Origin of the sequence: Stenotrophomonas sp. MYb57 (genome assembly GCF_002966815.1) — a bacterium.
In the GTDB taxonomy this organism is placed as follows: domain Bacteria; phylum Pseudomonadota; class Gammaproteobacteria; order Xanthomonadales; family Xanthomonadaceae; genus Stenotrophomonas; species Stenotrophomonas indicatrix.
On sequence record NZ_CP023271.1, the window covers coordinates 4345630 to 4403118 of the forward strand.

Consider the following 57489-nt stretch of genomic DNA (forward strand, 5'->3'; position numbering starts at 1 on the left):
CAGACGGTATTGTCGGCGGGATTTTCGGTTGCCAGTGCATAACCCGCTCCATTGCTCCACGTCGTCTCACCCGTGTTGCGAAAGCGAAGGCGCATCTGCATCGTGCTACCGGTCTGCATTTCGATCGGGAAGCCACCTCCCTCTTCAGTCCGCGCATTGTTCACCGGCGCTGTCACGTTGATCGCCACGTTCGGCGTGGCAGGCCCGAACCAGCCTTTCCCATCTGCCCACATCTGTCGCTGAAAGTTGTAGACACCTGGACTTGTCGGCGCCTGCATCGGCACAGGTATGTCCACAGATTCGCCCGGCGCTACCGCGCGAGGTAGTGCAATGCGCGCGCTGCCCCAAAGTGTTGAATCGGTAGGGTTCTGGGCCCCCAACCAGTGGCTACCCGGATACCACGTGGTGTCGCCGGTGTTCTTCATGCTTACTACGGCGGATTGGCTTCCCGCAGTCTTCATTTCACTGGCTACGGATTGACTGTGGTACTCAGCGCCGTTGACCGGTTGCCAAATAAAGAAGCCGATCTGGCCTGAAGCGAGCCCAAACCAGTTCCCATTCCTGTGCATCTGGAATGACACGCCATACCAACCTCCATTGGCCGCGCCCGTGCTGGGAACCAGAGTGACGTTGAAGGTCGCTGTTGCTCCCGGCGGCACTGGCCCTGGGACGGGCAGGCTAGATGACTGCCAGTACGCCGGATTGTCGTTGGGCATGCTGAGTGCATATCCGCCTTCCGGGGTCCATGTGGTTTCCCCGGTATTCCTCATCGTGACCGTCGCCACGAACGGCTGGCCGGCCACAACGCGATTGGTTGACAGCGAGGCAGACACCATCTCGGCTGAGTTGACGGGTTCCGGAGGGGCATTGACGGTGATGACCACAGGCCCACTCTGCAGCGACCTGACAATCTCCTCTCCGTTGAGGTTGCGGATACCCTGCGCCGTCAGCATGTACTGATAGGTTCCTGGCGGCAGACCATGCACCGTGTACGCGCCATAAGCGAAATTGGTAACAAGCACGCCGTTCTGCGTCAGCCGGACATTGTCGATGTACTCGGACTTTGGGCCCGCATTGGTACTTCCGAACTCAACCGTCATGGTCACAGTTGCTGGAGCTGTGTAGACGGTCTGCGCCGGGCCGGTCAGCCTGACCCAGGCTTGGGCGTGTACGCCGGGACTGATCGCTAGCGCCATGATCATCAGCAGCAGTGCGCCCAGCCAGCGCGACAGAACGTCCCCTTCCATCATTGTCGGCACTCGCATCAGGGCCCCTCCACGCGATAGCGACCGGGATAGGACTGGAATATCGTCCTGCCGGCGTGGTCATAGGATGTGATGACCTGCCGCAGCGTTGAACTGCGATTGGTCGCGTCGTAGTCCTCGGTGAGTACAGGGCGCATCAACGCGTCATGCCAAGTGATACGCCGGGCATTTCCGGTTGATTCCGTGCGACGCCAGTGCCCCGCTGGCAACCCTCGTTCAGACCCGGTCGTCCGCTGATAGCTGATGATCGAATCATTCCACGCCACGCTATCGCCGCCGGGATACTGGATGAGAGCCAAGCGGCCGGCCGCGTCGTAGCCGTAGGAAGTGGTCGCCGCGGTTTCGTCGGTTCTGCTCAACAGCCAGCCGTTGTCGTCCACCGTGGCGGAGATGCTGGTGCCATCGGCGTACAGGATGCGCCGAGGCGTGCCCCGCTTGTAATCCTGCAGTTGTGTTGTGTTGCCGTTGCCATCAACCACCTGCGTGAGGTTCCCCAGTGAGTCATAGGCCAGCGTTTGCTTCAGCTTGCCGAACACCCATATGGAATGCGGAAGGGACTGTGCATTGAACTCGGTGCGATGTTGCTCGACACCAGTGTCGACATCTTCCACGCGTTCTTTCTGGCCCAAGGTCCAGCTAGCGAGATGGTCATGGAATACAACCCTGTCCTTGGCCGCGGCCAGGTCGCTTCCACTGTAGGTCTGGACCGGCCTCGCAAAGAGGTCGAATAGATCCACCCGCTCGGTATATGCCGTGGCCTCACGCGTGGTGACGACCTGCTTCTGCGGCTCGATGAGTCCTTCGGTTGGGGTCATGATGCTCAGCGATTGCCCCACAAGAGGAATGAACTGCCCAGCAGCCTCTTCCTTGCTCAGATACTGGTATTTCACGCCTTGAAGCGTCACACCCGCAGCATTGGCGGTTCGGGTCTCCAGCACCTTGCCTTCATCGACGCGCGGCCGAACGCCGAACAGATAGCTGGTGACGCTTCCGTCAGGCTCGGTCACCGTCGTCCAGCGACCCTCGGCTGAAAAGCCATCCTGGAAGCCGTAGGTGGTTGTCATTGATGGCAGGCCCGGCCCACTGATGGTCCGCTGCTGCAGGTTCCAGACACCGATATAGGGCGTCTGCTCAGGCGACGAGCACGGGCTGATGTCGGTAGCGCGGTAGAAGTAGCGATAGGCCAGTGAGTAGGTAGACACCGCACCCGCCGGATGACCAACCGCGTAGCTGTAGGGGCCGTAGACGGTTCCCATACGGGGATCGCACTCGGAGCCCTCCGGCGTATGTCCAAAATTGGGTGGGCGCAGCGTGCCGCTCACGGTGTAGGTCCACCGCGTGCCGTCGGGAAGCACTACGGCAGCCAGTCCACCATCAATACGTGAACCCAGTACGCCGGGTTCGCGGTATTGGTAGGTCCATGTTCGGCCGTTAGCCGAGGCGCTGACAACGCGGTCACCGGCGTATACAAGGTTGATGGCACGCCCGTCACTGCTGGTGATCGACGTCAGCTTGTCGCCGTTGTATCCGTAATTGACCCAGTTGCCGAAACGATCCTCCACGCGCGTCGCCATGAAAAAGACATGGGTTCGCGACAGCGACCGGGTTGGCGCCAGCGGATTATCCTTGTAATTCATCCGGGTCATTTCGCGCGTCACGACCCAGTTGAGGTAGTACTTCGTCCCATCCGACGTGACCGCCAGGAACGCCTCGCCAGGCACTCCGTTCTGGGTCTGCGGCAAGCACCGCACGCGTACGTTGCCGGTTGTCACCCAAGGGTAGCTCTGCCCATCGGCGGGCATAGGGACGTTGGCTGACGCCACCAGCATCTGCGCGCTCGCCTGCCCCGGAAGGTTCAGACCGTAGCCGTTCCAGAACACGGTTTCCGGGTAATAGGAAATGCCGCCATCGCCGATGTAGGGCCGCTTCTGTTGTGAGCAGCGCTGGAAGCGGTTCGCATCGTTGTCAGGCCCGACCACCCATCCGCGGGCACTGAAAACGCCCTCAAGATGGGGCACATCAATATCCCAATCGTAGAAGCCTGCAAGGTCGCCAGGCTTACTGTCCTGATACAGGTAGCGCTCACTGATGCTGCGCTTTCGACTCAGCACCACAGGCGGCCCTGCGTTACCCGGGATGGCGATGTCTGTGACCGAAAAGCTCAACTGCCCATTGAACAGTGAAATGCTCTCGCCGAAGGCGCCTGCATCAAGCTTCCCTAGTTGCTGGGCCTTGCCGACGCGATTGGCATATTCGGATTCGGCTTCCACGAACTCCTGCGCCGAAACCGACGCCGCAGCGAAGCACAGCAACACTGGAGCGAGCCTCCATCCATTGCATCCCATGATGTCCCCCTGGCGAGAATGAACAATCTGTTCATACAGCGTTGCCGATTCTGCACGGTCATCCGATGGCTCACTCGTCAGACAACCCCGCATTGTCTTGTAGGTTTTTTCCTAACCAGGTCCCGCCAGCCACTGCGGATGTACCCGAAAAGCAGCGGAGGAATAATCCGAGGATGCCGTCGCATGGTTTTGCAGACGGTTTAACTAGGCAGCCTGAAATCGAGTAAGTCACTGGTCGCCCTGCACGCACTGGGCAGGCACTCAACGGCCGCCGCGCGGGCTGTGTCGCATTTGCCGCGTTCAGAATTGTTCAACGGAAACGTCTGGCGACCACATCCCAGAATCACTTCGAGCCATGCGCCCTAGGCATCTCCCAGCGTTCCACGCTATGCGACAATGCCAAAAACGTCTCGGGCTTTGGCGGCTTTGGCCCCAACCCCTTGGCATTCCAAACAACATCAGGCAACTCTGGTAGAGCCACCGACAACGGGTGGCCGGGCGTCGAAAACCCGAGCTATTAGGAAGTTGTTTACGCTTGTCAGCCGGCACCACCACGCGTGGTGCCGGCTGGCAATCCGTCTGCCGGCTATGGCGGGCGGTGCGTGGGGGCCTTGCGCCCGCCGGTTGTCCTAATAGCCCGGTTTTCGAGCCACGCATCGTCCGCCACCTTTATCGGTGGCGGCTTCTGCCTGCTTGCACGGAGCCTGCCATGACCACGCCGCACTCCCCTCCCCCGCGCCCCATCCAGGAAGCGCCCTCGCCTGCACTTGCTCTGGACCCCAACAGCCTCATCGCCATCCTGCGAAGCATCGGCGCAGGCGCCGCAGCCGACGGCCAGCCGTGGCCCGAACGCCATCACCTGCGCAGTCGGCAGATGCAGTTGTCCGACGCCGACTGCGCGCTGACGGGCCAGCGCATCGTGCAGGAGATCCTGCTGGCGGCCGAACGCACGCGCCAGAACGGCGAGCCCGACCAGTACGTGGGCGACCGGGTGATGGAAGGGCTGGTGATGGCCGACATCGCACTCACGGCCTTCATCCACGAACGCGTGCGGCCACAGGACTGAGGGCGCGCTTGTGGGCGTGACGTTCTGTCTTTGTGCGGGGTGATGAATGAAGAAGCGTGGGCTTGCCGCGACGGCGGTGTGCATCGCGGTGATCGGCGCGGTATGGGCGGAGTGGCCCGAGCCAGCGGGCGATCAGGTGTGGGCCTACCAGAAGCTGCAGCCAGTCGACTACCGGCTGCTGCACAGTGATGCACTCGGCTTCGTGACCGCCAAAGCAGATGAGGGCTTTGAACTGCACACGCGCTATGCCGGGGTGACGTCCTTCGAGATCCGCTGCAAGGGCGTTCTGGTGATGGACGTGGAGAACGCCCCCTCACGCGTGCTGATCCGGGTGCCCGCCGATGCGCTTACGCGGGCACCGGATATCGAACGCCTGCGCCTCAGCTTCGAGCGATGGTTGGACTACCACCAGAGCCAGGGCGCGTTGCTGGTGGAGAGTGCAGGAACATCGTGGATCGAAGCGCTGTTTGGGCGCTTCAATGGGGCGGTCCCTGATGGGCAGCGTTGCTTGTTGGGGACCGCGGGCCGCCCTTGGTCGCAATCCCTCTAGCCGCTTCGCCAGCGACTCCCGACGGCAGCCCGCAGGGTGTCCGTCGCGCCATCGAGCGCTCTCTGGCCAAACCCACAAAGGAGCCTGGCGTTCGTGGACAGCCATGACCGCCCCGCGACGCCCTGAGCAATCCTGGCGCGTGTGTGGAAACCCAGTAGCAGACGGCATACACTAGCTGCGGCGCCCGCCGTGCTTGCACACGAGCAAAAACAGGACGTATCCCCTGATCGATTCTTCTTCTGGCCAGCTGCCGGGGACTTAAACGTGTGCGCCTTACCCGGATCGGCTTGGCCATCGAGGACGAGTCATGCCCATCAAGCAATATGTGTTTCACGTCCATGCGCACCTTCGGGCGCAGGGCTTCGCGTCGCTTACCCGCAGCCAGGTCCATGAGCTGCTGGCGGCGGCCGCCGGGTTTGCCACCCACGCCGCATTCCATCACCAGGCCGCGTGGTGCGACGTAGCCTGGCGTGATACTGACCTCACGACGGATGAAGACCGGGTCATCCAGCGGTGCCTGCACTTTGGCATGTCACCCGAGGAAGCCGAGCGCGCAGCCCAAGGCCTGGTCGGTTTCCTCGGCGAATCCGGCTATGCGCCGGTTCGCTTTGAGGAGCTGATTGCTGCGCTCACGAGCGATGAAGACGAGTGGGCCGAAGCCGTTGAGTCTGGCGAGGCAGATTCGGCTGAGGTTGCCGAGTGGGTGTCGATCAACCTGATCAGCCGCATGCAGCAAGGGGTTGATGCGCTGCTCGACGAGCTCCCCTTGCTGCTGGAAGGGTTGGAGGCGGCAGCAGCGCGCGGCGTAGCGGTTGCGCACCTGGCGACCGCGTACATTCTCGAACCATACGGGGGCCTGCCAGAGGAGGATGACCACCGCTTCGGTCGCGAGCTGCGCCGGCATGGCCAGTCGTCGTCCGAGCCAGTGAGCTTCGCGGAGATTGCCACGGGCGGAGACAGTTCGTTCGTTCAAGTGGTGGCCAAACATCGATACCACCTCCTTGCTGCTGCACGGGGCGGGAATAGGCGCGCGTTGCTGCTCACCGCGGAGCGCTACGGTGATCCTGGTGCGCTTGAGCTTGAGCCGTCGGATGAAATGGATCCGTACGATATGGTTGATCTGGCCGACGCACACGGTCACCCCGAGCTGGCCCACCAGTGGCTGACCATGCTCGCACGCGAGGGCGAAGTATCCGCCATGCGTGAGCTCATCGAATACCGAGGCGAGACGCCGTTCCGCGCTTGGGTTTGGATGCATCTCTCGCGCATGCTGGGTCGGGACCTGAGCCAGGATCGACATGAAGCGATCAACGAGGACGGCACATCGTATGACGACGATTTCGGCGGACCCGCGTATGTCGGGGGCGTCGACGGAATCAAACTGATGCCACTCGCGGCCGAGGAGGACACGCGTGCCGAAGAAGAGGCTGATCAGCTGTTCGCGGCAATCCGAGAGCGCTACAACCTGACCTGATCCAGTTCGTTCACGGGCGGGTTCCTGCCAAGGGGGCCCGCCCGCATTTTCGCTTGGACGTACACCCTCCACAGACCATCAGATTGGGCTCCGTCGCATTAAACGAATTGCGACGCCGTCATTGATCAGATTCGCGTCCGGCCAGAGGCTGACCTCTCCGGGTACTGGACGAACCCAGCGCCCCACGTAGCAATCCTACCGCCCAGTGACGCTGGCCCGATGCTCGAGCATCAGGGGCAGCGCCGACATCATGGGCGGTCCGTACTGACGGAAACGGAGCCGTCTTCCCTCAGCCGGACGCTTACATACACATCTGGCGGAGGTATCCGATTGATCGACGCCCCCACAGGAAGGATCCCCCAGCTGGTGATCGAACCGCAGACTGTTTTATGAATCAACCTGCGACTATCCAACCCCCGTCTGGAAAGCTCGGCAACAGCCCCTTCAGGGGGTGGCGATCAAAGCCCTTGTAGGCAGTGCAGGTCTTTCCGCTCTGACCCATGGGATACGTTGAACTCTCCACCTCGTCCCTGCACCCCAGCAGGCCCAGGACGAGCGAGAGGAGGGTTGGTATCCGAATGCATCGCATTGCCGGTTACCCCTTTCTTCCACTGCCGTGTTACACGCCTTGTCCATCGCAGCGCCTCCGAGTCGCCATCGCGTAGCCGTAAGGAACGGTGCTTTGGCGCGAGCACTGGCCGGATGACAGACCCGTCCGGGTCAGGCGCTACGCAGGATCGCCACCGGGGCCTCTTTGGCTGCTCGTCGGGCCGGAACAAATGCTGCGGCCTGGCCCAACAGAAGCACGGTCAGTACGCCAATGGCGAGAAATGGCGTCTCGATCCTGGCCACCTCGTAGTACCGCGCCACGGCCATGTTCAGGCCGATGGCCAGTACGGTGCCGACAACAGACCCGGTGGCAGTGAGAATCAGGTTCTCCACCAGGAAGTACCGGAGGATGTCGGATTTCCGGGCGCCCAATGCGCGCCGGATACCGATCTGACGATACCGCTTGCGAACCCAGAAGCTGGCCAGTCCGTACACGCCCGTAGCCGTTACCACCAACAGCGCCAACCCGGAGCTCAGGAACATGATCGCCATGGTCTGATCGTGGCGGAAGTAGTCGGCGCGCAGTTCCCGGAACGAGGTGCTGCGGGCGATGGTGCGGTTTGCGTCGCGCTGCGACAAGGTCGCCTCACTGGACGCAATCACATCCGCCACTCGCCCATCCGCGGCACGGATGGCGAACATCACGCGAGGCCCGTCCGGAATCAGCGGCAGGATGAGAGACATGTCATTGTCTGCATCGGTCTTCAGAACAGGCCGGGAAAGCGTCTTGACGATGCCGACCACCTGGATGGGGTGCTGCGCATCGGCATACAGGAACTTGCCGACTGCGCCGCCCTCCGGAAACAGCTTGTCTGCCAGTGCCTGCGAGACAACGGCCTCGCTTGCCTTGTAGAGCCCGGCATAGTCGGCGCTGGCCTCCATCGGCACGAACGCTCCCGCAGACAGGTCACGGCCGGCAACAAGGGTCAGGCCCAACACCTGGACTGCTGGCGAAGATGCCGTGTAGACAGTCGGCTCTGCCTCGACGATGCCGGAGATATCATTTCCTTCAAGCACCTTGTTGGTGAATCCCACCGACCAGCTGCGCTGGGAGAGGGGAAGCGACTCTGCTGCGACTACCTGTTCGACGCCTGGCTGTTGCCGGATGGCCTCCAGGTCGGTCCTGATCGAGGCTGCAGGGTTGGCTGCTGCAGGCCCCAGGTACTCTGTCTCGATGACGCCCAGGTTCGCCTCTTCCAGGCCCGTCTTGTAGGTGAGGGTTCCCAGCCGCTCGGACAGCAGAAACGCAAGGTTCGTCACGCACGCCGTGGCAACCAGCACCTGCACCAGGAGAATGGACGCGATGACGCGGTTGCGGGTGAGCGCGCGGACGATAAAGGGGACTTCTGCAATGCTCATTCTGACGCCTTGATCTGCATGGCCAGACGGCCCGAGGTAGCGCGCAGCGCAGGGAAGAACGCAGCGATCACGCTGGAGACACACGCCAGGCCCATGGTGAGAGCGGCCATGCTGAGATCCATGTTGGCCAGCGAGGCGTAGTCTTCCGGCTGCATCCGCACAAGGTAGAGGCCGGCCTCTGCAACGATCAACCCTACCGCCCCGCCCAAGCCGCCGATGATCAGTGCTTCAGTGCAGAGCTGATAGATGACGTCCTGCCGACGCGCACCCAGCGCCCGACGGACCGATATCTCATGGGAACGGCGGGTGAAGCGGGCGAAGATCAAGGCACTCATGTTCAGCAGGCAAACGATCAGGAACCCCAGGCACAGCGCCAACTGCAGCTTCACCTCGTTGGGGATGATGCGATGCTCGACCAGGAAGTCCTTCAGGGACACCATCCGCGGTGCAGTTGTCCTGTCAAACCTTCCCGCTTGGTGCTGTGCACGTGCGTAGTTGCCCAGGAAGCGCTCGTACTGCTCGACACTGGCCGCGTCAGGCAACTCGGCCCAGAACTGGATCCACGACGTCCGAGCGTCCTGCAGGCGATTGGGTGATTTGTCACCACTCCATGAAAAGACGCTGTTGGACACCGTCATCTGCATCTCTGCCGCGGCACCTATCGGTATGAAGAAGTCTTCGCGCCCCTTGAACACGTCCTGCTGAAGGTCCGTATAGAACCTGGGGCGTGGGCTCCACGGACCGGCAACACCCACCACCGTGAATGCTTGGCCACCCACCCGAACGGTTGTACCCACCAGGCCTTCACCGCCCAAACGAGCAGCCAGATCCTGACCCAGCACGACAACCCGGGCGTGGGCAGCATCATCTTCACGCGTCCAGGCCCTGCCCTGCACCACTGGGATGCCGAACATGGCAAACGCATCTGCAGTGACATACTGCCCTTGCGTGAAGAATGGAATCTGCACGCTGCGCTGCGCATCCACCAATAGACGAGCAGATGCCAGCGCGGTCTGATGGGATGCCGGGGCCTGCCGCAGCAGGTTCTGCGCATCTACCCAGGTGAGGGCCACCCGCGGGTCCATGCCAGGCCTGACGTCGTAGGAGGTGGGGAGCGCGTCGATGAAGGGGTGATAGAGATGCTCGCTTCGCCCCGGCAGTGGATCCCACGTCATTGTCCGCACGACGGTCAACATCGTCATGCTCGCGCCAATGCCCAACCCCAGCGCCAGGATCAGCGCGGCGCTCATTCCCTTGGTTTCCAGAAGCCTTGTGCGGGCCAGCGCAAAGTAATAGCCGAACATACACGTCTCTCTAATGCAGGAAGGTGGCCGCAGTCGGAATCACGTCCACCGGTTCAATCGAGATCCACGCTGTGCTGTTCTGCGCCCTGTCGCGGGCTTCCAGCAGATGCATCAGGCGGAAGCGCGAGCGCTGGACGATCCGAAGGATCGCTTCGATGTCCTTCTCGCTGCGATCCTTGATGAACGCCGTGGGTATCTTGTTCTGATTCAGGGCGTCCACAACGGCTTCCAGGGTCAGGTAACCAAGCCGCTGGGTGGAGGCACTGTCGATGAAGATCGAGGCGCTTTCCGCCATGCGCGGCAGAAACGCCGCCAGCAAGGCCTGGATGCTGTCCTGGGAGTGATTGAAGTCGGAGAAGACCATGTCTATTCCGCCGTCAAAGGCGGGGGCCCGGGCAATCTCGGCAAAGCCGATCTCCTGCCAATTGGCGACAACGTGATTCTCGACCCCGGCCCACTGGAATACGTGCTGCAGGAAAGCGGGATAGTCCTGCCCCATCTCCCGCAGTGAATCGGCAAGCGGCCCCTGCAGGCCCTCGACAAACCTGATGCCTGGCTCACTGGAGAAGTGCGAGCCATTATCGTAGGTGTGAATGACACCGCTGCCGTTCTCCCGCAATGCACCGGCCATCCAGGCCGCAGTGACGCCAAAGCCGGTGCCCAGTTCGACCACGATGCGCGGGCGGGTCCGCTTGACCAGGCTGTACAACAGTACGCACAGGTCCTCGCTTCCGTAGACCCAGCCCATGGACTCGCGCAGCGAGCTCAGCTTCTCAAGCAGCATTCACACCTCCGGCGCCGCCGGTAAGCAACCACGCGTCCAACGCATCCTGCACTGCCGCGTCGGCGGCGACGGAACGAAGGTAAGGCGAGAATGCATGGAAGGTGACCGCCTCCTCCGTCACATACAGGAGCATCTCTCCCGCTTCGGATCGGAAGGCGTGTGCGGCCGCTCGCGTCAGCTGTTCGCACACACCACCATCGACCTCAACGCTTTCACGGGGAAAGTGGATTCCGTTGTAGTCCCGCCCAAGGAACCACGCAACCACAGGGACGCCCTTCGGCCTGGAAACGTGGAACTGGTGTCTGCGGCGCTCTTCATCATCAAGCTGCCGTTCCTGCCGCCAGTCAAAAAGTGACCATACCGACTTCTGCATGGGGTCTTCGATGCGGGACAGGTCTGGTTCTTCGTAGCCAAAACTGTAGGCGAAGTCAGGCGTGTTCGCCTCTGGAAGAGCGCGTTCGAGTTCAAACCACTGCACGTTCAACGGGGCCAGGCACCGGGACACACCGCGTGTACCCGTGTCGTGACAGAGACTCACCCCCAGCGCCAGAAGCGGCTGCAGGCGGATGTGGAACCAGCGGGCGTCCACTCCGCGCTCGGCCAGAAACTGCTCGATCTGCGTTCCTTCCAGTGAGAAGACCCGGTTCACCACATTGGCTCCGCGGAACAGACGCTCGAGATGCGCACCTGGGCTCAAGCGGAGTACTTCGGGCCAGGGTTGGCGTTCCATTACCGGGATCAGTTCATCAATGTGCATGGCAGGGACACCCTTAGCCATGGCCCGCAGGGCGACCGGGTCAAGGTGATCCGCATGGATGACGACCGTTCTGCTCATTGCTGCCACTCCCCATAACGATACTGCCGCTTCATTTCGGCCTGCATTCGATCGATCATCTGCCCAACCTCACTATTGATGGCGTCCTTGGTCATCAACCGACCACTGAGATCCTGCTCGATCAGGAAGCCGGCGGCGCAGACGGCCAACCTGCGCTGGACGTGGCGCTTGGCGGTTTCCCCCAGGTCCGGCGAGACTTCAAGATGACGTTTCAGCAAGCGGTGGCACACGTAGTAGACGAAGACAGCGTGGATGTAGGAGGAGTTGGGAATGGGATTGCCGGACCATGGAGACACGACACGGTGCCGGTAGTCATTGGCAACGAAGAACCCGTTGGCAAGCTCCCACGCGGCCAGATAGTTGTGCGTGCTTTCATGCATGATGCTCTCCATGCACGCCTCAACCAGAAGCTCAGGGTTATGCGCGTTCAGCAGCCGAATGGAACCCGGCTGCCTCGGCACATGCTCGGAGCCGTAGCGGCCGGCTTCATCGGACGTGACTTCTGCCGACTTGCGCACGGTGATCCGCCGGACGAAGTTGCGGATGAGAAGGCCGTACATGGGTTCTGACCGATCAATCGCCGCCAGCGCCTCTGCCAGCTTTCGCGAGACATGCTCGCACTCCACATCGGTCAGCGGCAGGCACGGTTGGCTCAGCACTCCAGAGCGTGGCTCATGGTGCCGCGCCGGTGGGCTCTCAAGATCCAACGCGATACAGTCACCCAGCTTCGGCAACTGCCGAAGGGTCCACACGCCCGTGGCATCCTTTTCCGCAACGCAGTCTCCAACCGGACTGTAGAGCTGCCACTGCCGCGCCTCCCTCAGGTACCTGCCGGTCCGCCCCTGCGCCAGCTCGGCGATCGACTTCTCCCGAGCGATGATGTCGTGCAGCGCGCCAAGCGCGCGGGCCTGTTCCTCTGCCCTCTCCTGCTCGTCGGCTCCCGCCTCCAGCCTACCCTTCCGTGCGGACTCCAGGCACAGATACTGCTCGCAGAACTCGGAACTGAGCAGTACGCGAGCTTGGCGATCGGCACTGATTGACTGGTACATCTGGTGCATGGCACGAGCCATGACCCCGTACTGCTGGTCGGCAAGCACTTCCTGAAGTCGCGCTCTCATCCTGCGGAGTCTTGACCAGAGGATGCCCTCGACGACCGGCTCCATGCTTTCTGTTGCATCTGCGATTTCCATCAGGCAGATCGGGTTCTTTACATCTGGCGGTTGCGCCTGGGCCATCGAACTCATTCTCCTACTCCATGTGGTGATCGCCGTCCTCGCCACTTGCTCCTGGCCGCTCTTATCCACCCTTCAAATCCACTTTGAGGCCCAAGATAAAGAACCACCTCCGGCCTCCATAGGCTCTGCATGACAGTGATTCACGTGCAAGGGGCGGAGAGATCCCCGCCCCTCTCTCTTCAGACGTCGAATCGGGAATCCGCGGCGATGCGCGAAGCAAATGCCATCTGCTTGCTCGCCGTGTCATGATGGTGATGGGATCCGAAAGAATCGGAGTGATGGTGCCCATCTGCGAGAAGCGCAGATTTTTCGTCTCTGAACTCACTGATGCTCAGAGACTGCATATCCGCCTGGATGGACGTCGACGCCGCAATGTCATTGGCGAAAGTTCCGTTCGATGCAGCAGCAGAAGCCGAACCTGCGGCCGCGACACCCGCAATGATCAGCGTGAGGGACGAGAGAGTCTTCACAGCAGTGCGTTGGGTCATTTTTCTTTACTCCATGTAATGGTGGGCATTTGATCTTCTGAGCTGCGAACGTGATCAGCGTTGTGGCTCAACTTGATTCAACGGCCCGCCGGCATCCAGCTGCAACCTCGCTGCTGTGCCGCGCACAGCTTCCCCGCGCTTGGGCGGTTGCGCCCCAGCTTTCACTGCGTGCAGAGGGCAACCATCACGGGTCGAGCGCTTGCATTTGCGCTTGCGTGCTGGCCCTGAAAGGACGTCACTGTCGCTAACGTCTTGGCCAAGGATAGGGAGGACGCGGCGTTCATCCCGCATCGCCACGTGTCAGAAGCAGCGTCCTCAGCGCATTCAAGAAGAGATTCGTGCGAGAACCGACATATGTAGGCCTGCTACAGAATTGACGATCTGTATTGGCGCTCACACACTTCCCCGCACGCCCTGTGCAAGGCAGCATAGGAAGGGGAGTATTCATGGAGTTCCGCACTGATTCACTGTCCGCCCGGATCCGCGTTGCGCGTATCAGCAACGGGCTATCTCAAACCGATCTCGCCAAAGCCCTGAACGTAAACCGGGCGACGGTGGGCCACTGGGAACGCGAACTAGGCTTCGTGCCGTCTATCGACCATCTGCATGCGCTGAGCAGGGTCACGTGCGTGAGCGTATCTTGGCTGATTACGGGGGACACCATCGCCGACGGTGCGAAGCCAGAAGGTATGCGCCTGCAGATGGAAGCCCACATGTTGACGGCATCGCGCAACCTTCCGATCTCCCTCCTCGACAACATTGTTGAGTTGATGAGGTCTGCCGAACGCCATATCTGACGTCGTCCCGACGACTGAACCACACGTAGTGGCTGCCGGACAAATCCTATATACCCCGCCGGAGTCCTCCGATGGTGATCGGCGCACCGCCGCCTCACCATCAAGCGCCCCTCCGCAGGAAACCACACATGAGCCTGGCGCTGGTCCACAGCCGTGCCCGCGCCGGCGTCGATGCCCCGCTGGTGCGCATCGAGGTGCATCTCTCCGGCGGTCTACCGGTCACCCAGATTGTCGGCCTGGCCGAGACCAGCGTGCGCGAATCACGCGAGCGCGTGCGGGCGGCCCTGCTCTGCGCGCGCTTCGACTTCCCGCAGCGGCGCATCACCCTCAACCTCGCACCGGCCGATCTGCCCAAGGAAGGTGGTCGCTACGATCTGGCCATCGCGCTGGGCATCCTCGCCGCCAGTGGCCAGGTCGACCCGCAGTCGCTGCTGCAGTACGAGTTCCTCGGCGAACTTGGCCTGACCGGTGAGCTGCGTCCGGTATCCGGCGCGCTGCCGGCCGCCATCGCCGCCGCCGAAGCGGGACGAATCCTGATCGTGCCGCCAGGCAACGCTGCCGAAGCCGCCCTCGCCCAGCACGCCGATGTGCGCGTTGCACGTACCCTGCTGGAATGCTGCGCCGGGCTGGGCAATCCACGCCTGCTGCCACAGGTGGAACGCGTGGACACCACACCGCTGCCATTGCCGGATCTGGCCGACGTACGCGGGCAGGCGCTCGCACGCCGGGCACTGGAAGTGGCGGCGGCCGGTGGTCATCATCTATTGCTGATCGGCAGCCCCGGCTGCGGCAAGACCCTGCTGGCCTCGCGCCTGCCCAGCCTGCTGCCGGATAGCGAAGAGATCGATGCCCTGCAGTTGGCAGCCATCACTTCGGTCAGCGGCGAAGGGCTGGACCCGAAGCGTTGGCGGCAGCGGCCGTTCCGGGCGCCGCACCACAGTGCGAGCGCTGCGGCTTTGGTGGGGGGCGGTAATCCACCCTGCCCCGGCGAAATCTCGCTGGCGCACCACGGCGTGCTGTTCCTGGATGAACTGCCGGAGTGGAACCGCAGTGCGCTGGAAACCCTGCGCGAGCCACTGGAGTCCGGCCACATCCGCATCTCTCGCGCGTCGCGCAGCGTGGTCTACCCGGCACGTTTTCAACTGGTGGCGGCGATGAACCCGTGCCCCTGTGGCTGGGCCGGCGACCGCAGCAACCGTTGCCTGTGCAGCGACGAGCGCATCACCCGCTACCGCGCGCGGGTATCGGGCCCGTTGCTGGACCGCATCGACCTGCACATCAACGTGAGCCGCATGGATGCAGTTGAACTGCGTGAGAGCACGCCGCTGGGTGAGCCCAGCGCCAGCGTGCGTTCGCGGGTGGAAGCGGCACATGCGCGGCAGCAGTCGCGTGGTGGCCTCAACGCGCACCTGCCGCCTGCTGCCCTGCGTGCGTGCACGCGCTTGAGCGAAGCAGACCAGGATCTGCTGGAACAAGCCATCGAGCGCCTGCAGCTGTCGGCGCGGGCGATGCATCGCATCCTGCGCGTGGCACGCACCATTGCCGATCTGGCCGAAAGCGAGACCATCCGGACCGCGCACTTGGCCGAGGCCATCGGCTACCGGCAGCTGGACCGGGGCAAACCAGGTGCATAGCACTCTGTTGCATGCACGAAGGAATCAGATTCATCTGATATCTGCCATGCCACCTGCGCCCTGACCATTTCCGCGAGCCCATACACAAGGAGACGCGGTTTGCTCAGGATGCTCATCATGGGCGGGCAGGAGGCCGCCCGTCAGCGGATATCACGGACGATAGGACGGCGCGGCCTGATCCGCATGGAATCGATCTACAGCGTGGACAGCGGCCTGTCGGTGCTGGAGTGGCGCAACTACGACCTGGTGGGAACGTTCCTGGCGGCCGGCCTCGGTACGCGCCTGCAGGAGTCGTTCGTGCTGCGCGATGCGAAGGTGCAGCTGGTGCTGTTCGGCATGGGGCTGAGCGAGGAAGTCGCCAGTATCCGCCTGCGCCTGCGCGCGCAGGGTCTGCCGTCGCCGATTCTGGTCCGGACCGACTTTGACAGCTACGACGAGTCGCTGTTCTGGCGATCGCTGACGTCGCACATGATCCTGCCGTCGGTACTGGAGGGCACTGGCCCCCTCCCCGCCGTGGGCGACGCGTGCGACCATGCAGGGCCCAGTCCCTAGCGGTGCCTGCCCTGCCAGGTGCCCGCCCTGCCATACATGAGCACTCCCCAGCCGCCGCACCTGCCGACCTCCGATGCGTCCACCCCGCTGACACCTGCGGCAACCGGCGGCGGTGGGCCTCTGGGTGAAACGAAGATGCGCGAAATCGCGGTGCGGATCTCGCAGTACTTCCGCGATTTCCTTGAATCGGATTTCAAGCGCGCGCAGGCACCGCGGCGCCGCGTCGTGCTTACCAGCGATTCCGGCTTCCGCGCGGGCATGCGCACCGCGCCGTATCCGGCGTTGGACAAGGAGTTGTGGAAGCTGCTCAGCCGGCCCTCCGGCGAGGAGCTTTCGTTCACCATCGGCCCGCGCAGCTATACCCGGCCGATAAGCGCGACGCTGCGCCGCATCGTCGAAGAACAAGTGAACGCCATCACCGAGACCGCCATCGCCACGGTGCGCGTGGCCGTGCTGGACAAGGCGCGCGCCAGCATGGCCGGTGCACTGGAAGACCCGGAAGCCTGGGTGGAATCGGTGCAGGGCGCCCTGGTCGATGCGATGTGCGTGCAGGTGGTGCGGCCGCTGATCGCGCATCTGGCCGGCCCACTGCAGGGCCAGGCGTACTGGGTGATGGATTCGCTGCACGCGGCTGAATCGGACCTGGTCACCCGTGCCGTTGTCGATCTGTACCAGACCCTGCCGGAGGTGCTGGCGCGCTTGCTGGCCACCGGTGACGAGCTGCCGCTGCAGCAGGCCTGCGAGCATCAGCTGACCCGCGACGGCACGATCAGCGCGCTGATGGCCTTCTTCGAGAACTTCGTGGCGGCCGACGCCTTCCATGAGTTCCGCGACCTGGAAACCTATGTCGCCACCGGCGATGGCCTGCAGCTGTATCTCTACGTGGGCACGCTCAAGTACGCGGGCGTGCAGTACCCGGTGTTCTACCTGCCGCTGGACGTGGTGCGGGCCAAAGATGGGTCGGGCTACACCCTGACCCTCAGCAACCGGCTGTTCGCCAACCGCCGCGCGATCGACTTCGTGCTGCAGGAACTGGCCGTAGGCATGGCCCGCGAGTGGGTGTCGCCGATCCAGGAGCGCATCCAGTACCTCGACCCGGCGCAGAGCCTGTTCGAAGTGGCGGCGTCGCTGTTCCGGCAGGTGGCCAACGCGGTGGATCTGGGCGGCGAAGTCTCGCTTTCCTCGTCTGCCAGCGAGGCATCCACCGCCACCGTTGCGCTGTCGCCTGCCCTGCACCTGGCTGCGTTCGAGCGCGCCGACGAGGCGCTGTTGAATGATTTCGAGGAGATCATCGACCAGGCCCGCAATGGGGGGTCGAAGCTGGTGGATCTGTTCCACGGCATGGTGGAAGGCGTGCTGATGCGCAACCCCGAGCCGATCGGGGAACGGGTGGAATCGGCCTGGGATGCGCTGCCGCTGGTGGAGCGCATGGTGTTCGATTCGCCCATTCCGTTGAACGAGGAACAGCGCAAGATCCTGCTGGCGGTGCGCGAACCACAGGGCCGCATCGTGGTGGTCGAAGGCCCGCCCGGCACCGGCAAGTCGCACACCATCACCGCCATCGCTGCGGACTGCGCGTTCAACAAGAAGAGCTGCCTGGTGCTGTCGGACAAGACCGAAGCGCTGGACGTGGTGTACGACAAGCTGTCCGATGCGATGAGCCGGGTTCGCCATGATCGCGATTTCCCCAACCCGATCCTGCGGCTGGGCCAGCAGGCGGCCAACTTCAAGCGCCTGACCTCCACCGGCACGATCAGCCAGATCTCGGCCTTCGCCAAGGCCATGAAGGCCAACCAGCCCGCCCTTGAGAGCGAGCGCCAGGACACGGCGCAGACACTGCGGCAGGCCATCTCCACTACCGTGCAGACGCTGGGGCGTGTATCGCTTGCTGCAGTGAAGACCATGCACGAGCAGGAAGCGGCGCTGGGCGAGCGCGCCCCCGCGGTGCTGCAGCAGGTACACGCGGTGATGGATGCCAACGTGCTGTCCGAGCTGGAAGCGGTGACCGCGCAGGCGGACGCACTGGAAGCCTATCTTGCCGACCTGTTCGGCAGCACCGACTACACGCCGGCCTCACTGGACGAACGTATCCGCCGCGATGCGGTGACCACCGCCTTCCTCGCCGACCGACCGGTTGACGGCTGGGCGCTGTTCGAGTCGTTGGATGCCGAGCAGATACGGCTGCTGGGCACGCTGTTGCTGCAGTACCAGCAGCTGAAGATGCCGCTGCTGGGCTATCTGCTGCGTGGCAATGCGGTGCGCGGGCTGGAGCTTCAGCTCAACCAGCTCGGCACCACCCGCCCGCTGCTGCTCAAGCAGGATGCAGCCGCCCTGCAGGACATCGTGCAGGGCGCAAACGCGCTGCGCATGAAGCTGGAGGCCGAAGGCCTGGGCACGCAGCTGCCGGCCAGTTACCGGCAGATTGCCCACGGCGCCGCGCCGGGCCCGGGTGCGGCGGTTGCACGGCAGGCGATGACCCTGCTGGCGCGGCTCAATCCGGCCATCGTCGAGGCCCTGCTGGCCGAGCCGAAGGACGATCCCGCACTGTGGGCGCTGACCCTGCGCTTCCTGCAGGGCTGGATGGCCACGCGCAAGGCCTTCGTCGACGCGCCACAGTACGACTATGTGGGCACCAAGACCAAGCTGGAGCGCCTGAACACTTCGGTGATGAATGCCCATGTGGATGGGCGCCTGATCAGCTTCATGGATCATCACCGCGCCGATGCACGGGCATTGGCGGGCGTGATCGCCAACCGGCAGAAGTTCCCGGTGGACAAGTTCGAGAGCGTGCGCGAGTCGTTTCCGGTGATGATCGCCAGCATCCGCGAGTTCGGCGAATACATGCCGCTGGCACCGGACCTGTTCGACGTGCTGGTGATCGACGAAGGCTCGCAGGTCTCGGTGGCGCAGGCGCTGCCGGCGCTGCTGCGCGCGCGCAAGGTGGTGGTGCTGGGCGACTCCAAGCAGTTCTCCAACGTCAAGGCCGCCAACGCCAGCATCGCGCTGAACGACAAGTACCGCTCGGACCTGGTCAACTATTTCCGCACCAACGTCAGCCAGCAGGCCGACGTGCTGGAACGGTTGGCCATGTTCGATGTGAAGCGCTCGGTGCTGGAGTTCTGCTCGCTCTCAGCCTCGTACTCGGTGATGCTGCGCAAGCATTTCCGCAGCTATGCGGAACTGATCGGGTTCTCGTCCTCCACCTTCTACAACCATCAGCTGCAGGCGCTGAAGATCCGCAGCCGGCCGCTGCAGGAAGTGATCCGCTTCAGCCAGGTCGATGCCAGCGGGCACCGCACCAGCCGCAGCACCAACGACGCCGAAGCGGCGTTCATCGCCGAGCGCCTGGTGGAACTGCTGGATACGGATGTGCCGCCCACGGTCGGCATCATCACCCCGTTCCGCGAGCAGCAGACGCTGTTGTCCAAGACGCTGTTCAACCATCCGCGCGGCCGCGAGTTCGAAGAGCGGCTTCGCCTGAAGGTGATGACGGTCGACTCCTGCCAGGGTGAGGAACGCGGGCTGATCTTCTATTCGATGGTGGCGACTGCCGGCCAGGATGCGCTGAACTACATCTTCCCGGTCAGCCTGAGCGGCGCGGTGGATGCGGTGGAAGACAAGCTGAAAGTGCAGCGCCTGAATGTCGGCTTCTCCCGTGCGCAGGAGGCGATCTGGTTCGTCCATTCGATGCCGGTGGATGCGTTCCGCGGCGCAATCGGCAATGCGCTGCGTTACTACGCCAGCCAGCTGGACCGCCCCGCGCCCGACGCCGCGCAGACCGATGCGCGCAGCCCGATGGAATCGAAGGTGCTGCAGTGGCTGCAGCAGACGCCGTTCGTGCTTGCCCATGGCGATGCGGTCGAGATCATTCCGCAGTTCCCGGTGGGTGACTACCTGCGCCAGCTCGACCCGACCTACCAGCATCCGGCATGGCGGGTGGACTTCCTGGTGACCGTGCAGACCGTGCGCGGCGCGCTGCAGATCGTGATCGAGTACGACGGCTTCGAATTCCATTTCCGCCGCGACAAGCCGGTGCATGTGGGCAATCACGAGCGCTATCTGGTGGAGGCCGACGTCGAGCGCCAGCTGACCCTGGAAAGCTACGGCTACCGCTTCCTGCGCATCAACCGGTTCAACCTCGGCAGCGACCCGGTGCAGACACTGTCAGACCGGCTCTATCGCCTGATTGAAGTGGCCGGCACGGAGATCCGCTCGGCAGCGGTCGACCAGGTGATCGAGCAGGTGCAGGGGCTGGAATCGAAAGAGAAGAAAGTCTGCAGCCGCTGTGGGCAGATCCGCAGCCAGGAAGAGTTCTTCGACCCTGACCTGCGCGCCGGTGCCGGCGGGGTGGGACGGATCTGCATGCCCTGCAAGGCGGGCTAGGCGGTGCTGCCGGGTGCCAGCGTGCGCACAGCCACCGCCGCCAGCCTGCGGCTGACCAGCCCGTAGAGTTCTTCCAGTTCGGCCGCGCGCGCGTCGGTCATGTTGGTACCGAACAGTACCCGCGACAGCGCCGCCTTGTGGGTGTCGGCGGGATAGCGCGCCCGCGCCCGGTACACGGCCTGCAGCACCAGCCAGGCCAAGCGGAACCCGCCCCCGGGCAGGGGGCGGACTACGCGGTCATAGACCTGCCAGAACTGGTATTCGGCCTCCAGGTCGACCGCCGGTGCTGCGAACGGCACCGGACGCGCACGTCCATGGGCGCGCCTGCGAACCGGAGGGAAACGGGGGTTGTGCTGTGCCATGCGTACAGGATGGCCCAGCAACATTGTGGGAACCTTGCGTTGGTGCCGGAATATCAGTGCTGATTGTGCAAAGTGCGGCGGATGGCCCGCTTGGGTGGAGCGATTCCGCCGGGCATGGCCCGGCGCTACCGGATTGCGTGCGGCGAGGGCCCCGCTTGGGTAGATGCCAACCTTGGTTGGCAAGGCGCGTCGGCGCCGGAGCGATTCCGCCGGGCATGGCCCGGCGCTACCGGATTGCGTGCGGCGAAGGGCCCCGCTTGGGTAGATGCCAACCTTGGTTGGCAAGGCGCGTCGGCGCCGGAGCGATTCCGCCGGGCATGGCCCGGCGCTACCGGATTGCGTGCGGCGAAGGGCCCCGCTTGGGTAGATGCCAACCTTGGTTGGCAAGGCGCGTCGGCGCCGGAGCGATTCCGCCGGGCATGGCCCGGCGCTACCGGATTGCGTGCGGCGAAGGGCCCCGCTTGGGTAGATGCCAACCTTGGTTGGCAAGGCGCGTCGGCGCCGGAGGGATTTCGCCGGGCATGGCCCGGCGCTACCCAGCCTGCCGCGAAGTGCATCCACGCATGGCGTGGATCTACTTAGAAGGTTATCGAGGTGCTGAACATCACCTGCCGGGGGGCGCTGCGCTGCAGGGTCTGGTAGTCGCCCGAGAACGACGAGCCGGCGATGGTGGCGGTGCCGATGTTGTTGCGGTTGAACAGGTTGCTCACGTCCAGCCGCAGCTCCAGCCCCGGCAGCAGGCTGTCCGGGCCCAGGGTGTAGGCCGTGTACGCGTTGACCTGCCAGAACGTCGGCACGCGGATGTCGTTTTCATAGGTGAAGGGCTGGCGCAGGTATGAGGTGCTGGTGGCACCGAAACGCCAGTCGCCGAAGTGCGCGGACAGGTCGCTGACCAGCGACAGCTGCGGGTAGCCCGGCTGCGCGTTGCCCTTGATCGGGTACACGGTATCGCCCACCACGAAATCGCTGTCGTAGTACGAGCGCGCCAGCGCGATGCCCTGGTAGAACTGCAGGTGGTCGGTCAGGTCGGCGGTGATGCCGAGATCGGCGCCGATCACGTGCATCTTCGGCATCAAGCGCACCGTGTTGATCTGCGCGAATTGTGTGCCGATGGCCGCCGACAGCAGGCGGTTGCGGATGTCGTTGTAGAACACATCACCGGTCACGGTCAGGCGGTCGAAGCGGTGGCTGGCGCCCACGGTCAGGTTCCAGTTCTTTTCCGGGCGCAGGGTGCCGGCCACGCGGTCGAACTCTTTCTGGTCACTGATGGTCCAGGCCGACGCGGTATAGCCGATGTTGCCGCGCTGGGCCACGCGATAGCCGTTCATGGTGTTGACCAGGTCGATGAAGGCATCGGTCCGCTCGGTCGGGCTCCAGTACAGCGACACGTGTGGCAGGAAGTTGCTCTTGGCCCGCAGCGTGCCGGACACCGGGCGCTCCGCTGAGTCGCCGATGCCACCACCGGTGGTAGTGAAGTCCACGGCCTTGAAGCCCAGCCCCAGCACCAGCGTGTCGGTGACGGCGTAATTGTCATGCAGGTAGAACTGCCGTGAACGGGTCACCCAGCTGGATGCGTTGTCGGTCTGGAACGCCGGCCCGTACACATCGAACGGCCCGGTCGCCTTCAGTGGTTTGCCCTGCCCCAGGAGCGGCTGCTGGTACCACTCGGTCTTCGCGGCCGCCTTGCTCTTCTCCTGCCAGAAACCGGTGGTGAGGGTGTGCGCACCGGTCTCGAACTGCAGGTTGAACATGCCACCGAGGCGATTGAGGTGCGGCGTCTGTACCTGTTCGGAGAAAGGCGCGCCGTTGGGCGAGGGCACGGTCGGGTCGGTCAAGGTGGCCTGGGTGTGGCTGTTGGCGTTGTACAGCTGCACGTTGCCGCTGAGCGCGGGCGTGATCTGGAAGCGATGGTTGATCGACGCGACACGGTCGCGGGTCACCTGGCCGGTGTCGTAGGGAATCAGCTCGGACAGCTCGCCGCAGGTGTAGGCGCCGCAGGACGTGTCGGCGTTCTCCGGCGAGGCCACGTAGTACGCCCACGCATAGTCCGGATAGAAGCTGTCGGCCTTCCAGCCCAGCTTGCGGATCATGTCAAAGGAGATGTTGTTGTAGCCCCACACTGCGGCCTTGCTGTCGGAAAGGAACACGGTGAAGTCACCCCACGCGACATCCTGTTGGGCCTTCAGGTCACCGCGCAGGAACTTCTGGGTGCCGGCGCCCTGGTACTTGTCGGCCGACACACGCTGCAGGTCGACCAGCAGCTTCGGGCCGTGCTCGCCCAGCTGGCCGCTTTGGCCCGAGACCGTGGTGACCCGCGTGTTGTTGCTGCCCACGCCCTGCTTGATGCGCAGGCTGGGGGTGTCCTGCAGGTCGCGCAGGCGGTACTCGAGGCTGCCGCCATTGACGCTGCTGGAGAACACACTCACTGGTGCACCACCCGGGCTGACCGTGATCGAACCGATGCCGTCGGGTACACCAACGTTGACCACGCTGGTGCCGGTAAGCGAGAGGAAGCCGTTGTCGTTCAGCGGCACGCCTTCGAAGGTGATGCCCATTTCATTCATGCGGAAACCGCGCACGAACAGGCTGGTGGCGGAAATATCCAGCCCCAGCCCGTCGGTGGCGGTGTAGCTGGCACCCGGCACGTTCTTCAGCATCGACAGGCCGTTGTTGCCGGACACCATCGAATCCAGGTCGGTGGCATTGATGACGTAGCGGTTCGGGCCCACCACCTGGGTGGGGGCGACAGCAGCACCGCGTGGGGTGGCGATGACCTGCAGCGCGTTCAAGGTGGTGGGGGTGTCGTGCGCGGCGTCGGTGGACTCGGCAGCATGCAGCGGTGCAACGAGGGCGGTAGCGATTGCCAGGGCAAGAAGCGTAGGTGGAGCGTTCATGGCCAGATTCCAAGGTGCAGGGAGAAGAGGACGCAGGCGCACGCCCAGCGCGATGCAGCGCCGGATGGCGATGCAGTGGCTGGTGACGCGATTGCGTTGAAGGCGGGAACGGCGCTGCGCGCGCGCCGGTCAGCGGCAGACGAAGACGATCAGCTGCCGAACGATTCGATGGCGTGATTTCGACGTGCGGAAGTGTTGCATCGGACCGCCACATCCGCCATTGCACCGTGGGAAAGCGCGGCTATACGCAGGTATCGCTTTCGATGCCGCGCTATCACCTGCACGTTGCAGCGTGATGTCTGTGCGCTCGGTCAGCCTTTCGACTATTCGTTCCTGGCTCGACTTGCGCCACCCTGGATGCTGAATGATCATGTCGACGGCGGCCGCGCGGATATCTGCGATGCCTTCCGCACGCGCTGCCATGCAAGGCTCCGACGCGTTAACTCGACACTTCAAAGGACGAACGTCATGTTGAATGGATTGAAACCGCTCGCCGCAACTGCACTTTGCCTGCTCGGCCTGTCCGCCTTCGCCGAGAATGCCGCCGCCGCGCAATGGGTCGACAGCGGCCGCACTGCGTACTTCAAGCAAAGCCCCTTCTCCAGCGCATGGGAACACACCTGCACGACCGGCGGCACGCCGATCCAGGACTTCCCGGGCACCTGCGCCAACGATCCGTTCAGCGGCTGGACGACCAACTACAACGCCGCCAGCGCATCAGCCAACAACCAGCTCAATGCCTGCCACTTCGACTCGCAGAAGCTCGGCTCGGCCTGCTACGGCCTGGCGTATGCGATCAATGGGCAGGTCTACGCTGGCGGCCTGCCTGCCGGCTGCAACGTCGGTGCCCGTGCGGTGGTTGTTTCGACCCGCATGGAAACGATCGAGATCCAGAACCATGAGCTCGATGTAGAGAGCGTCCAGTCGGGCAACGAGTACGTCTGCCAGTAAAACCGTTGGTGGGACGCCGCCACCGTGCGTGGCGGCGTCCTTCTTCGTATTGCCGGCTTCTTACTGCAGCACGAAGCGCTCGATCGCCCTGGCCACGCCTTCATCGGCGTTGGTGGCGGTCTCGAAGCGCGCCACGGCCTTCACCGCATCGATGGCATTGCCCATCGCCACGCTGGTGCCGGCGTACTGCAGCATGGTGAGGTCGTTCTCCTGGTCGCCGATGGCCATCACGTTGGCGCGGTCGATGCCCAGGTGCTCGGCCAGCTTCTGCAGGCTTGGCCCCTTGCCGGCGCGGTGGTCGAATACTTCCAGGAAGAACGGCGCGCTCTTCAGTACCGCGAAACGCTCGGTCAGCGCGGCTGGCAAGCGCGCGATGGCAGCATCCAGCACGTCCGGCTCGTCGATCATCATCAGCTTGATGAAGGACATGCCAGGGTCCATGTCGGCCACGCGGCGGTACGACAGTGGCATGCGCGAAAGATGCGAATCGGCCACGGTGTAGATGCTGATGTCCTGGTTGGGCGTGTACATGCGCTGCGCGTCCAGTGCCTGGAAGTGCACGCCGATCTCGCGGGCGACCTGTTCGCAGTACACGAAATCGTCGAAGCTGAGCGGATACTCGACAACGGTTTCGCGCGGGCCGATGCGCTGCACCAGGCCGCCGTTGCAGGCGATGCAGTAGTCATCGTCGCCCTCGATGCCAAGCTCATGCAGGAACGGCGCCAGCCCTGGAACCGGGCGGCCGCTGGTCAACACGATGTGCACGCCCAGCGCGCGCGCCTGGGCGATGGCCTGCTTCACGCGCGCGGTGAGCTTGTGGGCGGGGTCCAGCAGGGTGCCATCCATATCGATGGCGACCAGTTCGATGGTCGATTGCCTGCGACCCATGTCCATCATCTTCAACCAGTGCGGGGGACGCCCATTTTAGGCCAGGCCGCCTGGCAACGCCGGCCTCATGCATCGTTCACCTCTGCGGGGCGCTGGCCGGGGATACTCGTGGGGCCTGTGCGTCCCCCACCGCAGGACGGCCCTATCGACCGCCCTTCCCTGGACACTCTTTCGACGCATGACCTACCAAGCGCCCGACGCCACTGACACCGCCCCTCTCGCCCAGCAGATTGAAGACCTGATCGACGGCCTGCCCGGCGACCATATCCGCGTCGGCACGCTGCTGCATGCGCTGGGCGACGAAGGCCTGATGCTGGTGGTGATCCTGCTGTCGGCGATCTTCCTGATTCCGGTATCGATTCCCGGGCTGAGCACGGTGTTCGGTGCGTCCATCCTGCTGATCGGCCTGAGCCGCGTACGCGACCGTCCGTTGTGGGTGCCGCAGCGATTGGCCGACAAGCAGATCGCCACCGACAAGCTGAAAGCCAACCTGGGCCGTGCCCTGAAATGGGTGCATCGGATGGAGCGGTTGTCCCGGCCGATGCGGCTGGCAGCGATGGTGCGCTCGAAGAAGATGATGCGGTTGAACAACCTGGCGCTGGTGTTCGCCACGATCCTGCTGATGCTGCCGGCCGGACCGATTCCCTTCAGCAACACGCTGCCGGCGCTGGCGCTGATGTCCTTCGCCATCGGTTTCATCCAGCGCGATGGCGCGGCGGTGGCAGCCGGCTACGGCTTCGTGGTGGCGTCGGTGGTGTACTTCGGTGTGCTGCTGGGCGGCGTAGGCTTTGCGGCCGAATCAGTGTTCAGTGGCTTCCGCAGCGGGTCATCGGCGTTGTAGAGCCGAGCATCGGCTCGGCTCTACAACACGGGTGATGCGCGGGCAGCCGGCTACTTCGCCGACACCCGCCACACCACGTCGCCCACATCATCGGCGACCAGCAGCGCGCCCTCCGCATCGATGGCCATGCCCACCGGCGCGCCCATCAGCGTCTTCTCGTCCTTGGACGCAAACCCGCTCACCACCGCTTCCGGGCGGCCGGCCGGCTTGCCGTCCTTGAACGGCACGTACACCACTTCGTAGCCGCTCAGGGGCGAGCGGTCCCAGCTGCCGTGCTCGCCGATGAAGGCACCGCCGTGGTACTTCGCCGGCAACGCCTGGCCGGTGTAGAACAGCAGGCCCAGCGGTGCCACGTGCGAGCCGATGGCGAAGTCCGGACGGATTGCCTTGGCCACCAGATCCGGCCGCTGCGGCTGCACGCGCTCGTCCACATGCTGGCCGTAGTAGCTGTAGGGCCAGCCGTAGAAGCCGTGCTCCTGCACCGAGGTGAGGTAATCGGGCACCAGGTCGGCACCGATCTCGTCGCGTTCGTTCACCACCGCCCACAGCTTGCCGGTGCTCGGCTCCCAGTCCAGGCCGGTGGGGTTGCGCAGGCCCGAGGCGTAGATGCGGCTGCCGCTGGTGGCCACGTCCACTTCCAGCACCACCGCACGGCGGTACTCGACGGCCAGGCCGTTCTCGGTGATGTTGCTGTTGGAGCCCACGCCCACGTACAGCTTGCTGCCATCGCGGCTGGCCAGCAGTTCCTTGGTCCAATGGTGGTTGATGGTGCTGGGCAGGTCGGTGAACTCGCTGCCCTTGTCGGACATGCGGGTTTCGCCCGGCACGTAGTGGTATTTCATGATGTTGCCGGTGTTGGCCACATACAGCGTGTCACCGATCAGCTGGATGCCGAACGGCGAGTGCAGGTTTTCGATGTACACGTGCTGGGTCCAGGTGCCGGTGCCCGGCGCGCGCCGCAGCAACGTGACCCGGTTGCCGCCCTTGCCGGCCTTGCCCGAGCGCGCCTTCACCTTGCCGGCGATCCACTGCTTGGGCGTGGTGACCGGCTCTTCGCCGGGACCGTTGCCTTCCACTACCAGCACATCACCATTGGGCAGCGACAGCAGCCGGCGCGGGTGCTGCAGGTTGGCAGCGATGCGTTCGATCTTCAGGCCGTCGGCCACCGACGGTGCCTGGCCCTCGGCCCAGCCCACGCCCTTGGGCACCTGCATCGGCGGCAACAGGTAGTTCTGCGGCGCGGGCAGCGGTGGCTGTGCACCGGACTGGTCGGCCGGGTGGTATTCGGCCTTGCCGGCACAGGCGACCAACGCCAGGGACAACGAGAGCACGCCCACGGCAGGCAGGATGCGCTTAGCCATGACGGGCTCCTTGCAGCACCGGCTGCTGCAGTGAAAGCACGATGAAGCCGAGCGCGATCAGTGCCACCGTCAGCGCGGAGAGGATGGTGCCCGGCACCGCCGCCGCATAGGCGTCGCGGCTGTGCACGAAGGCGTTCCAGACGGCCAGCACGATGGCGACCAGGTTGAGCAGGAAATCGAGGCGGTCGGTGCCGGTGGCGGTGCCGTTGCGGCGCCAGACCGCGAACAGGTTGATCAGCCGCGGCAGGATGGCGATCAGCAGGCCGAAGGTGATCAGCCACGCCGCCGACTTGCCCCACATCACTTCAGCGGTGTTGAGGTAGAGGATGTCGAAAATGAGGCCGGCCACGAAGAAGCCGAACGGTATCGGATTCAACAGGCTGAAGAGTGTTGTGCCGAGGCCGCGATGGGCCTGGGCGACGGGATTGACCATGGTCGTGCTCCGTTCGGGGAAGGGGTGCACGGGCTGTAGTAGCACAGGGGGGCGGGAGGGGGTGCGATGATCTGGGCATCGGATGGCCTCGACGCTATGGCGATGCCCAATGCGAAGTCCGCACGACGTGGCCAGTGCCATCCAGCTCCACGGACCACGCCTCGATATGGGGCAGGAATTGATTTTCGTACCACAGCCGTTCCACGCAGGTGCCACTGCATGGGGTGCTGGCATAGCGGGAAAACCGTTGTCCACGCGGCTCTGTGACATCGGGTGCGCCCAGCGCATCGATGACCGCCTCTCGACGGTCCCCGGGCTGCAGGGAAGCGATGCCGCGCTCGGCCAGGATGGAAGTAGCCGAGCATCCCCCCACGTAAAACACGGCTGCCATCGCCAACAGCCACGCCAGGTTCTTCACGTCTGCGCCTCCGCATCCAGCTCCATGGCAGCGTCCCGTATCTCATGGAATGGCAGCATAGTCTCGAAGCCGAATTCGTGTTCCATGCTGATGCGGACCAGGCCGCCAATGGCGAACCAGCTGGTATTGGCGTGCACATCGATGCCATGCCAACCGCCCCCTGCCAGCAGATCCAGCGTCTGTGCCCGGGGCATCTTTGTGCTTTCCTCCCGCAGCAGCGCGCGGCGGTGCCGTTTCATCAGCAGGCGCAGCTGCTTCACCGTGGTGATGTTGAATGCGGTGAGCTCCGGCAGCAGCTCGGCGATGTCGGCGTCGGTCCAGTAATCGTGGCCACGGTGATACATCGACAGCACCACCTTGCGGATGGTAGCCACGGTGAGTGGCTTCTGGTCTGCATGTGCGCGGGCGGGTCGCGTTGCGTTGCCGGCCATCGATCACCCGTTCAACCAGCTGTAGTTCCATCCCGTTTCCCGATCCTGCAGGATCCAACGATCGTTGAGACGTCCAGGACATTTCTTGAATGGGCCGGTACTACTGGCAGCCAAATCGCGTGCCTTGCGCGCGAAGCCGGGATACTTCCGCATGGCGGCACGTTCGGGAATGACAGGTGTGGTTGTCTCAACGCAATCAGCCGGCAGGTTCAACCGGCCGCTGGTCGTTCGGAACACCAACCAGGATTCGTTGCTGTCCAGATCATGCGTTTCCTGGATATCGATCGCATCGATGGGTAGCCACTCAGGCAACCAGCCACGCTCGATGGCCTCGTCCGCAGCGGCTTCCTGGAGCGTGGCGTAGCGGGCGCTGAGAACTTCGCATCCGGAGAGCGCCAGCACCATGAGTGCCAGCAGGCTACTGCCCATCATTGTGTTCATCCCGAACCATCAGCTATGGGGTCGCGGCCCCGGCAGAGAAAGAATACTGCGGGCACATGCAGGACGCGATGCTGGCATCTGCACGGGGTCGCCATCCCAGCAGCGCCCATCCGCTTCGTACACTCCCTTAGACCAGGATCAGCAGCGCATCGGCTCGGTTCTGCTGGCCATGCAGCCATAGGAATGCGCATGTGGCGGCGGTGCGGTGTCCATCCCGTTCCAAGCAACGATCCCTGATGGTGTGCTGCTGGTGTGTCGCAGGTTGGCCGAACATGCGCAGGATGGTGTGCGGATGGAATAGACGAAGGCGGCGTGAAGATGCTTGCGCGCAGTCGTCATTACAAGGCGGCATAAGTGTTTGTGACGTATTTGGCACATCCGCACATCGGCTGCGTGAAGAGGTAGGGGGTTGTTCGTTGTGTCGCGTTTGGCTCGTTGCGATGGGGCAGATCCGCCCCGCCGTCCTGCCATGCCGATTCACAACAGAAGGATTCGTGTATGAAGCGACACACGCAACGCTCCGCGCCACCGCGCTCTGCGCGCCTGGCCCTGGCCACTGCCCTGGTACTGGGCAGCCTGGCCGTTACCGCCCAGGCGCAACAGGCCGACCCACTGGCGGGTATCCAGTGGCATCTGCTCAATACCGGGCAGACGGTGCCGGCCGATACGCTGCCGGTGGCCGGCAACGATCTCAACGTCGATGGCCTGTTCCGCAATGGCATCCGTGGCCAGGGCGTGGTGATCGGCATCGTCGATGACGGCCTGCAGATCGCCCACCCGGACCTGGCCGCGAACGTGGCGGCGGTAGCGGGCAAGAACTTCGCCAACGGCTCCAACAATCCCACGCCGTCCAATCCCGATGCGGACAACCACGGCACGATGGTGGGCGGCATTGCCGGTGCGGTGGGCGCCAACAACCTGGGCGTGCGTGGCGTGGCCCCGGCGGCAACGCTGAAGGGCTTCAACGTGCTGGCCTCCAATGCGCAGGGCAACCAGCAGAGCAACATCGAATACGCCTGGTGGGATGGCGCCGAGTCGGCCGATGTGCAGGTGTTCAACAACAGCTGGGGCGCTGGCCCGGGCAACCCCAACCTGCCCGTGGCCTACAGCCAGAACACGGTGAGTTCGTACGAGCAGGCACTGTCGGGCACGCGCGGTGGCCGCGGCGGCATCTACGTGAAGTCAGCCGGCAACAACTTCAACAACGCCTCGATCAGCCAGACCCAGGACGTCTGCACCACCGATACCAAGAACCGCAACACCGGCTGTGTGCCGGCTGGTCGCGATCCACGCAACAACCTGTTCAACGTGATCACCGTGGGTGCGGTGCGCGCCGATGGCGTGCGTTCGTCGTACTCGTCCACCGGTTCGGCACTGTGGGTGTCGGCCTTTGGTGGCGAGTACGGCCTGCAGGCGCAGTACGCACCGAACCTGGTGGCACGTGCGTACGATCCGGCCATCGTCACCACCGACGTGACCGGCTGCACGCAGGGCAGCAACAAGAACACCAACCGCCAGAACACGCTGGACAGCAACCTGTCGGCGATCGACAGCACGTGCAACTACACCGCGAAGATGAACGGTACGTCGGCGTCGGCGCCGATGGTGTCGGGCGTGGCGGCGCTGGTGCTGGAGGCCAACCCGAACCTGTCCTACCGCGATGTGAAGTACATCCTGGCCACCACGGCCACCCGCAACCATCCGAACCAGCCGGCGGTGACGCTGGCCGACGGCCGCACGCTGGTGCCGGGCTGGACGGTGAATGCAGCCAACCGCGCTTACAGCAACTGGTACGGGTTCGGTGTGGTCAACGCGGCGCGCGCCGTGCAGGTCGCCGAGAACTTCCAGTCGTTGGGCCCGCTGCTGGATACGGGCTGGCGCACCACCACGCGCACGGTGGCCATCGGCAACACCTCCGCCGCCGCCGCGCGGTTGACCTTCCAGCTGGCCAATGGCGCACGCAACATCGAGTCGGTGCAGCTGGGCTTCCGGGTGAACCACAGCAATACCCGCCAGCTGCAGTTCGTGCTTGTTTCGCCCAGTGGTACGCGCAGCGTGGTGCAGCCGGCCTTCACCGCCATCGGTTCGGGTACCAACGGCGTGCAGCGCAACTTCACCAACTGGGATCTGCTGTCCAGCAATGCCTTCCTGGATGAAAGTGCCACCGGCACCTGGACGCTGGAAGTGACCGACATGGGGCAGGCCGCGAATGCTGCATCGCGCGGCAACCTCGAATTCTTCAAGATCCGCGTTCTGGGGCACTGATGATGAAAACGACCATTCTGTTGAGCACGCTCGCCTTCGCGGCGATGACCTCCCCTGCCTGGGCACAGAGCTCGGGGCAGACCCCTCCGGCACGGAGCCTGTCCACCGTGGATGCGCAGGAGCTGAAAGCTTCGGCCACCGGCCGTTCGTTCGACGTGGGCGGCACGCGTTTCCAGCTGTCCCCGTCGACCACGGTGCAGCAGGCTGCGGGCGGCCAGTTCCGGATCACGCCGCAGGCAGCGGCCACCACCAGCTCGCGCAGCAAGCGTTCGCTGGATGGCGCGGCAGCAGCTGGCGCTGATGCCGGCGCCGGCAAGTTCGCCGCTGCGGTGTCCAACGATGGTGCGCCGGTGGTGGCGACCTCGCGGGTGAAGGTGTTCTTTACCGATGCGGCATCTGCACAGCGCGCGGCGAAGGCCACGGGCGGCACCGTGGTGAAGGTGTCCAAAGCTGCCGGTCTGGCCATCGTGGAATACCCGTCGGTGAACGCGGCGCTGGATGCGAGCACCCGGCTGCTGTCGACTGCGGGCGTGCGCGCGGCCGAGCCGGACGTGGTGCAGTGGGAAGAGAAGAAGTGATCTAGGGCGTTGCGTGGTGCCCCCGGCCGGTTGGCTCTCCTGGCCGGTCGGGGGATTGGCGAGCGGGAGGGCGTGCCGACCAACGGTCGGCACCCACCACAATCCAATGGCATCCACCACAATCCAATGGCATCCACCAGATTCCAATGGCATCCACCAGAATCCCAACGGTCGGCATGCACCAGATTCCCAATGTCGGCACCCGCCAGAATCCCGATGTCGGCACCCACCAGATTCATTCATCGCGTGTCGACCAAGGTCGACACCTACCAGGGCGATGCGTCGTTCAGCGTGCGGCGACGCTCGCGCTGTGCGGCAGCTTGCACGCCGCCAACGCTTCACTGCCTGCGGCCGGATGTTCCGGCTCCAGCAGCAACCGCTGCACGTCCGAGAACAGCTGCTCCACCGGCATGCCGTAGGGCGCGAACAGGCGCAGGCGACCTTGGCGGTCGAACACGTAGCCGCCAGCGATGTGGCTCATCGTGTAGGTGTCCGGCAGCTGCCCGGGCTCCTTCTCGTAGAACGCCTTGAAGTCACTGGCCATCGCCGAGAGCTGAGCCTCGTCACCGACCAGTGCCATCGCCTTCGGGTCGAACGCATGCACATAGGTATGCGCGACTTCGGGGGTATCGCGCGCCGGATCGACGCTGACGAACACCACCTGCAGCTGGTCGGCATCCTTGCCCATCAGGTGCTTGACCTGGCTCAGTTCGACCATGGTGGTCGGGCACACGTCCGGGCAGCTGGTGAAGCCGAAGAACAGGTAGGTCACCTGCCCCTGCAGGTCCTTCGGGCCACGCAGGGTGCCGGCGCTGTCAGGCATGGTCCAGTGCTGGCCCAGCTCTTCGCAGGCGATGTCCTTGGAATAGAAATCCATGCGCGACTGCGCGCTGCAGCCGGCCAGCAGGCCGAGTGCGAGGCCTGCGGCAAGCAGCGGCAGGCGCAGGGAACGAACAACGGAAGCAACACGCATCACGGGTACCACCAACACGAGGTGGGCGCGGTCTCGGTCAGGCCTGCCCTGGGGGAAGAGAGGGCTGAGGTGCCAGGGCGATCGCGCACTCCTTGCCGATCGCCCCGGCCACGGTCAGTTGATCATCATGTGGTAGTGCATGCTCCAGATGATCCAGATCGACAACGCGACCACGATGAACAGGATCACCAGGGTGAACACGAAGCTGGCGAGGTTCCAGCCACCTTCGGACTTGCGGTCCATGTGCAGGAAGTACACCAGCTGCACCAGGATCTGCGCGACCGCGAAGCCGACCAGCAGGAACAGGGTGACCGGCCGCGACAGCACCGGGTTCATCACCAGCGCGAACGGCACCACCGTCAGCAGCGCGCACAGCACGAAGCCGATCAGGTAGGACTTGGTGGAACCGTGCGCATTGCCGGCGCGCGAGGTTTCGACGTGGGCCATGTCAGAAGGCTCCGATCAGGTAGACGAAGGTGAAGACGCAGATCCACACCAGGTCCAGGAAGTGCCAGAACAGGCTCAGGCAGGACACGCGGGTGATGTTGGTCGGGGTGAGGCCGCGGCGATACACCTGGTGCATCACCACCGCCATCCAGATCAGGCCGCTGGCCACGTGCAGGCCGTGGGTGGCAACCAGGGCGAAGAACGCCGACAGGTAGGCACTGGTGCTGGGACCGGCACCTTCATGGATGAGGTGCGAGAACTCGTACAGCTCCATGCCGATGAACGAGGCACCGAGCACGAAGGTCACGCCCAGCCAGCGCAGCACCGCCGCCTTGTCCAGGCGGTGCATGGCCAGCACGGCCTGGCCATAGGTGATGCTGGACACCAGCAGGATGAAGGTCTCGGCCATCACGAACGGCAGCGAGAACAGTTCCTTGCCGGTCGGGCCGCCGGCGTAGGCGGTGCTGAGCACCGCGTACGAGGCAAACAGCGAGCCGAACAGCACCAGGTCGGACATGAGGTACACCCACATGCCGAACACCTTCATGCCGCCCTGTTCGTGGGCGTGATCGTGCTCATGATGGTCGTCGTGGACCAGCACATCGCTGTCCAGTTGCGGACGGGTCAACAGGTTCATGCGCCTGCCTCCTGCAGCTTGGCGTGGTTGGCCGCTTCGGTACGCGCCACCTCTTCGGAGCTGACGTAGTAATCCACGTCCTCGTTGTAGGAGCGCGCGATCAGGGTGACGATCATCGCGATGAAGCTGGCACCGGCCATCCACCAGATGTGCCACACCAGGGCGAAGCACAGCACCAGGATCCAGACGTTTAGGATCAGCGGCACACCGGTGTTCTTCGGCATGTGGATCGGTGCGTACTTCTTCGGCGGCGGCGGCAGGCCACGCTTCTTCGCTTCGTGGAAGGCGTCCAGCTCATCGGCCTTGGGCACCACGGCGAAGTTGTAGAACGGCGGCGGCGACGGCGTGGCCCATTCCAGCGTGCGTGCATTCCACGGGTCGCCGGTGAGGTCGAGGTTGCGCTTGCGGTCGCGCACGCTGACGTAGATCTGCACCAGCATCAGGATGATGCCCGCGAACACGAACAGCGCACCGATGAAGGCGGCGATCAGGTACGGCGTCCACGCCGGGTTGTCGTACTGGTTCATGCGCCGGGTCATGCCCATGAAGCCCAGCATGTACAGGGGCATGAAGGCCAGGTAGAAGCCGATCACCCAGCAGGCGAAGGACCACTTGCCCAGGCGCTCGTTGAGGGTGAAGCCGAACACCTTCGGGAACCAGTAGACGAAGCCGGCCAGATAGCCGAACAGCGCACCGCCGATGATGGTGTTGTGGAAGTGCGCGACCAGGAACAGGCTGTTGTGCAGCAGGAAGTCCGCGCCCGGAATGGCCAGCAGCACGCCGGTCATGCCACCGATGGTGAAGGTGACCAGGAAGGCGATGGTCCACAGCATCGGCACGCTGAACTCCACGCGGCCGCCGTACATGGTGAACAACCAGGTGAAGATCTTCACGCCGGTGGGGATGGCGATGATCATCGTCATGATGCCGAAGAAGGCATTGACGCTGGCACCGGAGCCCATGGTGAAGAAGTGGTGCAGCCAGACGATGAAGGACAGGATGCCGATCGCGAGGGTGGCGCCGACCATCGACTTGTAGCCGAACAGCTTCTTGCGCGAGAACGTGGCGGTCACTTCAGAGAAGATGCCGAACGCCGGCAGCACCAGGATGTACACCTCCGGGTGGCCCCAGGCCCACACCAGGTTCACGTACATCATCGGGTTGCCACCCAACGTGTTGGTGTAGAAGTTGAAGTCCAGGTAGCGGTCCAGGGTGAGCGCACCCAGGGCTACGGTCAGGATCGGGAAGGCGGCGATGATGATCACGCTGGTGACCAGCACGGTCCAGGTGAACACCGGCATCTTCATCAGCGTCATGCCCGGCGCACGCATGCGCAGGATGGTGATGAACAGGTTGACGCCGGTCAGCAGGGTACCGATGCCGGAGGCCTGCAACGCCCAGATGTAGTAATCGACACCGACCCCGGGACTGAACTCGATGCCCGACAGCGGCGGATAGGCGACCCAGCCGGTCATCGCGAATTCGCCAACACCCAGCGAGATCATCATCAGCGCAGCGCCGACCACGAAGATCCAGAAGCTGAAGGCGTTGAGGAACGGGAACGCCATGTCGCGCGCGCCGATCTGCAGCGGCACGATGATGTTCATCAGGCCGACCACAAACGGAGTGGCCACGAAGAAGATCATGATCACGCCGTGCGCGGTGAAGATCTGGTCGTAGTGTTCCGGTGGCAGGAAGCCATCGCTGCCCGGCCCGGCCGCCGCCAGCTGTGCGCGCATCATCAGTGCATCGGCGAAGCCGCGCACCAGCATGACCAGCGCGACGACCACGTACATGATGCCGATCTTCTTGTGGTCCACCGTGGTGAACCAGTCGCGCCAGAGCACGCCCCACAGCTTGAAATAGCTCACCGCGCCGAGCAGCGCGAGGCCGCCCAGCACCATGGCCGCCAACGTGACCACGACGATCGGCTCGTGCAGCGGCACGGCCTCCCACGTCAATTTACCCAACATGTTCATTACTCCTGGGAAACCTGGGCACCGCCGGCAGCGCCCGCCGGGGTTGCAGCAGCGGTGTTCTCACCAACGCCGATGAACTGGTCGATGACCTTCTTGAACAGCAGCGGTTCGACGCTGGAGAAGTGCTGCACCGGCGCGTTCTTCGACGGCGCGGCCAGCGCCTTGAACTGCTCGAAGCTGAGCGCATCCGGCGCGCTGCGCACCTCGGCCACCCAGCGATCGAAGTCTTCGGTGCTGCTGGCGGTGGCGATGAACTTCATGTTCGAGAAGCCATGGCCGCTGTAGTTGCCGGACATGCCACGGAACTGGCCGGGCTCGTTGGCGATCAGGTGCAGCTGCGTGCGCATGCCGGCCATCGCGTAGATCTGTCCACCCAGCTGCGGGATGAAGAAGGTGTTCATCGTCGAGTTGGAGGTGATGTTGAACGCCAGCGCGCGGTTGGCCGGGAAGTTGAGCTGGTTGACGGTGGCGATGCCCAGGTCCGGGTACACGAACACCCACTTCCAGTCGGTGGCGATCACGTCCACGTGCAGCGGTTCGCCGGCCACGTCCAGCGGCTTGTACGGATCGAGCTCGTGGGTGGACTTCCACACGATCACCGCCAGCACCGCGATGATCAGCAACGGCACGCCCCAGACCACCACTTCCACCTTGGTGGAGTGCGACCAGTCCGGCGTGTACTTCGCCTTGGTATTGCCGGCGCGGAAGCGCCAGGCGAACACGAAGGTCAGCACGATGGCCGGCACGACGACGATCAGCATCAGGCCGATGCAGATCAGGATCAGGTCGCGCTGTGCGATCCCGACCATGCCCTTCGAATCCAGCAGCACCCAATCGCAGCCCGTCAGGGCGATGCAGGCCAGGGCGACCAGCGCCAGGCGGATGCGGTTCCAGCAGATATTCATTGGTGGTCAACCCTGTTGAAGATGCGCGCTTGACCGGCTCGCCTGCGCGCAGCGCCCGGGCGTGGAGCGGCTACACTGTGGGTACGAGGTCGCCTACAAGCAGGCGAGCCACTCCAATCAAGCCCATACAAGATACAGCATTGTATGGACTTGTGCATCTGCACGTATGGAAAAATCCGACCGATGACGCCTCCTGCTGCCGGCCGCCGCCTGAAACACCCCAACCGGACCTGGGTCCGCCCGTTCCGTGAGGGCGCAGGACCGCTGTACCTGCAGATCGCCCAGCAGGTGCGTGAGGCGGTGGACGATGGCGTGCTGCGGCCGGGCGATCGCCTGCCGCCGCAGCGCGACCTGGCCCAGCAGGTGGGGGTGGACCTGACCACGGTCACCCGCGCCTTCGCCGAACTGCGCCAGGCCGGCCTGCTGGACGCGCAGGGCGCGGGCGGCACCTTCATTGCGATGTCCGCCGGCAACCGCAGCACCTCGGTCGACCTGAGCATGAACATCCCGCCGCTGCTGGGCAGCGCGCCGTTCGCACAGGGCATGGAGGCCGGGTTCCAGCACCTGGGCCAGCAGCTGGGCCAGGGCGAGCTGATGAGCTACCACGTCGGTGCCGGCAGCCGCGACGACCGCGCTGCGGCCGTGCAATGGCTGGCGCCGGTGCTCGGCCCGGTGGGCGCCGAGCGGGTGGTGATCTGCCCCGGCGCGCAGACTGCGCTGTGCGCACTGATCCTGGCCCGCACCCAGCCGGGCGAACTGATCGCCGCCGAGCAGTTGACCTACCCGGGCCTGCTGGCCGCTGCGCGCGTGCTGCAGCGGGGCGTGGTGCCGGTGGCGATGGACGCCGAGGGCATGCTGCCCGATGCCCTGGACGAAGCCTGCCAGCAGCGCCGGCCGCGCCTGCTGTACCTGGTGCCGACCATCCAGAACCCGACCACGGCGACGATGTCGGCGCAGCGCCGGCAGGCCCTGCTGGCGGTGGCAAGGCGGCACGAACTGACCGTGGTCGAGGACGATCCCTACTGGCTGCTGGCCGGCGATGCCGCCCCGCCGCTGGCCGCGCTGGCCGACGGTGGCTGCCCGGTCTACTACATCTCCACCCTGTCCAAGTGTCTGGCCCCCGGCCTGCGCACGGCCTACCTGGTGGTGCCGGGCGGCGAGCCGATGGAGCCGGTGCTGGACGCCCTGCGTGCGATCGCGCTGATGCCCACCCAGTCGATGGTGGCCGTGGCCTCGCACTGGATCCGCACCGGCCAGGCGCAGGCGATGGTGCAGCGCTTCCAGCAGGAACTGCGCGAGCGCCAGGCCATTGCTGCCCGCTACCTGCCCGCCCGCCGCCAGGCCCACCCGGCCGGCCTGCATGTGTGGCTGCCGTTGCCGCCGCGGCTGGACCAGTACCGGCTGATCCAGGCGGCACAGGAACAGGGCCTGGGCATTGCCAGCTCCGACGCCTTCAGCGTGGAGGAACCGCCACCGGGCAACGCCATCCGCCTGTCGCTGGGCGGTGCGGTGGACCAGGAGGCACTGGCCGGCGCGCTGGCCAAGCTGAACGAGATCCTGTCCGAGGCGCCCGACGCGCGGCATTCGGCGATCGTCTGAGCCATCCCGTGGGTCATACCCATACAAGATGATATCTTGTATGCAATGTATGGACGGAGGATGTGCCGCAGATGGCCGCCGACAAACTGAAGTTCCACCTGGTGATGGCCGGCTGCGGCGGGTTCGTCGTGCTGATGCTGGCCGCCCTGGCCTGGGTCTGCCTGCAACCGCAGACCGTGGATGTGCAGGCCGCCGAGCGCCACGCCATTGAACAGTGCCTGCAACGCAGCGAGGACGCGGCGCGCAGCGAGATCCAGCGCCGCGCCCAGGCCGACTCCTGCCGCGAGATGCGCAAGCAGTACGTGCACAAGTTCGGCGCGGACGGCTCCTGATGGGCGCAGCCGCGCCGCGCCCACGCCGTTCGATGCTGCCGGTGATGATCGCCCTCGCCTGCCTGTTCATGGCCGGCGTGGCGGCGGCACTGTGGCAGTACTTCGGCTATGGCGAGCAGTCCACGTTCGCCGAACAGGCCATCGTCTTCGATGACTCGCAGCTGCGGTTGCCGGCGGAACTGGCCGGCGACACCGGCCGCATCCGCGTGGTGCATTTCTGGGACCCGGCCTGCGGCGTGTGCAACCGCGAAACCGGTGCCCACCTCAGCTACCTGATCAGCATGTATCGCCGCGCCGGCATCGACTTCTATGCCATCCGCCGACCCGGCACCCAGGGTGAACTGCCTGAGCCGCTGCGCAGCAAGGTGATCACCCTGCCGACCATTGACGGCATCGGGAACATTCCGGCCAGCCCGGCGGTGGCGATCTGGGACCGCCAGGGCCACCTGGCCTATGCCGGCCCGTACAGCATCGGCATGGTCTGCAATTCGGCCAACAGCTTCGTCGAACCGTTGCTGGACAAACTGGTGCGCGGGGAAACCGTGCGCCCGAAAGGACTGCTTGCCGTGGGCTGCTACTGCCCCTGGCAGGCCCAGCGCTGAGGACGCGCGATGACATCACCGACGCTGGCCGGCGCAGCCGCCACAAACAACAACGGCGGTCACCTGTCCGAACCGACCGATGGTTATGGACAGGCTCCCGCCGTTGGAAGCAACGATACGCCCCGACATCCTCCGTACATGCCGCGACACGATGTCGCAGGGCCTGGCATTGCAGGGCTGGGCTGGGTGCAGGACGTGCACGTGCACAGCGGCCCGATCTACCTGCGCATCGTCAACACGCTGGAACGCACCATCAATCGCGGTGGCCTTGCGCCCGGACAACGGCTGCCCTCGCAGCGCGCGTTGGCGCAGCAGCTCGGCGTGGATCTGACCACGGTGACCCGCGCCTTCGATGAAGCACGCAAGCGTGGGCTGATCGAAGCACGCGGGCCACAGGGCAGCTTCATCGCGCCGCCCAAGGCGGGCTTTGACCAGGCCGTCGATCTCAGCATGAACGTGCCACCGGTACCCGACGCCGATGCACTGGCGGAAATGCTGCGTCGAGGCGCAGCGGCGGTGCTTGCGCGCAGCAATGCGCCGAACCTGATGACCTATCACCTGGGCGGTGGCAACCCGACCGACCGCCACGCGGCGGCGCGCTGGCTGCAGCCGATGCTGGGCACGGTGGACGATGCTCGCCTGCTGCTGACCGAAGGCGCGCAGGTGGCGCTGGCGGCGATCCTGCTCAGCCAGGGGCGCGAGGGCGATGCGATCCTCTGCGATCGGCTGGTGTATCCGGGTCTGCTGCAGGCCGCCGCCGCACTGGGACGGCGGCTGGTCACGGTGGAGGGCGACGAACACGGCATGTGCCCGGAGGCGCTGGCCCGCCGGGCGCGGGAATGCGGCGCGCGACTGGTCTACCTCAACCCCACCTGCCAGAACCCAACGGCACTGACCGTGCCCACCACGCGGCGCGAAGCGCTGGCGCGGGTGCTGGAGCGCGAAGGCCTGCTGGCGATCGAGGACGATCCGTACTGGCATCTGGCCGTCACCGCGCCCATTCCGCTGGCGACGCTGGCACCGCGACACGTGTTCCATGTGGCCACGCTTTCAAAGGTGATCAGCCCCGGCCTGCGTACCGCGTTCGTGCAATGCCCGGGCGCCGCCCATGCCGAGGCGATGGCCACCGCACTGCGTGCCACGCGGTTGATGGGTCACCCGCTGGTATCCGCACTGGCCAGCCAGCTGCTGCTGGATGGCTCGGCGCAGGCGCTGCTGGCGCAGGTGCGCGAGGAAGCGCGCGAGCGCACGCGGATGGCGCGGTATCTGCTGGCGCCCTCATTGCTGGAGCGCGCCGATGGGCTGCATGCGTGGTGCCGGGTGCCAGCGCCGTGGACCGACGCCACGCTGGTGCGTACGGCGCAGCTGCAGGGCCTGGCGATCGCGCCTTCATCGGCGTTCTGTCCGCCGGGCGCGCCGTTCGCGTGCGGCGTGCGACTGTCGTTGGGATTGGCTGCGGACCGGCGGCAACTGGAAAACGCGCTGCGGCGGATCGATCGGTTGTTGTTGTCCGATGCGCTGCCGGCCATTGACCGGTAGTGGAAAGGCATCCACGCATGGCGTGGATCTACTGGGCCTGTTCCGGTAGATGCCAACCTTGGTTGGCAATGCCCGTTCACGCCATGCGTGGATGGGTGTTGCGCCTGGTCGTGCCGGCCGCTGGCCGGCAACGGCATGCACACTACGGTCATGAGGTTGCCGGCCAGCGGCCGGCACTACCCCAGCGCGGCCAACGCCTGCACCAGCGCATCCATCTGCGCGGGGCGGGTGAACACCGATGGTGTCACCCGCACGCAGGCGCCGGAGTCCAGGCCATCGCGATGGGTGGTGAATATCCGATGTTCATCCAGCAGCCGTTTCTGCAGCGCCAGGTTGTCTTCCACCGAGTCATGGCCACGCAGGCGGAAGCTGGCCAATGCACTGGCCAACGCCGGATCCGGCGACGACAGCACCTCGATATGCGCCATCTGCCGCGCCGCCACCGTCCAGCGCTCACGCAGGTAGCGCAGCCGCGCCTGCTTGTTCGCTGCGCCGATGCGCTGATGCAGCGCGATGGCCTCCGGCAGCGCCAGATAGGCGGCGAAGTTGACCGTGCCGGTGTGCACGCGACTGCCCACGCGGCCGTCGTCGGTCTCGCCCATGTACGGATCCAGGTCGGCCACGCGTCCTTTGCGCACGTACATCGCGCCCACGCCCACCGGTGCGCCGATCCACTTGTGCAGGTTGATGCCAACGAAATCGGCCTTGAGGTCCGGCACCGCGTAGTCGATCTGGCCAAAGCCATGTGCGGCGTCAACAATCACATCGATGCCGCGCGCCCGCGCACGCTCGGCGAGCTCGGCCACCGGCAGCACCAGCCCATGGCGGTGGCTGACCTGGGTCAGCAGTACCAGTTTCAGGCGCGGCAGGCGCGCGAACGCCTCATCGTAGGCCTGCAGGATCTGCTCATGGGTGGGCACCACCGGTAGTGCGATGCGCTCGACCTGCACGCCACGACGCTGCTGCAACCAGCGCATCGCGTTGATCATGCTGTCGTAGTCGATGTCGGCGTACAGCACCTGGTCGCCCGCGGCCAACCGGTTGTAGCCGCCGATCAGCGCGAGCATCGCTTCGGTGGCGCCACGGGTCAGCGCGATCTCGTCGGCGCCGACGCCAAGCATGTCGGCCACCTGCCGATGCACGGCCACGTACTGCGCCGGGAACGCGTGGCGACCGTACCAGGCATTGCCCCGGTTCACTTCGGCGGTATGCCGCTGGTAGCTGGCCAGGGTCTGCTTGCCCATCGCGCCCCAGTAGCCGTTCTCCAGGTGGTTCACTTCATCGGTGATGTCGAAGTGGCTGGCGACGGCGGCCCAGTACGACTCGTCACGGGCCAGCACATCCGGCGTCGTGGAAGGTGCAGGAATGTCCATCGGCACAGCGTAGCGCGCGGCCGTCGGAGCAGCCAGCGCGGCAAGCGCCGCACTGGCCGGCAGCAGCGCGCCGGCACGCAGCAGGGAACGGCGGCGGCTGTCCATCAGAAGGTCAGCCGGTACTGCGCGTACACGTTGGCGCCGTCGGTGTCGTACGGCGCGTTGCGCGAATAGATCAGGCCACGGCTGGCCTGGAAGGTGGCCTCATCCGGGTAGCGGTCGAACAGGTTGTCGGCGCCCACGCGCAGGCTGTGGTGTTCGTTGATGCGATAGCCCACGGCCAGGTCGAGGAAGGTCATCGCACCGAACTGCTGGTAGATATCGCCGGTGGCATTGCCGGTGGAGTCGGTCCACTTGCCGTAATAGCGCACGCGTGCCATCAACGACCAGGCGCCGACGTCCCAGCTGCCGGTGAAGCTGCCCTTGTGCTCGGGCAGGCGGTCTTCGAACAGCACGCGCTGGGTTTCGTTGGTGGCCACCGAGGTGCTGCCGTTGTCGACGCGGGTCTGGTTGTAGTTGTAAGCCAGGGTCAGCGTCATCCGCCCTGCGCCGAGGTCGCGCAGGTAGTTGCCGACCACATCCACGCCGGTGGTGGTGGTGTCGAAATCGTTGGTGAAGTAGTTCACCGAGGTATAGCCCAGCGGGTTCGGCGTGCCGGCCGGAATGGCGAAGCTGGCCGACTGGCTGAAGCGGTCGCTGAGCGTGATCCGGTAGACATCGACCGACCCGGACAGGCCCAGCTCGGTGCGCCAGGTCAGGCCCAGCGAGGCCGTGCGCGATTCTTCCGGGGTCAGCGGCTTGGCACCCAGCAGCTGCGCCAACGGATCGCTGGGCGACAGGCGGCCGCTGGTGAAGATCTGTAACGTGCGCGTGTCCAGGCCCTGGGTGGTGCTGGTGGTGTTGAGCTGGGCCGGCGTGGGCGCGCGGAAGCCGGTGGAGAGCGTGCCGCGCAGCGCCACGTCCGGGGTGATCGCAAAACGTGCCGACAGCTTGCCATCCACCGTGCTGCCGAAGCTGGAGAAGTCTTCATAGCGACCGGCCGCGCCGATGCTCCAGCGCTCGCCCAGCGGCACTTCCATGTCCACGTAGGCGGCCTTGCTGCGCTGGCTCCACTGCCCGGCCTGGCTGGCCGAGAAGCCCGGCGCGCCGTTGGAATTGGCTTCCAGGCCCGCCGCAGCGCCACGGCCCACCGCATACGAGGCCGGGTCGCCGGCGCGCACCTGGTAGGTCTCCTGGCGGAATTCGGCGCCGAAGGCGACGTTGACCGGCTTCGACAGCGCAGCCACGTCCCATTCGTAGTTGAAGTCCGCATTGGCATTCTTCTCGGTCTGGGTCAGCCGGCCGAGGTCGAAGGAGGTCGGGCTGTCCGGGCCCAGCGAGGCGTTGATGGAGTTGTCCAGGCTGTAGTCGATGGCATTGCGGCCATACGAGGCGCTCAGGTCCCAGCGCAGCTTGGGCGTGATCTCACCCCGCAGGCCCGCAACCAGCTGCAGGTCGTTCTGGGTGTTGCCGTACTGCGGGCTGAAGCCCACTGGATACAGCGAGCGCAGGTTCCAGCCCGGGAAGATGCTGGTCGTACGGTACGCGCCGGTGGTGGTATCGGGGTTGCGCCAGTTGAAATCGCTGACGCCGTCGCTGTGGCTGTACAGGCCGAAGGCATACAACTCCAGGGTGTCGCTGGCATTGGCCTTCAGGTTGAAGCCCACGCGGCGGCTTTCCAGCTCCGGCTGGCCCCAGCGCTGCACCGGGTTGGGCACGTCCAGTTCGGGATGCGCGGCCTGGAAGGCGATGGCGTCGGGACGCTGGCGCGTGCGTGAGGTCGCATCGGAGTTGGACGATTCGGCGAACAGGGCGAGGCTGCCGTAGTCACCCAGCGCCCAGCCGGTGCGCGCACTGAAGTCGCGCGAGCCGCCATCGCCCTGCGCGTACTGCGAATAGCCCGCAGTGATCTCGGTGCCCGGGCTGTCCTCCAGGATGATGTTGATGACACCGGCGATGGCATCCGAGCCGTACTGCGCCGACGCGCCATCGCGCAGCACTTCGATGCGCTTGATGGCGCTGGTTGGAATCTGCGCCAGGTCGGCGGCCTGTGCGCCGCGGTTGCCAAGCAACGCACTGCGATGGAAGCGGCGGCCGTTGACCAGCACCAGCGTCTGGTCCGGCGACAGGCCACGCAGCGTGGCCGGGCGCACGAACACCTGGCCATCGGCCATCGGCAGGCGCTGCACCACGAACGAAGGCACCAGCTGCGCCAGCACGTCCTTCAGGTCGGTGGAGTCGACCGACTGGATGTCCTGCTTGGTGAACACGTCCACCGGCGCCAGGGTTTCAAACTGGGTGCGGTTGGAGGCACGGGTACCGGTGACCAGCATCGCATCGAGCTGGGTGGGCGCAGCGGCGTTGCCACCGCTGCTGGTGCCTGCCGTTCCGGCATCTGCAGCGATCGCGCCTCCTGCGCTGACCAGACCAAGGGCGAGGAGGATGGAACGCGACAGCTTCGAACGATGCACGGCAGGACTCCGGGAAGGCACGACAGGGCCAGGTGGGACCTGGACAAGGCGCGCAGTCTCGGGGCGGGATGTGAAGCAGCGATGACGTGGAGACGACAGTTGCGACCGCTGGAGGTGCAGCCGCCACCCATGCCGGGCTCTGCGCTATGCAGCGTCGTCGTCGAAGCCGAAGACGGCGGGCCGCGCCGTGCGCAGCGGGATGAACAGCGCGATCGCGAAAACGAACAGGAAAGGCGCGGAGAGGATGGCAGTGTCCTCGGTTCCGAAGGCAATCAGGTTCACCTGCAGTTGGCCGATCCACTCAAGGTCCATGAGCACCAGCACAAGGCCACCGATGGTCGGGCACGGCAGGCCGCCATGGCCTGCCATCAACAACGTGGGCGCCAGCAGTGCTGCCAGCAATGAGAACATCACCCGGTACAGCCAGGGGTCCCCGCGCCAGCGCGGTGCCCGCCGCCACATGAGCACCAGCAGCGCCAGTGGCAGCAGCGCCGGCAGCAGGGCAATCGCAATGATCATCACCATGCGGCGATCTGCGCGGTCTGGCTGATAGCGGTGACTTCCGGCATGTCCCTGGCCTCGATCGTGTCCATGAAGACCGCATTGTTGCCGGTGCAACGGCAAACGCAAAGCCCTGCCGGCGCAAGAACTGCTAAGCGCCCCACCCCGTCGATCCGGTACGCTGCCCGGCATTCGAACGAGGGAAAGCGCGATGAGCGCAGCCGGCAAAGCGTTGTGGTACATCGAAAGCCATGCCGACAAGCCGCTGGCGCTGGCCGACATCGCGGCAGCCGCCGGACTGTCGCCCTTCCACCTGTCACGCCTGTTCCAGGTCCGCACCGGCACGTCGGTGGTGCGCTACCTGCGTGGACGTCGCCTGACCGCCGCCGCGCAACAGCTGGCCAACGGTGCCGGCGACATCCTGCAGGTGGCGTTGGCAGCCGGTTACAGCACGCATGCCGCGTTCACCCGTGCCTTCTGCGAGCAGTTCGGGCAGACCCCGGAGCGCGTGCGCGAGCGGGGCCTGCAGGAACTGGCACTGGTGCACGCGATCCGCCTCGACGACGCGCCACAGGCCTGCACCGAGGCGCCCAGGCTGATCGACTGCACGACCTTCCAGGTGGCCGGCATCGGCATGCGCCACAGCCGCGACAGCGGCGGTGCGATTCCCGGGCAGTGGGCACAGCTCAACCGCGAATGGCCAACACCGGCGCCGGTCAGTTTCGGTGTGTGCTGCAACAGCGACGACGAGGGTGGCTTCGACTACATCGCAGCCTTGCCGGTGAACGCACTGCCATCGGTGCCTGCACACTGGCAGCGGGTGGATGTGCCTGCGCGCCGTTACCTGGTGGCCTGGCATGGCGCCCATATCTCCACCATCCGCTCGACCTGGTTCTGGCTGCTGGACCAGTACCTGCCGGCAAGCAGCCTCCACCTGGCCAACGCGCCGGATCTTGAACGCTACGACACCCGCTTCGACGAGCATACCGGCCATGGCGGCGTGGAGATCTGGCTGCCGGTCGATCACCGTCCTGACTGACCCGGAGAAACCGATGATGCGCGCGACACGATGGATGTTGACCTTGCTGCTGGCTGCTCTGGCGCCGATGGCGATGGCGGCCGCTCCCACCATTGCCGGTGAACGTCATGGCGTGACAACGCTGAACAGCGCGGCGATCCGCGACGGTGCTCAGCGCGAGGTGCTGCGCTTCACCGTGTGGTACCCGGCAATGCCAGGCAGCGAAGAAACGCCGCTGACCATCGGGCCACCGGATGCGCCGCTGTTCGAGGTGGGGCGCGCGGCGAAGGATGCCCCCATTGCCGGCGGGCGCCTGCCAACCCTGTTGCTGTCGCATGGCAATGGCGGCACCGCGCGCATGATGGGGTGGCTGGGCACCGCGCTGGCACGGGCTGGCTACCTGGTGATCGCCGTGGACCACCCCGGCAACAACGGCGCCGATGAGATGACGCTGGCCGGCAGCGTGCTGACCTGGCTGCGCGCCGACGACCTGAAGGCGGCGCTGGCGGCCGTGCAGGCCGACCCGCAGCTGGGGCCACATGTTGATGCGTCGCGGCTGGGCGTGGTGGGTTATTCCGCTGGCGGCTTCACCGCACTGCTCAGCGCCGGCGCACGGCCGGACATGACGCGGCTGCTGGCGTTCTGCCAGGCGCACCCGGACGACGGCGTGTGCAGGCCGCAGCAGGAAGCGGCCGCGCATACGATGGCGGCGCGTCTTGCTGCGGCGGCGTCACCACAACTGCAACCGTACGTGCAGCATGCACAGGATGATCGTTCGATTGCCGGCGTGCGCGCGGTGTTCGTGCTGGCGCCCGCCATCGTGCAGGCGTTTGCACCGGAGCAGCTGAAGGCGTTGCGGCAGCCGGTGATGATCGTGCTGGGTTCAGCGGATGAAGTGGCGCCGCCAGCGACCAACGGTGATGTGGCGGCGGCACTGATTCCGAAAGCAACGCTGCACGCGCTGCCCGGTGTCGGCCACTACGATTTCCTGTCTGCCTGCACGCCGCTGGCAGATGAGCGGCTGCAGGCGCTGTGCATGACTGCGGTACCGAAGGAGCAGACGCATGCCGTGGCGGTGGAAGACGCGGTACGCTTTTTCGGGGAAGCCTTGCGCTGAAGACAGTCGAGCACGGCTCGATGCCAGGGCTGGCAACAACGATTCGTTGCACAGGTGATGACGCGGCGCAAAGGTGCGCGGGACTACACTGCCCCCAGCGCTCCACGGAGGATCGATCATGCGCCTGTTGCATCTTTCTCTGCCGGTATCCGATGTTGCCAACGTCGCCGCGTACTTCCGCGACGTGCTGCAGCTGGAGGTGGCCGGCGACCAGGTCCGCATTGGCTGGAGCACGATCCAGCTGCAACCGGCGAATGGCGGTCCGGTAGGCGGCGTGCACCTTGCCTTCAATGTGCCGGACAACCGCTTCGCCGACGCCATGAGCTGGCTGCGTGCACGCACGCCGTTGCAATGCAATCCGGAAGGGCTGGACTACTTCGCACTGGAAAGCAGCTGGCAGTCGCAGTCGGTGTATTTCACCGGACCCGATGGCCTGATCCTGGAACTGATCGGCCGCAGGCGCTTGCCGGCCAGCGACCGCACTGGCGCCTTCCATGGCAGCGAACTGACCTGCCTGAGCGAGGTCGGCCTGCCCAGCCATGATGTCGATGCGGTGCGCGAACAATCCAACCAACGCTTCGGCCTGCGGCCGATCAGCCCGCCGTCGCCCCAGTTCGCGCCGATGGGCGATGACGAGGGCCTGCTGATCGTGGTCGCTGCCGATCGCCGTTGGTTCCCCGAGCAGAAGGACCTGCCCAACGCGCAGGGCCTGCAGCTGCAGGTGGCCGATGTGAGCGGCAGCGGCGAGCTGCACGATGCCGCGCTGGGCTGGCGGGTGCAGGCGGCCTGAGTTACCAGCTGCCCGAGGCGCCACCGCCTCCGCTGCGGCCGCCACCACCGGACCAGTCGCTGGAACTGCTCGAGGAGGAACTGGACGACGAGGTGCTGGACGAGGAGCGGTAGCCTCTGGACGCCCCCCGGCCGCCGCGGGCTTTTTCGCCGGGCAGCAGAGTGAACACCCAGATGAAGTACAGGAACAGCGTGCCCATGCTGGACACGATCGTCGCCAGCACGCGGGCGTTCTCGTCGCCGGCACGGTCGATGGCCAGCAGCGCGCCCAGCGCATAGCCACCGCTCAGCAGCACCAGCACCACCAAGCGGATGGCGAAGCTGTTGCGGTTCTTCCGCCAACGCGCGCGACCGGCCTGCACCAGGAAGAACACCAGCATGGCGGCGATGCCGACTGCCAGGTTCAGCAGCGTGTGCAGCGCAAGGCTGGGCGGCAACTGGCCGCGCACCAGCATCACCGCGAAGAAGCCGGTGCTGACGGCCAGCATGCCGTACAGCACGATGCGTACGCCGCCGCTGCGACGCCAGCACCAGCCCAGCAGGGTTGCCACCGGTACGGCGGGCAGCAGCACGAAGACCAACGCCGGCAGCACATGGCGCGGCAGCAGCAGCGACGCAGAAAGCCCTCCCGCGGCGATCACCGCCGTCACCAGCAGCGGCCTGCCCCAGGCAGGCAATGTCGACCACGTTGACCTGGGCACCGCCGCATTGGCTGCCAGTGCCTTGCGCCGCCGCTCGCGGCGGTTACCGGTGAAATCGGCTTCGGTCCTGGTCGCCAGCAGACGCGGTGGCGATCGCCACAGACCGGCCAGGAAGCCCGCCAACAACGTCAGCGCGACGACCGAATCCCCCGTGCGCCAGTCCGCGGGCAACACGTTGCGTGCCGACGGATCTTCCCAGGGCGGCAGTTGCTCACCATCGACCAGCGCCACCAGCACCGCGGTGCCGTCCAGCACGCCCTGGTCCAGGTCTCCCTCGCGCAGCCGCGGCACGATCGCCTTGTCGATGATGCGCGCGGCATAGGCATCGGGAATGGTGCCTTCCAGGCCATAGCCGGTCTGGATGCGTACACGCCGATCCTGCACCGCCACCAGCAGCAGCACGCCATCATCGACGCCGGCGCGGCCCAGCTGCCATTGGTCGAAGACCCGCTGCGCATAGGCTTCGATGCCTTCCTCGCCAACGCTGGGCACCACCAGCACCTGCAGCTGCGCGCCCTTGCGTGCCTGCAGCTGCAATGCCTGCTCGCGCAGCGCGGCGCGGGTGCTGGCGGACAGCGCATTGGCGGTGTCCACCACCGGGTCATTCAACGCTGGGACCGGGGCTGCCGCCAGCGCCAGCAGCGGCAGCAGGCAGAGCAGCAGCACAAGCCACGCCCACGGCTTGGCAACGCGCGCCTGCGGCACCCGGCTCATGTGCCCTGCCCTGCCTCGATCCGCGCATACAACGCCTGCAGCCGGGCAGCGTTCTGCGCGAACACCTGCAGGTCCGCGTCTACCAGTGCCGGCCAGTCCGGTGCATGTCCCAGCAACTGCGCCACCTGTTCCTGCGGTGCGCGGTCAAAGCCCTCGCCCAGCACGGTCAGATAGCGCTGGCGGAAACCCTCCGGGTCCTGCTGGTCCTGCACATACAGCTGCACCGCCAGCAGGCCGGCGTAGAGATAGTTGACCAGGTACTGCGGGTCCTCGTACATCAGGCGCTTGCTGATCCAGTTACTGCGCAGCTGCGGGTAGCGTTGCGGCTGCTGGCCATAGCGCGCCAGCACCTGGCCGGTGAGCGCATCCAGATCGTCGGCGGTGCCCAGGGTGTTGCCAGCCACGCCCTGGTAGATCGACTGCTCCAGCTGCGCTTCCTCGGAGGAGGTGAACAGCTGCATCACCATGTCATCCAGCAGCGATTTCAGGTAGTACGCCTTGGCGCGAGGATCCTGTGCCTGCTGGTACAGCTGGTCACGGAAACGCAGTTCGTTGTAGATGGCAAAGGCTTCGGTCAGCCACGCACTGCCATTGCGCTGCAACGGCGAGGCATGGCCGCGTTGCATCCATTGCCCGTGCACGGCATGCCCGGCTTCATGGGCGATCTCCACGTCGCTCTCCAGATCCCCGCTGCGCAGCCCCACGAACAACAGCGACGGCATGTCCGGAGCAACTACCTGGAACGCGTCGTGGCTGCGGCTGCCCAGCACGGTGGCCAGGTCCATGCGCTTGTGCGCAGGGTCCAGCAGCGCGCGCAGCTCGGCGACATACTCAGGCCCCAGGTGCTGCATGGCATCGGCGGCGGTATCGCGCAGCTGCTCAAGCGTCAGCACCGGTGGCGTATAGCCGGCATCCGGCACGGTGGTATCCCAGACCTGCGGCGACGTGATGCCGCTGCGCCCAGCATGCTGCAGCAGCATGTCCTGGTAGGCACGACGGTCTGCCGCGTGGCGCTCGATCGCTGCCAGCGTCGCGTCGACGGTCGCCGTATCCATGCCCATGCGGCGGTAGCCACGTGCGGTGGCCGAGCCGTCTCCCTGCAGGCGCGCGGCGGCGTCATTCACCTGCGCCAGGCCCAGCAGCACCGAAGCCATCGGCTCGCGGCGCGACTGCAGGCCCTGCCAGTATCCCTTCCAGCCGGCCTCACGCAGCGTACGGTCGGAGTGCTGGGCCAGCGCCTGCTTGTCGGCGCCGGTATCCCAGCTGCGGCCAGCCCCCTCGACGCGCGGAAATGCGGCGCTGTGGAAGATCTGCCGATGCAGGCGCGCGAAGGTATCCAGCGCCGGGTCGGCCAGCGTATCCACGGCATCATCCAGCTGCGCATTGGCCGGCGCCGCACCTTCCTGCAGCGCACGGTCGCGCAGGAACCGGTAGGACGCCAACCAGGGTGCATCCGCCGGTGCCTCACGCAGGGCGGCCCTGCCCGCGCGGGCGATACGGCTGCACAGCCCCATCACCTGGTCCAGCGCCTGCGCCGGGCGACGATCACGTGCGTTGCGAGCGGCCTGCAGATGCAGATACGCATGGTGGCGCAGGCACTGCGCCTGCAGCGCTTCGGCCTGGCGGAAGCGCGTGGACGGCTCGCTCGCCGTGGCGCCCTGCAACGCATCAACGCGCTCGCCCAGGGCAATGCGTGCCGTCTGTTCGGCGGCGGCGCTGGGAAAGTAGGCGCGATCGTCAGCGTGCAGCGATTGCGCGTGGGCGCCGAGGGACGTGGTCATCGCCCACAGCGTGGCGATGACCAGGGTAACGGTGGTGGTGCGCATCCTGCGGGCCTGCATCGGCGTCTCCGTGCCTTGAACGAGCTTGGAGCCTAGCAGCCGCCGACGGTGCGCGCCTGTCCCGATCGGGCCTCAGATCGACTCGTCTTCGCGCTTGACCAGCGTCCAGCACGGCCTCTGCGCGAAGGTATAGGTCTGCTGGTCGCTGCTGTCCGGTGTGCGGATCTGCACCTGCATCTGCCCGTCAGCCACGGCCGTCACCTGCATCTGCCGGCCCTGCCCGGCCAACCCGGCCGGATCAGGCATCACCGGCCATTCGACATCGGCCAATGCCAGCGGGCGTTGCACTGTGCGCGGCTCAGGCTCGGCGCCGGCGTCGACGTAGCTGTCCAGCAGCGGATCGGCGGTGGCCTTTTCCTGCAGGGTGATCTCGTTGCCGAAGTGCTTCAGGAAGGTGTCGAACGCGGGATGGGAACACGCTGCGGTCGCCAGTGCGGGCGCGGGTGCGGGCGCCGGCTCCACCGCCGTCGCTGTGCTGGCAGGTGCCGCTGCAGGAGCCGGGGCTTCAGCCGGCGCGGGCTGCGGCGCAGGCGTGCAGGCGGACAGCACAAGGCCAAGGGCGGGTGCCAGCAGCACAAGGGAACGGCGGGGTTTCATGGGATCGTCCTGATTCCGGTTTGGTCGCGTCATCCTACCCTGCCGCCTACAATCGCGGTTTCCGCCTGTCCGAGATGCCCATGCGCCGCCTCCTGCTCCTGATCGGCCTGCTGCTGCCTGCCCTGTGGCCAGCCATGGCGATGGGCGTCGACGTCCGCGACGGCGACCTGCTGTTCGTCACCGCCGGCCATGGCGGCCTGAGTGCGGCCATCGACGATGCGACCGGAAAACAAGGCGCGCCCAGCTTCGACCATGTCGCGCTGGTGGCTTCCGCACCGCAGGGCTGGGAAGTGCTGCACGCCGATGAGAAGGGCTCGCGCCGGCAGACGCTGGAACAGTTCCGCGAGGACGCGAAAGGCAAGCAGCGGCAGATCGTGGTCTATCGCCTGCGTGCGCCGCCGGACAATGCCATCGCCGATGCCTTGGCCACCGCGCGCACGATGCTGGGCAAACCGTACAACACTGCCTACGTGTTGAACGACGACAGTTACTACTGCTCGGATTTCATCGAGCGCGCGTTCCGTGCGCACCATGTGTTCGCACTGCAGCCGATGAACTTCCGCAACCCGCAGACCGGTGGGATCTCCCGGCACTGGGTTGATCTGTATCGCGGCATGGGCATGGAGGTGCCGCAGGGCCTGCCCGGTACCAACCCCAACGACATGGCTGCAACACCGGTGCTGCAGCGGATCGGCGTGCTGGAATAAGCGAAGCCCCGCGCGGGGCGGGGCTTCGTCGGTGATGGATGGCGGCTGCCAGGATCACTCTTCCTCGTCCTGCCCGCCCTGCTGCTGGTTCTGGTTGCGCTTCTGCTGTTCCTGCTGCTGTTGCTGCTGCTGGTCGCGGCCGCGCCCCTGCTGCTGATCCTGCTGGTTCTGCTGGCCCTGCTGCTTCTGGTTCGGGTTCTGGTTCTGCTGTGCCATGTCCGATCTCCAAATGCCACGCGCGGAATGCGGTGGACGGGGCCATCGTCGGCAGCGATGGGTTAACCATGCGTTGTGAGCGGGCTACACCCATGTGTACGTGCGTGAATGAACCGGCGCCAGCCCTTGCGGCACAAGCGACTGAAGGATTCATGCGGGTTTGGCATGTCGTCATGCTGCAGCCGGAAACGAACGCATTCAGCGTTCTTGCCCGCCGCGGCGCGCGCAGCGGCGGCCTACGCCCATGGTCCCATTTGCAGCATGCAGGGCCGCCGCCTATCGTCGGAATGACGTCACCCCGGAGATGCGCATGGCCCGCGACACTGCAGCACGCCCCACCTACGAACAGGCACTGGCCGATTTCAGCATCGAGCGCGGACAGCGACAGTTGCACGGTGACCTGCAGACCGGCATCAACGCCTGCGTGGAGTGCTGCGACCGCCACTGCGGCCGCAATGCGCTGGCGCTGCGCTGGGTGGACGCCCACGGTGCCCTGCATCGGTACACCTTCGAGGACCTGCGCGATGCCTCTGCGCGTGTTGCCCAGGTGCTGGCCGCGCAGGGCATCGGCAAGGGCGATGTGGTGGCCGGCCTGCTGCCGCGTACACCGGACCTGCTGGCGACCATCCTCGGCACCTGGCGGGTGGGTGCGATCTACCAGCCGCTGTTCACTGCGTTCGGCCCCAAGGCCATCGAAACACGGTTGAAAACCGGGCGCACCGCATTGGTGGTGACCGACAGCGCAAACCGCAGCAAGCTGGACGAGGTCGATGGCTGCCCGCCGGTCGCCACCCTCCTGGCACCGGAGCAGACACTACGTGCCGGCGACATCGACTGGACTGCACGCACCGCCGATGCCACACCTGATTTCGCGCCGGTGATGCTGCGCGGCGATGCGCTGATGGCACTGCTGTCCACCTCCGGCACCACCGGCAGCCCCAAGGGCGTGCCGGTGCCGCTGCGCGCATTGCTGGCCTTTGCCAGTTACATGCAGTTGGCCGTGGACCTGCGCCCAGAGGACGTGTTCTGGAACATCGCCGATCCCGGCTGGGCCTATGGGCTGTATTACGCCGTGATCGGCCCGCTGCTGCTGGGCCAGGCCACCACCTTCAGCGAAGCCGGTTTCAGCGTGCAGGGGCTGAACGACATCGTCGCGCGGCTGGGTGTCACCAATCTTGCCGGCTCGCCCACAGCGTACCGGCAGATCATCGCCGCCGGGCCCGAGGCCAGTGCGGCCATCAACGGCAAGCTGCGGGTGGTGAGCAGCGCCGGCGAACCGCTGAACCCGGAGATCGCCCGTTGGTTCGCCGCCCATCTGGGCACCACGGTGCTCGACCACTACGGCCAGACCGAGACCGGCATGGTGGTCAACAACCACCACGCACTGGACCACGCCGTGCGATCGGGATCATCGGGCTTTGCGATGCCCGGTTACCGCGTGGCGGTACTGGATGATGCCGGCAACGAACTGCCGCCGCGCACGCCCGGCATCCTCGCCGTAGACCTGCAGCAGTCGCCGATCATGTGGTTCACCGGCTACTACGGTGCCGACACACCGGCGCTGGGCGATCGCTACTACCTCACCGGTGATTCGGTGGAATGCGAGGACGACGGCTCGATCAGTTTCATCGGTCGCTCGGACGACCTGATCACCTCCTCGGGCTATCGCATCGGTCCATTCGATGTGGAGAGCGTGCTGATGGAACACCCTGCGGTGGCGGAAACGGCGGTGATCGGCGTACCCGATCCAGAGCGCACCGAGATCGTCAAGGCGTTCGTGATCCTGCGCGCTGGGTTCAGCGGCAGCGACACGCTGGCGCAGGAACTGCAGCAGCATGTGCGACGCCGGCTGTCCGCCCATGCGTACCCTCGCCAGGTGGCGTTCGTGGCGGAACTACCGAAGACGCCCAGCGGCAAGCTGCAGCGCTTCCTGCTGCGCAAGGCCGAGATCGAGAAGCAGGCGGCGGCTGGCTGAGGGTCTCCGGGGTCAGAGCCCTTCCTTCGAAAGGGATCTGACCCCGGGGTCGGATCTTCTCCAGCGGAGAGGCTCTGACCCACATGACCCCGTGCTTGCGCTACGGCATCACCGGCGGCACGTAGGCCAGGGTCATGCCCAGCAGCCACAGCAACCCCAGCACCAGCGGGATGTGCACCAGCAGCTGGATGAACGTGAAGCCGACGATGTCGCGGGCCTTCAGGCCGAGCACGCCCAGCAGTGGCAGCATCCAGAACGGATTGATCAGGTTCGGCAGCGCTTCGGCCGCGTTGTAGACCTGCACCGCCCAGCCCAGGTGCGCCTTCAGCTCGTTCGCGGCCTGCATCACGTAGGGCGCTTCGATGATCCACTTACCGCCACCGGACGGTACGAAGAAGCCCAGCACCGCCGAGTACACACCCATCACCAGCGCGAACGTATCGGTGCTGGCCACGTGCACGAACAGGCTCGACAGCCGGTGCGCCAGCGTCTCACCGTCGCCACCGGCAGCGTGGGTGAGGATCATCGCGATGCCGCCGTACAGCGGGAACTGGATCAGCACACCGGTGGTGCTCGGTACCGCCTTGGCCACCGCGTTGAGGAAGCTGCGCGGGCGCCAGTGCAGCAGCAGGCCCAGCGAGATGAACATGAAGTTGTAGGTGTTGAGGTTGGCGATCGCGCTGACCAATGGCTTGTTGGCGAACTCGTTGAACAGCCAGCCGAAGGCCAGCAGCGAAAGCAGCACGGTCAACAACGGGCTGTACTCCAGCCACTCGCCCGGACGGGTGCGGCGCTGCAGCGGCTCCGGTTCGGCCTGCGCCGCGCCGGGGAAATCTTCGGCGGTACGCGCACTGCCGGCAGCCGGCGCGGTCAGCCAGGCGATCAGCAGCGAGACCACGATCAACACCGAGGTCAGCGCGATCGACTGCCACAGGAAGATGGTTTCGGTGAACGGCAGCACGCCGGTGATCTCCACCAGCCCCGGCGGCATGCTGGCCGGGTTGGCCTGCAGCTGTGCCGCCGACGAACTCAGGCCCATCGCCCACACCGCGCCCAGGCCCAGGTAGGCCGAGGCACCGGCAGCCCGATAGTCCATGCGCAGCGCGGTGCGGCGGGCCAGCGCGCGCACCAGCAGGCCGCCGAACACCAGCGAGAAGCCCCAGCTGAGCAGCGAGGCCAGCATGCTGACCAGGCCGACGTACACCACGGCACCACGACCGGTGCGTGGCACCCGGGCCAGGTAGTCGATGAAGCGCGCGACCACCGGTGCAGTGGCTACCGCATAACCACCGATGACCACGAAGGCCATCTGCATGGTGAAGGGAATCAGGCTCCAGAAGCCGTCGCCGAAGGCGCTGGCGGTGGCCTGCGGAGTGGCGCCGAAGCCCATCGCCGCCAGCGCGACGATGACCACGCCGAGCACCGCGAATACGTACGCATCGGGGAACCACTTTTCCGCCCAGGCGGCCGAGCGCAGCGCGGCGCGCGCCATCCAGCCGTCCTGTACTGCTGCCGTCGAGGCCATCACCTACCCTCCCAGGTTCGATGGCCTGATTCTGGGCGGTGGGGTGCGGGCTGTCAGCCACCTATTGGTCGTAGGTGGCCGCCCGCCGGGCATGGCCCGGCGCTACCAGTTCGGCCGAGGATTCCGACCCGTGCACATGGCGCGGGGTAGCGCCGGGCCATGCCCGGCGGTCTTCTCAACGCAGCGCCAGATCCACGGCGATACCGGCAAACAGCGCGGCACCCACCCAGTTGTTGTGCAGGAAGGCCTTGAAGCACGGCCCACGCTCGCGGTTGCGGCAGATCCAGAACTCGTACACCACCAGCAGCGTGGCCACCGCTACGCCGGCCAGGTAGTACCCACCCAGCCC

General features: G+C 65.4%; 51 protein-coding genes (2 of these 51 cut by a window edge). 20 read left to right on the forward strand and 31 right to left on the reverse strand.

Translation table 11 applies throughout. The features are described from left to right. Window positions 1-1265 carry the start of an RHS repeat-associated core domain-containing protein gene (locus tag CLM74_RS19885; protein WP_105164789.1) on the reverse strand. It extends 2485 nt beyond the left edge of the window, so the window shows 1265 of its 3750 coding nt (coding positions 1-1265); it begins with the start codon at window positions 1263-1265; its stop codon lies off the left edge, out of view. Continuing rightward, complete coding sequence (locus CLM74_RS19890; RefSeq protein ID WP_158684168.1) at window positions 1265-3580, reverse strand: RHS repeat domain-containing protein; 2316 nt, start codon at window positions 3578-3580, stop codon at window positions 1265-1267. The genes CLM74_RS19885 and CLM74_RS19890 overlap by 1 nt, the downstream gene beginning before the upstream one ends. Window positions 3581-4319: 739 nt before the next feature. On the opposite strand from CLM74_RS19890, the gene CLM74_RS19895 reads away from it, so the two are divergent. The 3 genes from CLM74_RS19895 (at window position 4320) to CLM74_RS19905 (ending at window position 6700) form a co-directional block, all read left to right on the forward strand. After that, on the forward strand, window positions 4320-4676 hold the full coding sequence (locus CLM74_RS19895) for a hypothetical protein (RefSeq protein WP_105164791.1): 357 nt from the start codon (window positions 4320-4322) through the stop codon (window positions 4674-4676). 46 nt (window positions 4677-4722) lie between these two features. Next, a complete protein-coding gene (locus CLM74_RS19900) occupies window positions 4723-5226 on the forward strand; it encodes a cold-shock protein (protein WP_105164792.1) in 504 nt (167 codons plus the stop codon). A gap of 307 nt (window positions 5227-5533) precedes the next feature. Continuing rightward, window positions 5534-6700 (forward strand): hypothetical protein, encoded by a 1167-nt coding sequence (locus CLM74_RS19905; RefSeq protein WP_105164793.1) that lies wholly within the window; start codon window positions 5534-5536, stop codon window positions 6698-6700. A gap of 720 nt (window positions 6701-7420) precedes the next feature. Here the strand turns inward: CLM74_RS19905 and CLM74_RS19915 are convergent. The 6 genes from CLM74_RS19915 to CLM74_RS19940 all read right to left on the reverse strand — a co-directional run bounded on the left by CLM74_RS19915 (window position 7421) and on the right by CLM74_RS19940 (window position 13314). Continuing rightward, window positions 7421-8668 carry an FtsX-like permease family protein gene (locus tag CLM74_RS19915; RefSeq protein WP_234003397.1) on the reverse strand — a complete coding sequence of 416 codons (1248 nt, stop codon included), beginning with the start codon at window positions 8666-8668 and terminating at the stop codon, window positions 7421-7423. Next, on the reverse strand, window positions 8665-9972 hold the full coding sequence (locus CLM74_RS19920) for an ABC transporter permease (RefSeq protein ID WP_105164794.1): 1308 nt from the start codon (window positions 9970-9972) through the stop codon (window positions 8665-8667). The genes CLM74_RS19915 and CLM74_RS19920 overlap by 4 nt, the downstream gene beginning before the upstream one ends. A gap of 10 nt (window positions 9973-9982) precedes the next feature. After that, entirely contained in the window at window positions 9983-10756 is a 774-nt protein-coding gene (locus CLM74_RS19925; RefSeq protein WP_105164795.1) for a class I SAM-dependent methyltransferase, read from the reverse strand. After that, entirely contained in the window at window positions 10746-11591 is an 846-nt protein-coding gene (locus CLM74_RS19930) for a hypothetical protein (RefSeq protein ID WP_105164796.1), read from the reverse strand. Before CLM74_RS19930 ends, CLM74_RS19925 begins: the two co-directional genes overlap by 11 nt. Next, a complete protein-coding gene (locus tag CLM74_RS19935) occupies window positions 11588-12835 on the reverse strand; it encodes a hypothetical protein (protein WP_105164797.1) in 1248 nt (415 codons plus the stop codon). The genes CLM74_RS19930 and CLM74_RS19935 overlap by 4 nt, the downstream gene beginning before the upstream one ends. A gap of 170 nt (window positions 12836-13005) precedes the next feature. After that, window positions 13006-13314, reverse strand: a complete 309-nt coding sequence (locus CLM74_RS19940) for a hypothetical protein (protein WP_059065428.1) — start codon at window positions 13312-13314, stop codon at window positions 13006-13008. A 446-nt stretch (window positions 13315-13760) separates the two neighbouring features. Here CLM74_RS19940 and CLM74_RS19945 point away from each other — a divergent pair, with 446 nt between their 5' ends. From CLM74_RS19945 to CLM74_RS19960, 4 genes are all read left to right on the forward strand, one after another. Next, window positions 13761-14111, forward strand: a complete 351-nt coding sequence (locus tag CLM74_RS19945) for a helix-turn-helix transcriptional regulator (protein ID WP_105164798.1) — start codon at window positions 13761-13763, stop codon at window positions 14109-14111. Window positions 14112-14239: 128 nt separating this feature from the next. Further along, a complete protein-coding gene (locus CLM74_RS19950) occupies window positions 14240-15745 on the forward strand; it encodes a YifB family Mg chelatase-like AAA ATPase (protein ID WP_105164799.1) in 1506 nt (501 codons plus the stop codon). A gap of 99 nt (window positions 15746-15844) precedes the next feature. After that, complete coding sequence (locus tag CLM74_RS19955; protein WP_158684169.1) at window positions 15845-16297, forward strand: hypothetical protein; 453 nt, start codon at window positions 15845-15847, stop codon at window positions 16295-16297. A gap of 36 nt (window positions 16298-16333) precedes the next feature. Continuing rightward, on the forward strand, window positions 16334-20680 hold the full coding sequence (locus CLM74_RS19960; protein ID WP_105164800.1) for an AAA domain-containing protein: 4347 nt from the start codon (window positions 16334-16336) through the stop codon (window positions 20678-20680). On the opposite strand, the gene CLM74_RS19965 is transcribed toward CLM74_RS19960, so the two are convergent. The 3 genes from CLM74_RS19965 to CLM74_RS21575 all read right to left on the reverse strand — a co-directional run bounded on the left by CLM74_RS19965 (window position 20677) and on the right by CLM74_RS21575 (window position 24359). Continuing rightward, entirely contained in the window at window positions 20677-20979 is a 303-nt protein-coding gene (locus CLM74_RS19965) for a hypothetical protein (protein WP_234003398.1), read from the reverse strand. The two genes, CLM74_RS19960 and CLM74_RS19965, sit on opposite strands and share 4 nt — an antisense overlap. Window positions 20980-21620: 641 nt before the next feature. Next, entirely contained in the window at window positions 21621-23936 is a 2316-nt protein-coding gene (locus CLM74_RS19970; RefSeq protein WP_105164801.1) for a TonB-dependent receptor, read from the reverse strand. Between the two features lie 129 nt (window positions 23937-24065). Further along, complete coding sequence (locus CLM74_RS21575; RefSeq protein WP_158684170.1) at window positions 24066-24359, reverse strand: hypothetical protein; 294 nt, start codon at window positions 24357-24359, stop codon at window positions 24066-24068. A gap of 45 nt (window positions 24360-24404) precedes the next feature. Here CLM74_RS21575 and CLM74_RS19975 point away from each other — a divergent pair, with 45 nt between their 5' ends. Then, window positions 24405-24887, forward strand: a complete 483-nt coding sequence (locus CLM74_RS19975; RefSeq protein ID WP_105164802.1) for a hypothetical protein — start codon at window positions 24405-24407, stop codon at window positions 24885-24887. 60 nt (window positions 24888-24947) lie between these two features. On the opposite strand, the gene yidA is transcribed toward CLM74_RS19975, so the two are convergent. Beyond that, a complete protein-coding gene (gene yidA, locus CLM74_RS19980) occupies window positions 24948-25781 on the reverse strand; it encodes a sugar-phosphatase (RefSeq protein WP_080149643.1) in 834 nt (277 codons plus the stop codon). Window positions 25782-25953: 172 nt separating this feature from the next. On the opposite strand from yidA, the gene CLM74_RS19985 reads away from it, so the two are divergent. Further along, window positions 25954-26616, forward strand: coding sequence for an exopolysaccharide biosynthesis protein (locus tag CLM74_RS19985; RefSeq protein WP_025877405.1), 663 nt, complete (start codon window positions 25954-25956; stop codon window positions 26614-26616). A 50-nt stretch (window positions 26617-26666) separates the two neighbouring features. On the opposite strand, the gene CLM74_RS19990 is transcribed toward CLM74_RS19985, so the two are convergent. The 5 genes from CLM74_RS19990 to CLM74_RS20010 all read right to left on the reverse strand — a co-directional run bounded on the left by CLM74_RS19990 (window position 26667) and on the right by CLM74_RS20010 (window position 29691). After that, complete coding sequence (locus tag CLM74_RS19990) at window positions 26667-27977, reverse strand: sorbosone dehydrogenase family protein (protein ID WP_105164803.1); 1311 nt, start codon at window positions 27975-27977, stop codon at window positions 26667-26669. Continuing rightward, the gene (locus tag CLM74_RS19995; protein WP_025877408.1) at window positions 27970-28410 is read right to left on the reverse strand and encodes a DUF2231 domain-containing protein; all 441 of its coding nucleotides are present in this window, start codon (window positions 28408-28410) and stop codon (window positions 27970-27972) included. Before CLM74_RS19995 ends, CLM74_RS19990 begins: the two co-directional genes overlap by 8 nt. Before the next feature lie 94 nt (window positions 28411-28504). Further along, the gene (locus tag CLM74_RS20000) at window positions 28505-28828 is read right to left on the reverse strand and encodes a hypothetical protein (protein ID WP_032976912.1); all 324 of its coding nucleotides are present in this window, start codon (window positions 28826-28828) and stop codon (window positions 28505-28507) included. Continuing rightward, window positions 28825-29202 carry a hypothetical protein gene (locus tag CLM74_RS20005; protein WP_234003399.1) on the reverse strand — a complete coding sequence of 126 codons (378 nt, stop codon included), beginning with the start codon at window positions 29200-29202 and terminating at the stop codon, window positions 28825-28827. The genes CLM74_RS20000 and CLM74_RS20005 overlap by 4 nt, the downstream gene beginning before the upstream one ends. Window positions 29203-29262: 60 nt before the next feature. Beyond that, the gene (locus CLM74_RS20010) at window positions 29263-29691 is read right to left on the reverse strand and encodes a hypothetical protein (RefSeq protein ID WP_144435815.1); all 429 of its coding nucleotides are present in this window, start codon (window positions 29689-29691) and stop codon (window positions 29263-29265) included. A 507-nt stretch (window positions 29692-30198) separates the two neighbouring features. Here CLM74_RS20010 and CLM74_RS20015 point away from each other — a divergent pair. Together CLM74_RS20015 and CLM74_RS20020 are read left to right on the forward strand one after the other, a co-directional pair. Continuing rightward, window positions 30199-31965, forward strand: coding sequence for a S8 family serine peptidase (locus CLM74_RS20015; RefSeq protein WP_025877415.1), 1767 nt, complete (start codon window positions 30199-30201; stop codon window positions 31963-31965). Then, window positions 31965-32543, forward strand: coding sequence for a hypothetical protein (locus CLM74_RS20020; RefSeq protein ID WP_025877417.1), 579 nt, complete (start codon window positions 31965-31967; stop codon window positions 32541-32543). Before CLM74_RS20015 ends, CLM74_RS20020 begins: the two co-directional genes overlap by 1 nt. Window positions 32544-32829: 286 nt before the next feature. On the opposite strand, the gene CLM74_RS20025 is transcribed toward CLM74_RS20020, so the two are convergent. The 5 genes from CLM74_RS20025 to cyoA all read right to left on the reverse strand — a co-directional run bounded on the left by CLM74_RS20025 (window position 32830) and on the right by cyoA (window position 37484). Beyond that, complete coding sequence (locus CLM74_RS20025) at window positions 32830-33516, reverse strand: SCO family protein (protein ID WP_051501687.1); 687 nt, start codon at window positions 33514-33516, stop codon at window positions 32830-32832. A 114-nt stretch (window positions 33517-33630) separates the two neighbouring features. Beyond that, window positions 33631-33963 carry a cytochrome o ubiquinol oxidase subunit IV gene (gene cyoD, locus CLM74_RS20030; RefSeq protein ID WP_025877422.1) on the reverse strand — a complete coding sequence of 111 codons (333 nt, stop codon included), beginning with the start codon at window positions 33961-33963 and terminating at the stop codon, window positions 33631-33633. A gap of 1 nt (window position 33964) precedes the next feature. Next, window positions 33965-34600 carry a cytochrome o ubiquinol oxidase subunit III gene (gene cyoC / locus CLM74_RS20035; protein ID WP_080278337.1) on the reverse strand — a complete coding sequence of 212 codons (636 nt, stop codon included), beginning with the start codon at window positions 34598-34600 and terminating at the stop codon, window positions 33965-33967. Beyond that, the gene (gene cyoB, locus CLM74_RS20040; protein WP_105165057.1) at window positions 34597-36573 is read right to left on the reverse strand and encodes a cytochrome o ubiquinol oxidase subunit I; all 1977 of its coding nucleotides are present in this window, start codon (window positions 36571-36573) and stop codon (window positions 34597-34599) included. The genes cyoC and cyoB overlap by 4 nt, the downstream gene beginning before the upstream one ends. 5 nt (window positions 36574-36578) lie before the next feature. Next, window positions 36579-37484: a ubiquinol oxidase subunit II gene (cyoA, locus tag CLM74_RS20045; RefSeq protein ID WP_105164805.1), complete on the reverse strand. Its 906-nt coding sequence runs from the start codon at window positions 37482-37484 to the stop codon at window positions 36579-36581. A 183-nt stretch (window positions 37485-37667) separates the two neighbouring features. On the opposite strand from cyoA, the gene CLM74_RS20050 reads away from it, so the two are divergent. The 4 genes from CLM74_RS20050 (at window position 37668) to CLM74_RS20065 (ending at window position 41556) form a co-directional block, all read left to right on the forward strand. After that, the gene (locus CLM74_RS20050; protein ID WP_025877430.1) at window positions 37668-39083 is read left to right on the forward strand and encodes a PLP-dependent aminotransferase family protein; all 1416 of its coding nucleotides are present in this window, start codon (window positions 37668-37670) and stop codon (window positions 39081-39083) included. Between the two features lie 71 nt (window positions 39084-39154). Next, window positions 39155-39415, forward strand: a complete 261-nt coding sequence (locus CLM74_RS20055; RefSeq protein WP_025877432.1) for a hypothetical protein — start codon at window positions 39155-39157, stop codon at window positions 39413-39415. Continuing rightward, window positions 39415-40017 (forward strand): DUF6436 domain-containing protein, encoded by a 603-nt coding sequence (locus CLM74_RS20060; RefSeq protein WP_105164806.1) that lies wholly within the window; start codon window positions 39415-39417, stop codon window positions 40015-40017. The genes CLM74_RS20055 and CLM74_RS20060 overlap by 1 nt, the downstream gene beginning before the upstream one ends. Before the next feature lie 9 nt (window positions 40018-40026). Next, window positions 40027-41556: a PLP-dependent aminotransferase family protein gene (locus CLM74_RS20065; protein WP_105164807.1), complete on the forward strand. Its 1530-nt coding sequence runs from the start codon at window positions 40027-40029 to the stop codon at window positions 41554-41556. 176 nt (window positions 41557-41732) lie between these two features. Here the strand turns inward: CLM74_RS20065 and CLM74_RS20070 are convergent, their stop codons facing one another. From CLM74_RS20070 to CLM74_RS20080, 3 genes are all read right to left on the reverse strand, one after another. Then, entirely contained in the window at window positions 41733-43034 is a 1302-nt protein-coding gene (locus CLM74_RS20070) for an aminotransferase class V-fold PLP-dependent enzyme (protein WP_105164808.1), read from the reverse strand. Further along, window positions 43034-45439, reverse strand: a complete 2406-nt coding sequence (locus tag CLM74_RS20075) for a TonB-dependent receptor (RefSeq protein ID WP_105164809.1) — start codon at window positions 45437-45439, stop codon at window positions 43034-43036. The genes CLM74_RS20070 and CLM74_RS20075 overlap by 1 nt, the downstream gene beginning before the upstream one ends. A gap of 144 nt (window positions 45440-45583) precedes the next feature. Then, a complete protein-coding gene (locus CLM74_RS20080) occupies window positions 45584-46069 on the reverse strand; it encodes a hypothetical protein (protein ID WP_234003400.1) in 486 nt (161 codons plus the stop codon). A gap of 82 nt (window positions 46070-46151) precedes the next feature. On the opposite strand from CLM74_RS20080, the gene CLM74_RS20085 reads away from it, so the two are divergent. The 3 genes from CLM74_RS20085 to CLM74_RS20095 all read left to right on the forward strand — a co-directional run bounded on the left by CLM74_RS20085 (window position 46152) and on the right by CLM74_RS20095 (window position 48865). Beyond that, window positions 46152-46979 carry a helix-turn-helix domain-containing protein gene (locus tag CLM74_RS20085; protein WP_105164810.1) on the forward strand — a complete coding sequence of 276 codons (828 nt, stop codon included), beginning with the start codon at window positions 46152-46154 and terminating at the stop codon, window positions 46977-46979. Window positions 46980-46995: 16 nt separating this feature from the next. Then, window positions 46996-48075, forward strand: a complete 1080-nt coding sequence (locus CLM74_RS20090; protein WP_105165058.1) for an alpha/beta fold hydrolase — start codon at window positions 46996-46998, stop codon at window positions 48073-48075. A 118-nt stretch (window positions 48076-48193) separates the two neighbouring features. Continuing rightward, a complete protein-coding gene (locus CLM74_RS20095; protein WP_105164811.1) occupies window positions 48194-48865 on the forward strand; it encodes a VOC family protein in 672 nt (223 codons plus the stop codon). A gap of 1 nt (window position 48866) precedes the next feature. Here the strand turns inward: CLM74_RS20095 and CLM74_RS20100 are convergent, their stop codons facing one another. From CLM74_RS20100 to CLM74_RS20110, 3 genes are all read right to left on the reverse strand, one after another. Continuing rightward, window positions 48867-50279, reverse strand: a complete 1413-nt coding sequence (locus CLM74_RS20100; RefSeq protein ID WP_105164812.1) for a TPM domain-containing protein — start codon at window positions 50277-50279, stop codon at window positions 48867-48869. Beyond that, window positions 50276-52120 carry a M3 family metallopeptidase gene (locus CLM74_RS20105; RefSeq protein ID WP_105164813.1) on the reverse strand — a complete coding sequence of 615 codons (1845 nt, stop codon included), beginning with the start codon at window positions 52118-52120 and terminating at the stop codon, window positions 50276-50278. Before CLM74_RS20105 ends, CLM74_RS20100 begins: the two co-directional genes overlap by 4 nt. Window positions 52121-52192: 72 nt before the next feature. Continuing rightward, window positions 52193-52717 carry a hypothetical protein gene (locus CLM74_RS20110; RefSeq protein ID WP_105164814.1) on the reverse strand — a complete coding sequence of 175 codons (525 nt, stop codon included), beginning with the start codon at window positions 52715-52717 and terminating at the stop codon, window positions 52193-52195. Window positions 52718-52797: 80 nt separating this feature from the next. On the opposite strand from CLM74_RS20110, the gene CLM74_RS20115 reads away from it, so the two are divergent. Further along, window positions 52798-53424, forward strand: coding sequence for a YiiX/YebB-like N1pC/P60 family cysteine hydrolase (locus tag CLM74_RS20115; protein WP_105165059.1), 627 nt, complete (start codon window positions 52798-52800; stop codon window positions 53422-53424). 54 nt (window positions 53425-53478) lie between these two features. Here the strand turns inward: CLM74_RS20115 and CLM74_RS21695 are convergent, their stop codons facing one another. Next, window positions 53479-53640 (reverse strand): hypothetical protein, encoded by a 162-nt coding sequence (locus CLM74_RS21695; RefSeq protein WP_164745118.1) that lies wholly within the window; start codon window positions 53638-53640, stop codon window positions 53479-53481. A 310-nt stretch (window positions 53641-53950) separates the two neighbouring features. Between CLM74_RS21695 and CLM74_RS20120 the strand changes: the two genes are divergently transcribed. Further along, window positions 53951-55615 (forward strand): AMP-binding protein, encoded by a 1665-nt coding sequence (locus tag CLM74_RS20120; protein ID WP_199776060.1) that lies wholly within the window; start codon window positions 53951-53953, stop codon window positions 55613-55615. Between the two features lie 100 nt (window positions 55616-55715). On the opposite strand, the gene CLM74_RS20125 is transcribed toward CLM74_RS20120, so the two are convergent. Continuing rightward, a complete protein-coding gene (locus CLM74_RS20125; RefSeq protein ID WP_199776061.1) occupies window positions 55716-57140 on the reverse strand; it encodes a TIGR00366 family protein in 1425 nt (474 codons plus the stop codon). Between the two features lie 175 nt (window positions 57141-57315). Then, window positions 57316-57489, reverse strand: partial view of a 4-hydroxybenzoate octaprenyltransferase gene (gene ubiA, locus CLM74_RS20130; RefSeq protein WP_025877458.1) — the final stretch only. It continues 720 nt past the right edge of the window; only the last 174 of its 894 coding nucleotides appear in the window; its start codon lies beyond the right edge, outside the window — the gene reads right to left on this strand; its stop codon occupies window positions 57316-57318.

Coding starts and splice junctions, on each gene's coding strand:
- CLM74_RS19985 (WP_025877405.1), top strand. CDS start 25,954: ATGACCTACCAAGCGCCCGACGCCACTGACACCGCCCCTCTCGCCCAG.
- CLM74_RS20115 (WP_105165059.1), top strand. CDS start 52,798: ATGCGCCGCCTCCTGCTCCTGATCGGCCTGCTGCTGCCTGCCCTGTGG.
- CLM74_RS20065 (WP_105164807.1), top strand. CDS start 40,027: ATGACATCACCGACGCTGGCCGGCGCAGCCGCCACAAACAACAACGGC.
- CLM74_RS19895 (WP_105164791.1), top strand. CDS start 4,320: ATGACCACGCCGCACTCCCCTCCCCCGCGCCCCATCCAGGAAGCGCCC.
- CLM74_RS19995 (WP_025877408.1), bottom strand. CDS start 28,410: ATGGTCAATCCCGTCGCCCAGGCCCATCGCGGCCTCGGCACAACACTC.
- CLM74_RS20105 (WP_105164813.1), bottom strand. CDS start 52,120: ATGCAGGCCCGCAGGATGCGCACCACCACCGTTACCCTGGTCATCGCC.
- CLM74_RS19945 (WP_105164798.1), top strand. CDS start 13,761: ATGGAGTTCCGCACTGATTCACTGTCCGCCCGGATCCGCGTTGCGCGT.
- CLM74_RS20125 (WP_199776061.1), bottom strand. CDS start 57,140: ATGGCCTCGACGGCAGCAGTACAGGACGGCTGGATGGCGCGCGCCGCG.
- CLM74_RS20070 (WP_105164808.1), bottom strand. CDS start 43,034: ATGGACAGCCGCCGCCGTTCCCTGCTGCGTGCCGGCGCGCTGCTGCCG.
- CLM74_RS19970 (WP_105164801.1), bottom strand. CDS start 23,936: ATGAACGCTCCACCTACGCTTCTTGCCCTGGCAATCGCTACCGCCCTC.
- CLM74_RS19915 (WP_234003397.1), bottom strand. CDS start 8,668: ATGAGCATTGCAGAAGTCCCCTTTATCGTCCGCGCGCTCACCCGCAAC.
- CLM74_RS20120 (WP_199776060.1), top strand. CDS start 53,951: ATGGCCCGCGACACTGCAGCACGCCCCACCTACGAACAGGCACTGGCC.
- CLM74_RS19940 (WP_059065428.1), bottom strand. CDS start 13,314: ATGACCCAACGCACTGCTGTGAAGACTCTCTCGTCCCTCACGCTGATC.
- CLM74_RS20110 (WP_105164814.1), bottom strand. CDS start 52,717: ATGAAACCCCGCCGTTCCCTTGTGCTGCTGGCACCCGCCCTTGGCCTT.
- CLM74_RS20085 (WP_105164810.1), top strand. CDS start 46,152: ATGAGCGCAGCCGGCAAAGCGTTGTGGTACATCGAAAGCCATGCCGAC.
- CLM74_RS20050 (WP_025877430.1), top strand. CDS start 37,668: ATGACGCCTCCTGCTGCCGGCCGCCGCCTGAAACACCCCAACCGGACC.
- CLM74_RS19920 (WP_105164794.1), bottom strand. CDS start 9,972: ATGTTCGGCTATTACTTTGCGCTGGCCCGCACAAGGCTTCTGGAAACC.
- CLM74_RS19930 (WP_105164796.1), bottom strand. CDS start 11,591: ATGAGCAGAACGGTCGTCATCCATGCGGATCACCTTGACCCGGTCGCC.
- CLM74_RS19990 (WP_105164803.1), bottom strand. CDS start 27,977: ATGGCTAAGCGCATCCTGCCTGCCGTGGGCGTGCTCTCGTTGTCCCTG.
- CLM74_RS20020 (WP_025877417.1), top strand. CDS start 31,965: ATGATGAAAACGACCATTCTGTTGAGCACGCTCGCCTTCGCGGCGATG.
- CLM74_RS19905 (WP_105164793.1), top strand. CDS start 5,534: ATGCCCATCAAGCAATATGTGTTTCACGTCCATGCGCACCTTCGGGCG.
- CLM74_RS19925 (WP_105164795.1), bottom strand. CDS start 10,756: ATGCTGCTTGAGAAGCTGAGCTCGCTGCGCGAGTCCATGGGCTGGGTC.
- cyoD (WP_025877422.1), bottom strand. CDS start 33,963: ATGGCCCACGTCGAAACCTCGCGCGCCGGCAATGCGCACGGTTCCACC.
- cyoA (WP_105164805.1), bottom strand. CDS start 37,484: ATGAATATCTGCTGGAACCGCATCCGCCTGGCGCTGGTCGCCCTGGCC.
- CLM74_RS19900 (WP_105164792.1), top strand. CDS start 4,723: ATGAAGAAGCGTGGGCTTGCCGCGACGGCGGTGTGCATCGCGGTGATC.
- CLM74_RS20010 (WP_144435815.1), bottom strand. CDS start 29,691: ATGATGGGCAGTAGCCTGCTGGCACTCATGGTGCTGGCGCTCTCCGGA.
- CLM74_RS19950 (WP_105164799.1), top strand. CDS start 14,240: ATGAGCCTGGCGCTGGTCCACAGCCGTGCCCGCGCCGGCGTCGATGCC.
- CLM74_RS19960 (WP_105164800.1), top strand. CDS start 16,334: ATGAGCACTCCCCAGCCGCCGCACCTGCCGACCTCCGATGCGTCCACC.
- CLM74_RS21695 (WP_164745118.1), bottom strand. CDS start 53,640: ATGGCACAGCAGAACCAGAACCCGAACCAGAAGCAGCAGGGCCAGCAG.
- yidA (WP_080149643.1), bottom strand. CDS start 25,781: ATGGACATGGGTCGCAGGCAATCGACCATCGAACTGGTCGCCATCGAT.
- CLM74_RS20055 (WP_025877432.1), top strand. CDS start 39,155: ATGGCCGCCGACAAACTGAAGTTCCACCTGGTGATGGCCGGCTGCGGC.
- CLM74_RS20015 (WP_025877415.1), top strand. CDS start 30,199: ATGAAGCGACACACGCAACGCTCCGCGCCACCGCGCTCTGCGCGCCTG.
- CLM74_RS19975 (WP_105164802.1), top strand. CDS start 24,405: ATGTTGAATGGATTGAAACCGCTCGCCGCAACTGCACTTTGCCTGCTC.
- CLM74_RS19935 (WP_105164797.1), bottom strand. CDS start 12,835: ATGAGTTCGATGGCCCAGGCGCAACCGCCAGATGTAAAGAACCCGATC.
- CLM74_RS21575 (WP_158684170.1), bottom strand. CDS start 24,359: ATGGCAGCGCGTGCGGAAGGCATCGCAGATATCCGCGCGGCCGCCGTC.
- cyoC (WP_080278337.1), bottom strand. CDS start 34,600: ATGAACCTGTTGACCCGTCCGCAACTGGACAGCGATGTGCTGGTCCAC.
- CLM74_RS20060 (WP_105164806.1), top strand. CDS start 39,415: ATGGGCGCAGCCGCGCCGCGCCCACGCCGTTCGATGCTGCCGGTGATG.
- CLM74_RS20100 (WP_105164812.1), bottom strand. CDS start 50,279: ATGAGCCGGGTGCCGCAGGCGCGCGTTGCCAAGCCGTGGGCGTGGCTT.
- cyoB (WP_105165057.1), bottom strand. CDS start 36,573: ATGTTGGGTAAATTGACGTGGGAGGCCGTGCCGCTGCACGAGCCGATC.
- CLM74_RS20025 (WP_051501687.1), bottom strand. CDS start 33,516: ATGCGTGTTGCTTCCGTTGTTCGTTCCCTGCGCCTGCCGCTGCTTGCC.
- CLM74_RS20095 (WP_105164811.1), top strand. CDS start 48,194: ATGCGCCTGTTGCATCTTTCTCTGCCGGTATCCGATGTTGCCAACGTC.
- CLM74_RS20090 (WP_105165058.1), top strand. CDS start 46,996: ATGCGCGCGACACGATGGATGTTGACCTTGCTGCTGGCTGCTCTGGCG.